The 51751-nt window shown below is 67.3% G+C and carries 36 protein-coding genes, 1 tRNA gene and 1 pseudogene; 8 read left to right on the plus strand and 30 right to left on the minus strand.

Translation table 11 applies throughout. The annotated features are described in order from the left end of the window. Positions 1-108: 108 nt before the first annotated feature. From AC3A57_RS18560 to AC3A57_RS18585, 6 genes are all read right to left on the minus strand, one after another. Positions 109-184: transfer RNA gene (locus tag AC3A57_RS18560), tRNA-Thr, on the minus strand. A 138-nt stretch (positions 185-322) separates the two neighbouring features. Continuing rightward, positions 323-1126: an SPOR domain-containing protein gene (locus AC3A57_RS18565; protein WP_487580269.1), complete on the minus strand. Its 804-nt coding sequence runs from the start codon at positions 1124-1126 to the stop codon at positions 323-325. A 22-nt stretch (positions 1127-1148) separates the two neighbouring features. Next, on the minus strand, positions 1149-1907 hold the full coding sequence (locus tag AC3A57_RS18570) for a type III pantothenate kinase (RefSeq protein ID WP_487580270.1): 759 nt from the start codon (positions 1905-1907) through the stop codon (positions 1149-1151). Further along, positions 1904-2899 (minus strand): bifunctional biotin--[acetyl-CoA-carboxylase] ligase/biotin operon repressor BirA, encoded by a 996-nt coding sequence (gene birA / locus AC3A57_RS18575; RefSeq protein WP_487580271.1) that lies wholly within the window; start codon positions 2897-2899, stop codon positions 1904-1906. Before birA ends, AC3A57_RS18570 begins: the two co-directional genes overlap by 4 nt. Continuing rightward, positions 2899-3570 (minus strand): glycerol-3-phosphate acyltransferase, encoded by a 672-nt coding sequence (locus AC3A57_RS18580; RefSeq protein WP_487580272.1) that lies wholly within the window; start codon positions 3568-3570, stop codon positions 2899-2901. Before AC3A57_RS18580 ends, birA begins: the two co-directional genes overlap by 1 nt. A gap of 81 nt (positions 3571-3651) precedes the next feature. After that, positions 3652-5481 carry a DegV family protein gene (locus AC3A57_RS18585; protein ID WP_487580273.1) on the minus strand — a complete coding sequence of 610 codons (1830 nt, stop codon included), beginning with the start codon at positions 5479-5481 and terminating at the stop codon, positions 3652-3654. A 165-nt stretch (positions 5482-5646) separates the two neighbouring features. Here AC3A57_RS18585 and AC3A57_RS18590 point away from each other — a divergent pair, with 165 nt between their 5' ends. Together AC3A57_RS18590 and AC3A57_RS18595 are read left to right on the plus strand one after the other, a co-directional pair. Next, positions 5647-5931: a hypothetical protein gene (locus AC3A57_RS18590; RefSeq protein WP_221669930.1), complete on the plus strand. Its 285-nt coding sequence runs from the start codon at positions 5647-5649 to the stop codon at positions 5929-5931. Further along, positions 5898-6699: pseudogene (locus tag AC3A57_RS18595) on the plus strand (M90 family metallopeptidase). Before AC3A57_RS18590 ends, AC3A57_RS18595 begins: the two are co-directional and overlap by 34 nt. A 238-nt stretch (positions 6700-6937) precedes the next feature. Here AC3A57_RS18595 and AC3A57_RS18600 read toward each other — a convergent pair. From AC3A57_RS18600 to hsdR, 11 genes are all read right to left on the minus strand, one after another. Beyond that, positions 6938-8347 carry an ATP-binding protein gene (locus AC3A57_RS18600; protein ID WP_487580274.1) on the minus strand — a complete coding sequence of 470 codons (1410 nt, stop codon included), beginning with the start codon at positions 8345-8347 and terminating at the stop codon, positions 6938-6940. A 327-nt stretch (positions 8348-8674) separates the two neighbouring features. Further along, positions 8675-9358, minus strand: a complete 684-nt coding sequence (locus AC3A57_RS18605) for a response regulator transcription factor (protein WP_031372686.1) — start codon at positions 9356-9358, stop codon at positions 8675-8677. A gap of 59 nt (positions 9359-9417) precedes the next feature. Continuing rightward, positions 9418-9765, minus strand: a complete 348-nt coding sequence (locus AC3A57_RS18610; protein ID WP_255594954.1) for a hypothetical protein — start codon at positions 9763-9765, stop codon at positions 9418-9420. Positions 9766-9988: 223 nt separating this feature from the next. Beyond that, positions 9989-10927 (minus strand): arginine deiminase-related protein, encoded by a 939-nt coding sequence (locus tag AC3A57_RS18615; RefSeq protein WP_487580275.1) that lies wholly within the window; start codon positions 10925-10927, stop codon positions 9989-9991. Between the two features lie 7 nt (positions 10928-10934). Continuing rightward, positions 10935-11945 (minus strand): tRNA dihydrouridine(20/20a) synthase DusA, encoded by a 1011-nt coding sequence (gene dusA, locus AC3A57_RS18620; RefSeq protein ID WP_487580276.1) that lies wholly within the window; start codon positions 11943-11945, stop codon positions 10935-10937. 643 nt (positions 11946-12588) lie between these two features. After that, positions 12589-13506 carry a restriction endonuclease gene (locus AC3A57_RS18625; protein ID WP_487580277.1) on the minus strand — a complete coding sequence of 306 codons (918 nt, stop codon included), beginning with the start codon at positions 13504-13506 and terminating at the stop codon, positions 12589-12591. Between the two features lie 42 nt (positions 13507-13548). Further along, entirely contained in the window at positions 13549-14418 is an 870-nt protein-coding gene (locus tag AC3A57_RS18630) for a hypothetical protein (RefSeq protein ID WP_487580278.1), read from the minus strand. A 182-nt stretch (positions 14419-14600) separates the two neighbouring features. Then, positions 14601-16235, minus strand: coding sequence for a restriction system-associated AAA family ATPase (locus AC3A57_RS18635; protein WP_487580279.1), 1635 nt, complete (start codon positions 16233-16235; stop codon positions 14601-14603). After that, positions 16232-17848, minus strand: coding sequence for a restriction endonuclease subunit S (locus AC3A57_RS18640; RefSeq protein WP_487580280.1), 1617 nt, complete (start codon positions 17846-17848; stop codon positions 16232-16234). Before AC3A57_RS18640 ends, AC3A57_RS18635 begins: the two co-directional genes overlap by 4 nt. Then, positions 17845-19308, minus strand: coding sequence for a class I SAM-dependent DNA methyltransferase (locus tag AC3A57_RS18645; RefSeq protein ID WP_487580281.1), 1464 nt, complete (start codon positions 19306-19308; stop codon positions 17845-17847). The genes AC3A57_RS18640 and AC3A57_RS18645 overlap by 4 nt, the downstream gene beginning before the upstream one ends. 12 nt (positions 19309-19320) lie before the next feature. Beyond that, on the minus strand, positions 19321-22674 hold the full coding sequence (gene hsdR / locus AC3A57_RS18650) for a type I restriction-modification system endonuclease (RefSeq protein ID WP_487580282.1): 3354 nt from the start codon (positions 22672-22674) through the stop codon (positions 19321-19323). Positions 22675-23338: 664 nt separating this feature from the next. Here hsdR and AC3A57_RS18655 point away from each other — a divergent pair. Both AC3A57_RS18655 and AC3A57_RS18660 read left to right on the plus strand, forming a co-directional pair. Next, a complete protein-coding gene (locus AC3A57_RS18655; protein ID WP_487580283.1) occupies positions 23339-24832 on the plus strand; it encodes a hypothetical protein in 1494 nt (497 codons plus the stop codon). Between the two features lie 95 nt (positions 24833-24927). Then, the gene (locus AC3A57_RS18660) at positions 24928-25374 is read left to right on the plus strand and encodes an SAM-dependent methyltransferase (RefSeq protein WP_487580284.1); all 447 of its coding nucleotides are present in this window, start codon (positions 24928-24930) and stop codon (positions 25372-25374) included. A 91-nt stretch (positions 25375-25465) separates the two neighbouring features. Here the strand turns inward: AC3A57_RS18660 and AC3A57_RS18665 are convergent, their stop codons facing one another. Continuing rightward, on the minus strand, positions 25466-25699 hold the full coding sequence (locus tag AC3A57_RS18665) for a hypothetical protein (RefSeq protein ID WP_221669938.1): 234 nt from the start codon (positions 25697-25699) through the stop codon (positions 25466-25468). 439 nt (positions 25700-26138) lie between these two features. Here AC3A57_RS18665 and AC3A57_RS18670 point away from each other — a divergent pair, with 439 nt between their 5' ends. Both AC3A57_RS18670 and AC3A57_RS18675 read left to right on the plus strand, forming a co-directional pair. Beyond that, positions 26139-27347 (plus strand): polymorphic toxin type 44 domain-containing protein, encoded by a 1209-nt coding sequence (locus AC3A57_RS18670; protein WP_487580285.1) that lies wholly within the window; start codon positions 26139-26141, stop codon positions 27345-27347. A 135-nt stretch (positions 27348-27482) separates the two neighbouring features. Beyond that, positions 27483-27935 carry a hypothetical protein gene (locus tag AC3A57_RS18675; protein ID WP_487580286.1) on the plus strand — a complete coding sequence of 151 codons (453 nt, stop codon included), beginning with the start codon at positions 27483-27485 and terminating at the stop codon, positions 27933-27935. Positions 27936-27995: 60 nt separating this feature from the next. Here AC3A57_RS18675 and rtcA read toward each other — a convergent pair whose 3' ends face one another. Beyond that, on the minus strand, positions 27996-29018 hold the full coding sequence (rtcA, locus tag AC3A57_RS18680) for an RNA 3'-terminal phosphate cyclase (RefSeq protein ID WP_487580287.1): 1023 nt from the start codon (positions 29016-29018) through the stop codon (positions 27996-27998). Between the two features lie 84 nt (positions 29019-29102). Next, positions 29103-30335 carry an RtcB family protein gene (locus tag AC3A57_RS18685; protein ID WP_487580288.1) on the minus strand — a complete coding sequence of 411 codons (1233 nt, stop codon included), beginning with the start codon at positions 30333-30335 and terminating at the stop codon, positions 29103-29105. 232 nt (positions 30336-30567) lie between these two features. Here AC3A57_RS18685 and rtcR point away from each other — a divergent pair, with 232 nt between their 5' ends. Then, complete coding sequence (rtcR, locus tag AC3A57_RS18690; RefSeq protein WP_487580289.1) at positions 30568-32175, plus strand: RNA repair transcriptional activator RtcR; 1608 nt, start codon at positions 30568-30570, stop codon at positions 32173-32175. Between the two features lie 92 nt (positions 32176-32267). Here the strand turns inward: rtcR and AC3A57_RS18695 are convergent, their stop codons facing one another. Continuing rightward, the gene (locus AC3A57_RS18695; protein WP_487580290.1) at positions 32268-33047 is read right to left on the minus strand and encodes a penicillin-binding transpeptidase domain-containing protein; all 780 of its coding nucleotides are present in this window, start codon (positions 33045-33047) and stop codon (positions 32268-32270) included. Between the two features lie 189 nt (positions 33048-33236). On the opposite strand from AC3A57_RS18695, the gene AC3A57_RS18700 reads away from it, so the two are divergent. Then, positions 33237-35069 (plus strand): ABCB family ABC transporter ATP-binding protein/permease, encoded by a 1833-nt coding sequence (locus AC3A57_RS18700; protein ID WP_221669945.1) that lies wholly within the window; start codon positions 33237-33239, stop codon positions 35067-35069. A 3-nt stretch (positions 35070-35072) separates the two neighbouring features. Here the strand turns inward: AC3A57_RS18700 and AC3A57_RS18705 are convergent, their stop codons facing one another. The 9 genes from AC3A57_RS18705 to AC3A57_RS18745 all read right to left on the minus strand — a co-directional run. Continuing rightward, a complete protein-coding gene (locus AC3A57_RS18705) occupies positions 35073-35603 on the minus strand; it encodes a GNAT family N-acetyltransferase (RefSeq protein WP_487580291.1) in 531 nt (176 codons plus the stop codon). 79 nt (positions 35604-35682) lie between these two features. After that, positions 35683-36300, minus strand: coding sequence for a hypothetical protein (locus AC3A57_RS18710; protein ID WP_487580292.1), 618 nt, complete (start codon positions 36298-36300; stop codon positions 35683-35685). Between the two features lie 56 nt (positions 36301-36356). Continuing rightward, positions 36357-36836 (minus strand): hypothetical protein, encoded by a 480-nt coding sequence (locus tag AC3A57_RS18715; protein WP_487580293.1) that lies wholly within the window; start codon positions 36834-36836, stop codon positions 36357-36359. A gap of 157 nt (positions 36837-36993) precedes the next feature. After that, the gene (locus AC3A57_RS18720; protein WP_487580294.1) at positions 36994-37482 is read right to left on the minus strand and encodes a hypothetical protein; all 489 of its coding nucleotides are present in this window, start codon (positions 37480-37482) and stop codon (positions 36994-36996) included. A gap of 161 nt (positions 37483-37643) precedes the next feature. Continuing rightward, on the minus strand, positions 37644-38354 hold the full coding sequence (locus AC3A57_RS18725) for an HAD family hydrolase (RefSeq protein ID WP_221669949.1): 711 nt from the start codon (positions 38352-38354) through the stop codon (positions 37644-37646). 304 nt (positions 38355-38658) lie between these two features. Next, positions 38659-39066: a transposase gene (locus tag AC3A57_RS18730; protein ID WP_487580295.1), complete on the minus strand. Its 408-nt coding sequence runs from the start codon at positions 39064-39066 to the stop codon at positions 38659-38661. A 1670-nt stretch (positions 39067-40736) separates the two neighbouring features. Further along, the gene (locus AC3A57_RS18735; RefSeq protein ID WP_487580296.1) at positions 40737-44960 is read right to left on the minus strand and encodes a prealbumin-like fold domain-containing protein; all 4224 of its coding nucleotides are present in this window, start codon (positions 44958-44960) and stop codon (positions 40737-40739) included. Positions 44961-46460: 1500 nt separating this feature from the next. Further along, positions 46461-48818, minus strand: coding sequence for a hypothetical protein (locus AC3A57_RS18740; protein WP_487580297.1), 2358 nt, complete (start codon positions 48816-48818; stop codon positions 46461-46463). An 11-nt stretch (positions 48819-48829) separates the two neighbouring features. Beyond that, on the minus strand, positions 48830-51751 hold a 2922-nt coding region (locus AC3A57_RS18745; protein ID WP_487580298.1), incomplete at its 5' end, for an isopeptide-forming domain-containing fimbrial protein.

Below are 51751 nucleotides of genomic sequence, written 5' to 3' on the forward strand. Positions count from 1 at the left end.
GCTGCGCTTGCATACCGCGTCTATCGAATCGCACGAAGCGAAAAGCGCCGGGAGCGATCGCGGCCTTCGAATGATCGGCCGGGCGGTTGGTTTCTTCTCGGATTCACGTGGTGCCGCTTGTCCGAATCGAACGGACGACCGCTCGCTTACAAGGCGAGTGCTCTACCAACTGAGCTAAAGCGGCAGGTTGTGACGAGGCCGGAACGGCGACGGACGCGCGAACGGCGGTCCGAAGCGGCGCCATTCTACTGCCTATCGCGTCGCCGCGGCGCGAGGCCGGAGCGCCGGTCCGTACGCCGCCGGCGAATGCGGCCCGTGCCGCTCAGCCCATCGCCGAACAGGACAGACTGCGCCAGCGCTGCGCGCCGGCGGCGCGGCGCAGCGCGTCGCCGTCGGCGGCGGTCGCGGCGACGTCGATCCAGGTCGCCGCCGAGGTTTCGCCCAGCGCCTGCACCTGCGCCGGGAAGCCGGCCTGGCTCAGCGAGGCGGCGCGCTTGCGCGCCGAGTCTTCGTTGCGGAAGCGGCCGAGGGCGATGCCGTTGGCGTCGGCGCCCTCGCCCATCACGAACAGATCGTCGAAGCCGGCGGCGCGGATGCGCTGCGCGGTCGCCTGCGCGGCGTCGCGGCTGGCCGCCGGCGGCAGGTACACGCGCCAGCCGCGCGCCGCCGTCGCGGCGCCCTGGCTGCGCGTGGCCAGCTTCTGCGCCAGCGGCTGCAGCTTGGCCCGCGCGGCGTCGGCGGCCGCGGCGTCGGCGAACGGGCCCAGGCTGTAGCACTGCGCCGGGGCCTGCGCCGCCAGCGCGGCCTCGACCGGCTTGGCGGCTTCGCTCGCGGCCGCGGCCGGCGCGGCAGCCGGTTCCGCCGCGGGCGGCTCTGCCGCAGGGTCGCGCGGCGCGGCCGGCGCGGCGACGCCGCTGTCGACCGGCTTGGCCGCGGCGGCTTGCGCCGGGGTCGGTGCGGGCGACGCCGCGCCCGTATCGGCGCGTTCGTCGACCAAGCGCAAACGGGCCACGCCCAGCGGCAGCGCGGCCTCGGCGGTTGCGGTCGGAGCAGGACGCGCGATCCACCAGGCGGCGACGCCGATGTTGAGCGCGATCAACAGAACGATGAGAGCACGGACGAGCATGCGCGGATTCTAGCCTCAGCGCCTAGGTCGGCGTCTCGATGCCGGCCCAGATCGCAAGTCCCTCCAGCACCAGGGCCGGCTCCAGGGTCGCCGTCGGCAGCCAGGGCGCCAGCGCGTCGCCGCCGCCGCCGTGCAGCAGCAGCCGCGGCCGCTGCCCCAGGCGCGCGCCGGCGCGCTCCAGGCTGCGTTCGATCAGCGCCAGCGCCGCGCCGTTGGCGCCGGAGGCCAGCGCGTCCTCGGTGTCGGCGGCGAAGTCGAGCGTCTCGCCGCCGTCCTCGGGCAATTGCGGCGCGCGCGCGTGCAGCGCTTCGCGCATCAGGGTCGGCGACGGCGCGATCAGGCCGCCGTGGTGCCGGCCCTGCTCGTCGAGCAGGTCGATGGTCAGCGCCGTGCCCACGCCGCAGATCAGCGCCGGGCCGCGCCGTTGCGCATGCGCGCCGAGCAGGGCCAGGAAACGGTCGACGCCGAACTTGCGCGGGTCGGCGTAGGCGATGCGCACCCGGCCGTAGCCATCGCGGGCGAAGCTGGCCTGGGTGCGCGCCAGCGAGATCCGCCGGCAGCGCGCGGTCAGCGCCTGCAGCACCGCCATGCGCAAGACCGGATGGGCGACGCTGGCCAGGTAGGCGGCGTCGATGCGCTGCTCCGGCAAGGCCTCGCCCAGCGCCGCGGCGACGTCGTCCTCGCGATGCGGCAGGGCGCAAATCGGGCCCGGACGGCCGTCCGCGCCCAGCGGCGCGCACTTCAACCGGGTGTTGCCCAGGTCGAACAGCCAGGCCGTCATCGCCCCGGCTCCGCGCGGCGCACGCTGACTTCGCCGGCGTGGAAGCGGCGCTCCTCGCCGTCGCCCAGGCGCACCCGCAGCGCGCCGTCGTCGGCCAGGCCGAGGGCGACGCCGTCGTGGCGCGCGTCGGCGCCGTGCACGCTCACCGGCTGGCCGGCCAGCGCGTCGAACAGCGCATAGCGATCCAGGAACGGCTCCAGCCCGGCGCGGTCGAATTCGTCCAGCGCCGGCAGCAGGCGCGCCAGCACCGCCGCGGCCAGCGCATCGCGCGACAGCGCGCGGTCGCCGCCGAGCCCGGCCAGATCGCACCAGGGTTGGTCGATCGCCGCCGCGGCGTCGGCCGGCATGCGCACGTTGAGGCCGAGGCCGATCACCGCGCGCGCCGGCCCGGCGTATTCGCCGCCGCCTTCGATCAGCAGGCCGCCCAGCTTGCGCAGCCCGGCACCGTCGGCCACCACCAGGTCGTTCGGCCATTTCAGCCGCACCGCGGCGTAACCCAGCCCTTGCAAGGCTTCGACCGCGGCGATGCCGGCGACCAGGCTCAGCCCGCCCAACCGCGCCAGCCCGCCGCCGAAAGTGCGCGCCAGCGACAGGTACAGGTGCGCCGCCAAGGGCGAGGCCCAGACCCGCCCGCGCCGGCCGCGGCCGCCGGTCTGGCGTTCGGCCAGCAGCACCAGCGCGCCCTCGGCCGGGGTCGGCCGGCGCAGCAGTTCGGTATTGGTCGAGTCCAGGCTCCAGGCCACCTCCAGCTCGGCCAGGCGCGCGCGCGCGGCGCCCGGCAAGGCGGCGCGGATCGCCTCGGCGTCGAGCAGATCCAGCGGCTGCGCCAGCGCGTAGCCGCGCCCGGGCTTGGCCTCGATCGCGACCCCGGCCTCGCGCAGGGCTTCGATCCGCTTCCACACCGCGGCGCGGGTCTGCCCGGCCGCGCTGGCCAGCGCGTCGCCGGTCGCCGGACCCTGGATCAGGCGTTGCAACAAAGCACGGTCGTCCATCAGCCGCGCCGCCAGCGATGCAACAGCCGCGCCCGGGCGAACCGCGATTCGGTGCCGGCGCGCAGCCGGGCCAGGTTGCCGCGATGGGTGAAGGCGATCAGCAGCGCCGCGGCGACGGCGAAGCACCAGCGCGGCACGCCGGCGTCGCCGAGCCAGGCCAAGAGCGGCAGGCAGGCCGCGGCCAGCACCGTGGCCAGGCCAACGTAGCCGCTGAGCACGACGGTCGCCCCCCACGCCAGCAGCAGCCACGGCACGGCGAACGGCCACAGCACCAGCAGCGCGCCGACCACGGTCGCCGCGCCCTTGCCGCCGCGGAAACCGTGCCAGACCGGCCAGATGTGGCCGAGCACCGCGGCGAAACCGGCCAGGTAGCCGTGCGCGGTCACCGACAGCGCACCGCCGACCGGGGCGTAGCGCAGCGCCAGCCAGGCCGCCAGCGCGCCCTTGCCGATGTCGATCGCGACCACGCCCAGGGCGAAGCGCCAGCCCTGGGTGCGCAAGGCGTTGGTGCCGCCGGCGTTGCCGCTGCCCTGTTGGCGGATGTCCACGCCGCGTCGCCGGCCCAGGACCAGGCTGCCGGACACCGAGCCGATCGCGTAGGCGGCCAGCAGCAAGGCCAGCGTCGCCGGGGCGAAGTCGGACAGGGCGGGAATCGGGGCGGTGGGCAGCATGCGCGGATTATGCGCGAGCCGGCCGCGATCCGAGCCCGGTCCGGACCCGGCGCGGGCCGGCCCGCGCCGAACCGCGCGCGGTCACACGTCGGCGGCCGGCGCCGGCTGCAGCGAAACCAGCAAGGCGCCGCGGCCGGCGTGCGCGCCCAGCGCGGGTCCGGTTTCGACCAGCCAGGCCTCGCTCAGCGCCAGCCGGCGGCGCAGTTCGGCCAGCAGGCGCTCGCCGTCGGCCCGCGCATCGCAATGGCCGACGATCGCCCGCCAGCGCTCGCCGGCAGGCAGTTGCCGGACGACGTACCGGGCCAGCGCCTGGGCCGCGCCGGCGCGCGCGAACAGGCCGGTGCGCACGCCCAGGCGGCCGTCCGCGCGCATCGCTGCGACCGGGGTCAGGCCGGTCCAGCGCACCAGCGCGCCGGCCCAGGCCGGGATGCGGCCGCCGCGCACCGCGTGGCGGATGTCGCGCGCCATCGCCCAGGTTCGGGTCGCCGGACGCAGGCGCTCGAGCTCGCTCACGATCGCCGCCGTGGACCAGCCCGCCTCGGCCAGTTCCGCCGCGCGCCAGGCCAGCAAGGCCTGGCCGCCGGCGGCGTTGAGGCTGTCGAACACCCGCACCCGCTGCGGATCGGCGCGGCTGGCCGCCTGTTCGCCGGCCTGCAGGGTGCCCGACACCGCCCGCGACAAGCCCACATACAACACTTGGGCGCGATGGCCGAGGAGGAAGTCGAAACAGCGGCGGAAGTCGCCCGGCGGCGGCTGGCTGGTGCGCGGCAGATCGGCGCTGACGGCCATCCGTCGGTAGAACTCGGCGGTGCTCAGCGCGGTCTTGTCGAGGTAGTCGCGGCCGTCGATCGACACCCGCACCGGCACCACCTGCAGCGCCAGGCGCTCGGCCAGTTCGTCCGGCAGGTCGGCGGCGCTGTCGGTGACCACCGCCACGCGCTGGCTGCGCTCGACGCTGCGCTGTTGCTGCAGCATGTCGTCGGCCTTCATCGCCTCGACCCCGCCATGGCCGGCGCAGGCGTCGAACAGGCGTTGCGGCGCGCCGACGTGGGCGTGCACGCGCACTCGCGCGCCGCCGCCGGCCAGCACCACCGAATCGGCGCCCAGCGCCTCCAATTGGGCGACCAGGGCGGCGCGATCCATGGCCTCGCCGATCAGCAGACATTCGCAGCACCAACGCCGCTGCGGGTCGACCGCCTCGTGCGCCGCCGGCACCGCCGCGGCATGCCCGGCGCAGGCGTCGTTGGCGGCACCGCCGGCGCCGCGCATGCGCAACGCGCGCGGGCCGCCGTCGACGAATTCGGCGATGCCCTCGAGCAGGTCGACGAAGCCGCGCGCACCGGCGTCGACCACCCCGGCCCGCTGCAGCAACGACAATTGCTGCGGCGTCCTGGCCAGGGCGACGCGGGCCCGCTCCAGCGCCGCGGCGAAACCGGCGCGCGGATCGCCGTCGCTGGCCTGGGCCGCCTCGTCGAGCGCATCGGCGAAAGCGTTGATGACGCTGAGGATGGTGCCTTCGATCGGGTGGGCGAGCGCCGCGCGCGCCTGCTCGGCGCCGTGCCGGACCGCCCCGGCCAGGGCGGCGGCGTCGAGTTCGGGCTGGGCACGGGCGTACTCTGCGACCCCGTACAGGAACTGGGCCAGGATCGCGCCGGAGTTGCCGCGCGCGCCGTCGACCGCGTCGTCGCCGACGCGCTGCAGCAGCTCGCCGATGTGGCGGCTGCGCCGGCTCAGCGCCCCGTTCAGCAGGCTGCCGAGGGTGTGGGCGAGGTTGTTGCCGGTGTCGCCGTCGGCGACCGGGAACACGTTGATCCGGTTGAGCCGGTCGCGCCCGGCGATGACCCGGCGCGCGCCGGCGATCAGGGCCCGGCGCAGGGCCGGTGCGGTCAGCGGCGGGCGGGCGGTGGGCATGGCGCGAGTCTCGCCCAAACCCGCGCCGGCGCGTGCTGCGGCGCAGCACGCGCGCCGCCGGTCGCCCACCGCCGAAGGGCCGCCGACGCGGTCCCGGTTTCGCGCTATAGTCGGCAATCTCCCGAGGTCGGACACCGGCCGGGACGACCTCCAAGGGATTCCGCCATGTTACGGATCTGCCTGTGCCTGCTGTTCGCCTTCGCCAGCGCGACCCTGGCCGTTGCGGAGGTCGGTGCGCGCGAGGTCAACAAGCTCAGCCCCAACGACGCCTGCTCCAGCAACGCCAGCGCCCAGCGCAAGGACGCCGCGGCGCGCCCGAGCTCGCGCAACGCCGCGCCGGCCACCGCGCGCGACACCAAGGCCAAGCCCAGCGTGCACAGCGACTCGGAGAGCAACAACCGCCTGCAGTCGCCGCGCTGGCACAATTTCCTGCCGGGCATGTTCCGCTGATTCGCTGACGGTTCGCGCTTGTTCGAGTTCCTGCGCCGGCTGCGGCGCCCGCCCCGCCCCATCGACGACGCCCTGTGGCGCGACACGGTCGCGGCGTTGCCGTGGGCGCGGGCGCTGGATCCGGCCCGGCAGCAACGCCTGGGCGAACTGGCCGCGCGTTTCCTGCACGAGAAAACCATCAGCCCGATCGGCGAATTGAGCCTGGACGAGTCGCAACGCGCGCGGCTCGCCGCGCTGTGCTGCCTGCCCCTGCTCGAGTTCGGCGAGGAAGGCCTGCGCGGTTGGTCGCAGCTGATCGTCTATCCCGATGCGTTCCGGGTGAACCGCAGCCACACCGACGCCGCCGGGGTGCTGCACGAGTGGCAGGACGAGCTGATCGGCGAGGCCTGGGAGCAGGGGCCGCTGATCCTGTCCTGGGCCGACGTCGCCGCCGACTGCGAGGATCCGCACGCCGGCTACTGCGTCGCCGCGCACGAGATGGCGCACAAGCTCGACGTGCTCGACGGCCTGCTCGACGGCACCCCGCCGCTGCCGCGCGCCTGGCAGCGGCAGTGGGCGGGCGATTTCCAGCGCGCCTACGACGGCTTCGTGCGACAGGTCGACGCCGGCCGCGAAACCGCGATCGACGCCTACGCGGCCGAAGCTCCGGAAGAATTCTTCGCCGTCGCCACCGAGTACCATTTCAGCGACCCGCAGCTGCTGCGCGCGGAAATGCCCGCAGTCGCCGCGCATCTGGAGCGCCTGTACGGCCCCTCGCCGTTCGCCTGAGCCGCTGCCGCACGACCGCGCGGCCCAAGGCCTGCGTCGCGACGCGCCCTCTGCGTGCAGGAGCGGCGCAAGCCGCTGCCGCGCAGCGCCGGTCTCGCCTCGTCCGCCTCAGATTGGAGCGCGCGATACGAACGCCGGGTTCGGCGCGAGGCCGAAACATCGCGGTCGCGGCTCATGACCGAAGGAAATCCCCGTCGGACGCCGCTGCTACAGGAGCCCGCGCGGTCTCGGCCGGCGCTTACAACCCCGGCGGCAGCTTCACTTCGAAACGCGTGCCGCCCAGCTCCTGCGACGGGGTCACGTCGAGGGTGCCGCGGTAGCCGCGCACCAGGTCCTGCACGATCGCCAGGCCGATGCCGTGGCCGTGCACGCGCTCGTCGCCGCGCACTCCGCGCTGCAGGATCATCGCCACCTTTTCCGGCGGGATGCCCGGGCCGTCGTCGTCGACCGCGATCAGCAGGCCGGGACGGCGGTTGGCCGCGATCTCGCCGGCCTGCACGGTCAGCAACACCCGCGAACGCGCCCACTTGAACGCGTTCTCGAGCAGATTGCCGAGCAGTTCCTGCAGGTCGCCCGGCTCGCCGTGGAACTGCACCCCTTCGGCGAGCTCGAACTCGCACAGGATGCCCTTGTTCGAATAGACCTTCTCCAGCCCGCGCACGATCTCCTCGGCATGCGGCTCGATCGCGATCGGCGCGGCGAACAGCGCGTGGCCGCCGGAAGCGGCGCGGGCGAGCTGGTAGGAGACCAGGTCGTTCATGCGCCGCAACTGCACGTCCAGGTCTTCGCGCAGGTCGGCGTCGATCGTGCCGCCGCCGTTGCGGTCGTCCAGGCGCGCGCGCAGCACCGCCAGCGGCGTCTTCAGGCTGTGGGCCAGGTCGGCCAGGGTGTTGCGCTGGCGATCGAGGTTCTCGCGCTCGCTCTCGATGAAGGCGTTGATGCTCTCGGTCAGCGGCTCCAGCTCGCGCGGGTGGCGCTCGCTCATCCGCGAGGCCAGGCCGCGCTGGACCCGCTTGAGCTCCTCGATCACCCGCCGCAAGGGGCGCAGGCTCCACTGCATGATCAGCGCCTGCAACAGCAGCAGGATCACCCCGGCGCCGCCGAGGTAGTTCCACAAGGCCTTGCGGAACACCGCGACCTGGGCGCGCAGCGCGCTGGTGTCCTCGAGGATGTAGATCGTGTACTGGAACTCCGACTTGCTGTCGCCGTCGACGCTCCAGATCAGGCCGCGGCCGTAGCGGTAGGCCTCGCCGGAGCGGCCGCTGATCTCGTTGATCGGCAGCGGGCCTTCGAAGGTCTCCTGGGCCGGCTTGAGCATCCCGCCGTCGGGCAGCACCGGGCCCTGCGCCGACATCGAGTCCCAGTGTCCGTTGGGCAGGATGACTTCGGCGTACAGGCCGCTGCCCGGCCGGTCGAAACGCGGGTCGGGCGGGTCGTAGGGCGGAATGATCTCGCCGCTGCGGCCGAAATCGGTATCGGCCGCATACGCCAGCGCGTAGCTGGTCAGGCGCTGGCGCAGGTTGCTTTCGGCGGTCTCGAGGAAGGCCCGGTCGAGCGCGTAGCCGGCCAGGGCCAGGAAGGCGAGCAGGCCCAGGCTGGCGGCGAGCAATTGGCGGGCGCGCAACGAGCGCGGCTGGCCCCAGCTCATCGGGCCGCACGGGCCGGCGGGCCCGCCTCGGTTGGGGACGCGGGCCGCATGGGTCGGGTTGCGCTCCTGGATCCAGTTCTCGGTGCGAGGGTTTTCGGTGCGAGGCGGAGCACCGCCCTGTCTTCAATCGCGGCAGGGCAACCTGCTGTCGGTGGGGCGCCGCGCAGCTGGCCCCACACTGCGCGCCTTGCCTTGGTCGCCGCTGCGGGGCCGTATCGCTTGGTCCCCTCCGCGCGATCGTAACGCCAAATCCCGGCTGCGCGGCGGTAACGCTTAGTCCCCGCTTCGCGATCGTGCTGTTCAATCCCCGCTGCGCGATCGTACCGCTTAATCCCCGCTGCGCGGGATGGCGAAACGATAGCCGCGGCCGCGCACGGTCTCGATCGGCTTCAAGGCGCCGTCCGGATCGAGCTTCTTGCGCAGGCGGCCGATGAAGACTTCCAGCACGTTGGAATCGCGGTCGAAGTCCTGCTGGTAGATGTGCTCGGTGAGGTCGGCCTTCGAGACCAGCTCGCCGGCGTGCATCATCAGGTACTCCAGCACCTTGTACTCGTAGCTGGTCAGGTCGACGTTGCCGCCGTTGACGCTGACCGTCTGCGCCGCCAGGTCGAGCATGACCGGGCCGCACTCCAGGGTCGGCTTGCTCCAGCCCGCGGCGCGGCGGACCAGGGCGTTGAGCCGGGCCAGCAGTTCCTCGACGTGGAAGGGCTTGACCAGGTAGTCGTCGGCGCCCTGCTTGAGGCCCTCGACCTTGTCCTGCCAGCTCGAACGGGCGGTCAGGATCAGCACCGGGAATTTCTTGCCCTCGTCGCGCAGGGCCTTGATCAGCTCCATGCCCGACATCTTCGGCAGGCCCAGATCGATGATCCCCAGGTCGAACGGCACCTCACGGCCCATGTACAGGCCTTCCTCGCCGTCCTGCGCCGCGTCGACCGCGAAGCCCTCGCGCTTGAGGCGCGCGGCCAGGGTCTCGCGCAAAGGCGCTTCGTCTTCGACCAGCAGAATTCGCATGGGCACTCCCTAGATGTTTGCGGGCCCCGACAGGGTCGTGAGGACCGTCGAAGCGAAGGTTAGTCGTTATCGCTGTCTTCACGGCGTGTAGGACGGTCGTTCTCCCGTCCGCCGCGCTGCTGCGGGTCGTCCATGTAGACCCGGACCCGGCCGCTGGAGTCGACGACCTTGATCCGGTTGACGTCCCGCCCGTCGAAGGGGACGCGCTCGGCGCTGAGCACCTGCCCGCCGCCGCTCTCGCGCTCGTAGCGGCGAACCGAATCCGACAGGGAGCGATGATCGTCGCGCCGGTCGTGCCCGCGACCTTGCCGCCCGTCGTCGTCGTGCTGGGCCGCAGCCTGGCCGGCCGCCGCCAGCGAGGCGACGAGCAGCAACGAGGACAGGACTCGGGCGGACCGGATGCTCATGACGTTCGACGAAGACCCCAGCGCAACAATAATGGACGAACTAACGACGTGTCGGCATTTTCGAAACGCAGCGGTGAATCCGATCTGAACTTTTCCGCGCCGCCGTGGCCGGTGTTCAGCCCGAGCCGACGGGCGTCACAGGCCGCGCCGCAACCGGCGCGCGGGTGAGAATCATTCCGGCCCATCCCAATCCGGAAACCGGTAGGAAACCGGGCAAGAAACCCTAGAAAATCTCGCCGACGCAGCAACGCAGCGAGCCGCCGCCGGCCTCGATCGCGTCCAGTTCGACCGTGGCCACGGCGAACCCGGCCGCGGCCAGAGCCGCGCGGCTGTCCGGGCTCAGCGCGCGTCCGGCGCCGGCGCTCATCCAGACCCGATAGGACGACAGCGCGATCGCATTGGCTGCGAACGCACCCTGCTCGGCTGTCGACAATACGATTCCGTGCGGCGCATAGAAAGCCGCGATCGCCGCCGCCACCGCCGGGTCGGCGAAACCGGCCGGGGCGACCAGGGCCGCCCGTCCGGCCAGTACCGCCAGGACCACGTTGGCGTGGTACTCGCCCGGCGCCAGCTCGAACAGCAGGCTGGCGCGCAGGCCCAGGGCCTGGTGGATCAGTCGCGCACCGGCCTCGTCGCAGCGCTCGGACAGGCCGATGTAGCCCAGCCCGCGGGCGCGGTCGATCACCGCCGAGCCGGTCAGCTCGCAGGGATGCGGCTGCCGCGACAGGTCGACCTCGGCATAGCCCAGCACCTGGCCGAAGAAGTCGCGGATGTCGGCGCGCGCGGCCTCGCGCTGGCGCACCGGGTGGCGCATGCGCCCGACCACGTAGCGCGCCGGCGCCGGCTCGCCGGCGGCGTCGGCCCGGCCGGTGGCGAAGACGTTGTTCGGGAACAGCGCGTCCGGGGTGTCCGGATCGCCGGCAAAGCACACTGTCGGCAGAACCTGCGCCAGCGACCGGTGCAGTTCGCGGTGCTGGGCGCTGGCGCGGCTGGGGTCGAAGCCGTCCGCGGCGGCCATGTAGCGGTTGTCGCCGGCCGACTGCTCGGCGCGGGCGAAGCCGTCCGGCGCGACCAGGAACGCGGCGCGCGCCAGCGCCGGGCCGAAATCCGCGGCCAGGCCGCGGGCGTGGGCGAAGAAGGCCTGCGGGTCTCGGCTGATCATGACCGTCTCAGGCCGCGTCGCGCGCGGCGAAGGACTCGGTCACGTCCAGGGCGCGCTCGATCAGCGACCAGTCCGCGCCGGGCTTGTGCGCGCCTTCGCTGAGCACCTGGCGGAAGGCGCGGCCGCCGCGCTCGCCGTGGAACAGGCCCAGCATGTGCCGGGTCATGTGCTTGAGGAACACCCCGCGCTCCAGCTGCGCCTCGACATAGGGCCGCAGCGAGCGCAGCAGTTCGGCGCGGCTGCGCAGCTCGCCGCCCCACCAGGCCACGTCCAGCCGGTGCAGCAGGTAGGGGTCGTGGTAGGCGGCGCGGCCGAGCATGGCGCCGTCGGCGTGCTCCAGGTGGGCGGTGGCCTCGTCCTGGCCGGCGATGCCGCCGTTGACGATCACCTGCAACTGCGGCCGCTCGCGCTTGAGCCGGTAGGCCCAGTCGTAGCGCAAAGGCGGCACTTCCCGGTTCTCCTTAGGCGACAGGCCCTTGAGCCAGGCGTTGCGGGCATGGACCACGAACAGCCCGCAGCCGGCCTGCGCGACCTGGTCGACGAAGGCCTGGAACACCTCGTAGCGGTGATCGTCGTCGACCCCGAGCCGGCACTTGACCGTGACCGGCACCTCGCAGGCGCCGATCATCGCCGCCACCGACTCGGCCACCACGCCCGGCTCGCGCATCAGGCAGGCGCCGAAACGCCCGGCCTGGACCCGGTCGGAGGGGCAGCCGCAATTGAGGTTGATCTCATCGAAACCGAGCTCGGCGCCGATTTGCGCCGCCTGCGCCAGCAGGGCCGGCTCGCTGCCGCCCAGCTGCAGGGCCACCGGATGCTCGACCGGGTCCATCGCCAGCAACCGCGCCCGGTCGCCGTGGATCACCGCGTTGGCATGCACCATCTCGGTGTACAGCCGCGCATGCGGCGCCAGGGCGCGGTGGAACACCCGGCAATGGGTGTCGGTCCAGTCCATCATCGGGGCGACGGACAGCTTCAGCGCCTCGGGAGCGATGGTTTGTTTCGGAATATCAGCCATTTACGCAAAAGCCCTGTAGGTTTCCCCGCGAACCGGTCGGCGGGCCGCCGAGCCGGAGCGAGAGCGACGGAAGCAGCCATGCCGGGCGCGACACTGCGGCCCGCGCGGAGGAATCGCGCTCATTGTCCGTCGAAAGCCCCCTGGACCCAAACTCGGGGCGCGGGCCGGCAGGCGCGACGACGGGCGACACTGGAATCGATGCGGGCGCTCCGGCCGAGTCTCAGATCCTTGAGCGACGCCGCGTCACCCGAATCGACCGAGCTAAGTGGGACTATGCTGCAGCCATCCACGAGCTCAGCAAACTGATCGACATCTGCTGCACATCCGTCGCCCATGCCAAGATAAAAAAGATTGTCTCGAAAGGCGGCGGCCGGCGGAGTTCCTGCGCGCCCATGGCACGGGTGACAACATCGCCCCTCTGAGTGGGTGTTCAACACCGTAGACGTAAGGTGCGGCGGGGATTGCGTCCGATTTACGGTCGCGTTGACGCAAGTCACCACTGGCGAGCAGCAGAGCGATGCGATCCACTCTACGGCAGCTCCCCTGTCGATATCCTAGTCAACCCTCAATCCGTCACCCTCAGGAATGCAGGAGAAAGGGTCACTATTCGCTTTATCCTGTGTACTTGAGGCGCCCTTGCGGGCTACATCGGCTGAGATTTCTGATACTGACTGAAGAACGCGGAGTCTATCTCGTATGTGGTTCTTGGACGCAAGCCCAATTCAAGCTGCTCGAAGAGATCTATAAGCTTTGGCCCGTCGACCAACTCAATCGGTGGCACGCCATCGCGAATCGCTTCTCGGCGAGCATCAGCGGTGAAGCCACCTGTCGTTAGAACAATTCCTTTGTCGGCACGACCTTGCATCGCGCCACGAAAATCTCTCACGGCTCCCGGCCCCACGCTGCCATCGTAGCGCTTGCACTGAAATAGGACCCGCAAGGTCACGAATGGATTGAGCGCGAGCAGTCCATGGCCGTCAATGCCCCCATCTCCACTTCTTCCTGTCACCTCGACTTCCGCAAATCCAGCCTCACGGAGAAGCCGCTGGCATAGCCGCTCAAATCCAGACGGCGGAAGTGACTTCAGCAGCCCCAACAGCCGGTCACGGTAGTTCTCTTCCAGGTCTTCGGGCGCCGCCTCCTGCTCCGTGGCAGCTGCGGGCACCATGGGGATCGCAGCCGTCTGACTTGCGGATCTCGGTGCGCTAGATCCAGACGCATGCTTCCTCTGAACCGCGTCCACCAGGCGACGAACTTCAGCCGTGGTCATGTTCACGTTTGCGCGCCCTTCATCACTCAGGCTCCATACGCCTCGACGCGAGCGATCAATTAGCCCGTGTTCGGCTAGGAAGAAGCGCGCCCAATGAACTTGGTTGGTGAACCGAGGAAAGCCGTTGACTAGCGTCTGGTTGAGAATCTCGTCGGGGACGGATTCGTTCTTAGCCACCAGATCGACAACCTCCTGTGGTCGCGCGCTTCCACCTAGCTGCGACAACGCCTTCATTAACGGCTGAATCCAACGAGCAAACTCCGGTAGCTCCATCTCGCCCTCGCTCTTCAAAATTCCGTCATGTCCGCCTCACTCCCCCGGCAATGCAGCGAGTTAGGCAGATGCAGTGAGATCGCGAAGCTGATCAATGAGTCGCGTATTGCCAGCCTCGCAGTGCTGCCGAAGCATGCGATAGACCGCCGCCTTCAAAAACGCTCGGTCGTGGATGCCGCCCTCGGCCCAACTTTCCTCGTATCGCTGAAGCGCACGAACAAGTCCGTCTTCCGTGTCTGTCGGCAACGACATACGTTCTACCCACTTTGCGAAGAGGCGCAGCCACTGGGAAAAATCTGGGTCCAGGTGGTCTCTGCGATACCGTTCTCGAACCGCGAAGACCTCATCCCAAGTCGAGACTGCGTCACTGTTAGGGTCGAATTGTATGTCCCAGTCTGGGGTGTTCTCGGTGGATCCGCCAAACGGAACACTCCCATCCAGTGATACGCCAAGTCGCTCATGCTGATACGGGTCGAACGCAACACGCCGAGCCCCACCCGCACCACGCAACAGATTGCTAGCCAGCTTGTACCGTGAGTTGCATTTGTGCCCCATTGGAACCAGGTTCCTTAGGTTGGCCGCTGCAAAGGCGAAGTGCTTTCTTGCGAGGTAGTGATCCAAGTCCTCACGCGGCGCCCCAGGGGCATCAAAATACTCTGTGCCACAGAAAGGGCAGACATGGCTCGACACCGCTGAGTAGATCGCCCTGTACTGGCGATCTCTCACACCAAGATCCGAGAGCAACTCAAACGCGAACCCGAACAGATCAGTGATGCGCGTTCGGATCGCCTCAGGAAGGTCCTCTATCATCAGACAGTCGAAGCCACCTTCGAGGAGGTCCGCGACACGGTTTTGGCCGTCTAGCGCACCGAGAATGTCGTCGCGCTGCTCCTTCGTAAGCTGGCGCAACGCCACGTCGTACGCGCTCAATCGGTCTCGGAGTCCAGTGCGGCGCTTTAGATTCCCTCGACAGGCAAGAGGCAAAACGGCAGGCCATCCAGGGTAAGCACTACCTTCGTCGATGGCGGAGTGGATCGATCTTATCGCTTCACAGAGGCCGTCATGAAGCCAGTTCTCCCCTGTGGCTGCAATTGGGTACCCGAAGAGCACTGCTAAGCGCCCTCCTGCTTGGATAGCTGTCGGAGTCGATCCAATAGAAAAACCTTCTCGACTGAATCCCCAAGTCGCGCAACACCAGCGCGAATCTCATCGGGATCGTCGCTCTTCATCAGCTCGTCAATCTCTCGTCTAGGAACTTCCGACATCGGGGGGCTGACGCAAAAGCACTCCTCAAGAATCGTGTCAAACGTTGCGCCAAAGGTTTCGATGCCAGGCCGAACGATCTCTATGCCTTTTGACTTCTTGAATATGAGGACATTCTCCCTACGCATGTCAGATGGCACGAACGGCGAGTGAGTTGTAATCAGGCAGTCCTGGCGAGCGGATGCACTACGCGACCCGCCACGCTTCCCATTGGCTGTGGGCAAATCAAGTATTCGCGAGGTGAAGTTGACCCGCCATTGCGGATTGAAGTGCGATTCCGGCTCATCCAACACAAAGAGAACGTCGGGGGAAGAGGCCATGCACATTGTCCCCAAGATCTGTGCGAGCTGGTGCTCACCGTCCGATAGCGAAACATAGTCGACAACTCCAACCCCTGTCTTGGGCAGAAAGCGAACCTGCTCAAACCGGAAGACCCGGTCCTCGTCCTGAGGCTCGGGGAGCCTAGAGGCGAATCGCCTCGACCTAATATCGCGTCGCAAACGCTCACGCGCCACCTTAGGAATTGCAAGGTCGTTGAGCATCGAGAGCTTATGGAGCGCCGAATAGAGATCAATCGACGCACTCCAGAAGTGGGAAAATGCAACTCGGGTCTCCTCTGTAACCAGAAAGTCGAAGATGTAGGTCTCCGACTTTTCAGTGTAGGCGTGGCATGTCGAACAACGCCTCAGATTGTCGATATAGCCTTCGAGCTCTGCTGTTAGCTGTACGCCTTTTCGGCCACTGGCTGCCTCCCGCCGTGATGCGATCTTCGGCGCGGCGCTATGCGCGAGCTGAACCACGCATCGAAAAGAGTGAATATCATCAAGTCTCGCATCTTGAAGCAATGCAGAGCGTTCTCTAGGCGACCCAAGTACTAGGTTGGCTACCAGCACTTCGAGATGGGTTCCATAGTCAACGAGCATCAGACGCGTGTCTGAAATGCTCTTCTGCTTCGCTCGAGGCTTGTTGGCCAATGCTTCTGCCGCCACGGCCTCTGCATATCCACTACGACTAACCAAAAATGGCAGACTCAGCGTTTCATTGTCGCCAGACGTGTAGCCGATTACTCTGGATGGGAGAAAGGCGTGGGTTTCCGCGGCGTCCAATGAGCACTCGACCCAATCGAGGCCTTCCTTGCGATCAACTCTTAGCGTGGGGCGTCGCTTGCCGTCTTCCTTGCGCGAAAGACGAATCAGAACTGCCTTACGGGCACCTGGGGGCCTGATGTAGTACTCAAGCTCAAACTGGAGGTCTTCGTTTCCTGGTGCCCTCTCCTCGTCCGGCGCGCAGGCATGAAAAGCAGCCTGAAATGCCTCCGCCACAACTTGAAGGAACTGCGATTTTCCAGCTCCATTGGGGCCAACAAGACACAGTGGATCGAAGCGCTCGGAGGCGCCCTGCTCACCCCTCAAGGCGACATCGAGCCCATCCAGAAGCCCGCCACAGGTCGCCGCCTTAATGACGTGAACGCGAGTGAGCTTCACGGCTTCACTCGCACGATCTGCATCGCTTTCGATTTCTTATCGAAGATCTGGCGAACGACAGGATCTGGCTCCTGTAGGAGTTCGAACAAGGCATCCTTTATCCACTCGTAGTCCCCGCCTACGTTTGCCCGGAGTTCGTCAAACGAGAAGCTATTCTTCTTCAGCTTGAGAATGGCTGCCTTGATCTTGTCCTTGTCGGTGCTCTTCATAGCCGGCTTCATCTCGGTCACATTTTGGCGAGTACGCTTCGGTTTCATCGCCCCTGGCGGCAAAGCGCGCAGGCGCGCCAGAAGTTCATGTGCAGATTCATCGTTGGGATCCTGTGGGACGAGCTTGCCGCTAAATGCTTGCTCGAGAAGCGCAGGCACCATTTTGTCAACGCGCTCTCGGCCGCGTTCGTACTCGTCCTGTGCTCTGTCTGCGATGTTCAAGAGTGCTTCGACTCGTCGAACGATCTCTCGCTGCTCATCTTCCGGCGGCACAACGACTGGAGCACCCGCCAGATCTGCAAGATTTAGCGTCTTCCGTGCGACTTCATTGGCGCTTGATACAAGCCACCACTGCAGCAGGCTCGAGGAGAGCCACGTGTTGACCCAACGAGGCTCAACCCCAGCCTTGCACGCCACCCTCGCGACCGCTCGGGCTATGTTGGCGTCGACATTCTTCGGAACGACAGCTGTTCGCCCAATGGTTCCCACCACGGATATCAACAAGTCCCCCTCTTGAACCCTCGAGCGGCGATATTGTTGATCGATTTCCCCGGAGATAGTGCGCAGCTGTTCCACTAGAACGGCCCCGTTCTCCATATCCTGCACTCGAATAAGCGGAACACCATTTGAGTCGTCAGGCCCTGGTTGCACCACGCCGTAACAGAGGGGGCGCTTAGGATCGATGATGCTCGAGAGGTCTTCGATCCCCCACGACGCCGGAACTTCGATGCTTGTTTCACCCAACGAGCAATGTCTGGTTTCGGGGGACTGCCCGCGCTCTGCACGCCATTCCTCCGACAGTTTCCCGCTAATAGCCGCGGCGAAGACTGATTGCCGAAAGCGTTTCAGGATTCCTGGGATCCGCTCGAGGCGTTCGCGGCAGGCATCCACTCGTGCGAGAAGGGAATCAAGCTTATCGGCGATGCGCTTCTGCTCGGCTAGTGGCGCAAGTACGAACGGCGCCAACCGTCCTGCCTCTGTGCCAAGGCGAGGCATGTTCAGCCCGTGACTGACTGAAGTGACATACTCAAGGAAGCGAGGATGCTTTAGCGAGTAGAACAGATAGCGCTCGTCCAACCCCGGAGGAGGCGACAAAGGAATGATCTCGGTAGTGCAGTATCCGTTCTCGCCCGCGATGACGATCTTATTCAAGTACGGCCGCAGCTTTCCGTAAAGCACGTCGCCTGAGGCAAACCGATTCTTAGTGCTTCTGGACCGACGCTCGGCGTGTGTGGCGCGCTGCAGAATCTTTGATGTGTCCTTTTCAATGTCCTCCAGCTCAAGAACCCAAGCTTCGGGTGGGATGTCTTTAGGCTCTGCCTTCAACGTGGCCCCATAGTTGACGACGTCGCCAAGCCGGCATTCGACCCATCCTTTGGGCAAACTGAGAACTGCCTGCGTCACTGCGTCATCTCCTCGTCATCATCCTCGCCTAGCTCCGCAAGGATGCCGCGCAGCTCCTCAAATGACCCCTCAAGCTCGGCCATCGCTTCGCGAGCCAGCGCCGCCGGCCCGGGCAGTCCACCGGTGCCCATGTCGCTCTCATCCTTCAGCCAGAGGATATCGAGGTTGTCGCCACGCTTGGCGATCCACTCGCGGGTGAACTTGCGGAAACGCCCCGCTTCGCCGGTGTCATTGCGCTTTGCCAGACTCTTTGGATCGCCTAGCGGACTCGCTCCGAAGGCGTCTTCGAACTCTTTGAAATGCTGGCGCGTGAGCTGGGTGCGCTTGCCGAACTGCGCCATGTTGGCCCGCATGTCGTAAACCCATACTTCCTTGGTGTTGCCCTTATCCTTCTCTCCGCGCGTAAAGAACAGCACGTTGGTCTTCACACTTTGCGCATAGAAGATTCCGGTCGGGAGACGAAGGATCGTGTGCAGGTTGCACTTTTCCATGAGGTCGACGCGGATTTGTCTCCCGACGTTACCTTCGAACAGCACGTTGTCCGGCAACACCACTGCGGCCCGACCACCGGGCTTGAGCGCTCGGTAGATGTGCTGCAAGAAGGCCAGCTGCTTGTTACTGGTGGGGTAGGTGAAGTCGTCGCGGGTGGGCAACCCACCGCCCCTCTTGGTGCCGAAGGGCGGATTGGACAGGATTAGGTCAGATTTTGGCAGCTGCTGGCCATCGCTCGAAAGCGTGTCACCAAAGCGGATGCCGCTATTCTCGTCCGATTCCAGATCATGCAGCATCAAGTTCATCAGACCCAGGCGATGAGTGTCTTGGACGAGCTCCATGCCATGGAATTGGCGCCGGTAGGCCTTGTAGTTCTTCTGATGCAGAGCCTCGATGTCGTTGTGCTCGCGGATGTAGTGGTTTGCCGCGATCAGGAAGCCACCGGTGCCAGCGGACGGATCCTGGATCGACTCACCCAGCTTTGGCTGCATCAACGCGACCATGCTGTCGATCAACACGCGCGGGGTGAAGTACTGACCGGCACCAGACTTTTTTTCGTTAGCGTTTTTCTCGAGAAGACCTTCGTAAAGATCGCCCAATCCTTCCTGCTTAGCCGAATACCAGTCAATCTCATCGATGGCGCTTACCAGCGTCGTCAGCGTCGCCGGCTTCTTGATGAAGGAACTGGCGTTGACAAATATCTCTTGGGTAATCGCCGAGCCGTGGCTACCGAGATGAATCAGCATGACCTTGTAGAACTCCAGCCGCTCGGGAGCAGCCTGCCGCTCCAGATCATCCCAGCGATAACCGGCGGGGAGCCGCGCCTCGGTTCCCGTCTCCTTTGCCATTTTCAGAAACAGCAGGTAGGTCAGTTCGGTTACGTACTGGTGGTACGTCACGCCGTCGTCGCGAAGGACGTTACACAAGTTCCAGAGTTTGGCGACGATATCGGTGGTGATATTGCTCATTGATCCTTCTACTTACTGATTGGCAGCGGACTGCCAGATGGCTTCGTTCATATCGGCCAGCACGTCGTTCAGTTGCTGGTCGAAAATTTGGTTGAGGCGTTTGAATCCGCCCTGCTGGCCAAACGGCCCTTCGTTGATCAGGGCTTCGTCCAGCACGATGTTCGCCTTGACCTGCTTGGACAAACGTTTGAGCCAGTCCACTTGGACTACGGTGAGTTTGCGCTGCTGGCTGATGCGTTGAACCGCGGCGTCGACTCGTTGATCAAACGGCACCAATGGGTCACCCAGCGCGGCCTGGCGCACAAAACCGAGAACTCGTGCGGCTATTTCCTGGTTGGATTTCTGCGCCCAGGCATGGGTCAGAGACTTTTCGTCGAAACCCGCACTTTCCAGCGCGATGACCAACTCCATGAGATCGCGGCGAGTCAGCTCGCGTGGGCGCTGGACCACGGCTATTAGCGCTTGCAAAGTGTTACTCCTCTCCTTCACAAAGAGAGCGAATCGATCGAGATAGTCGTCTGGGCGACCGTAGGCAGGGGCGACATCGATCAGCTCGTCTTCGTGCGTCGACACAACTAGCGGATCGACGGGCATGTCGCGCTTGCGGTCCAGCAGTTCGCCCAGCGCGACGTGGTTGGACCACCACTCGGCCAACTGTTTAATGTCCGTATTCTTCAGGAAATCGGCGAAGTCCTGCGGATTACATCCGGCTTGCTTCAAGGCATGGATTTGGGCGTCGGTCAGATGCCGCTTCTTCCGCTGCCATTTTCCAAGCAACTGTTCGCGCGCCTGCTGGGCGATGGCCTCCTGCGGGTGCGCGACGATCTCTTTGGCCAACTGGGAGAAGCCGATGCTTGGGTTCTGCACCACCGGCTTCATGCTGTTGACGGCTTCCAGATTGGCGTACAGATCCACCGCATCGAAGATGCGGAAGACCTCTTTCCCGATCTCGTCGCAACGACGGGTGGCGCGACCCAGCATCTGCTCGTACAGGATGCGACTGTTGACCCGGCGCAGGAACACGAGGTTGCTGATCGCTGGCACGTCGATACCAGTGGTCAGCAGGTCCACAGTCACTGCGATGACCGGATTAGCCTCGTTGCGATAGCGGCGGATCAACTGCAGAGGCTTGTCCGCATTACCGGTGATTTTGAGGATGGCATCGTCGTCGATGTCGATGCCTTTCGACTCAAATGCCTCCTTCAGCAGCCGCACCACCATGTCGGCATGGAGGTCGGTGGCGCAGAAGATCAAAGTTTTGTCTGGACCGGCCGGATTGAGGTGATCGGCCAGGGCTGCGCATACGACTCGATTGAAGGGTTCGGTAACGACCTTGCGGTTGAATTCACCAATGTCAAAGTCAAGCTCGTCCGGCGTATTGAACAGGTCTAGCTCTTGGGTCTTGGCGTTATAGACCGCCACCTCCTCGCCGACCTCGTAGTGAATGCCCGATTCGCTGAGCTTTGTACGAATGCGCTGGGCCGGGTCGTGGTCGATAAGATGGCCATCCAACGCGGCTTCACGGTAGGAGTAGACAAATGCTGGTGGACCGAAGATCTCCGTGGTGTGCAAGGCGGGAGTGGCGGTCAAACCGACCTTTACCGCGTCGAAGTGGTCGAGCACCCGGCGGTACTTGGAGATGTAGTCGGACTGATCGCGGAATTGGACCTCGACCTCGCTCATCTCTCGGTCTAGCAGGTAGCCGCGATGACATTCGTCGACCACGATGCAGTCGTAGGCATCGACCGGCAGGCCGTCGTCTTCTGCGTACAGGATGCGTTTGACGAGCCCCTGTATCGTGGCGAGATGCACTTTGGTATCGGCTTCGGGTTGCTGCTCATCGATCTCCTTGATACCGAACACTTCAGCGAACCGCTGCAGCGACTCCATCTGCGTTTCCTTGAACGCGTTAGCGGCTTGTTCGCCCAACGCGGTGCGGTCGACCAGGAACAGGATTCGCCGGAACCGCTGCGCCTTCAGCAACCGATAGACGAGAGCAATGCAGGTCTTGGTCTTGCCGGTTCCGGTCGCCATCGCCAGCAGCACGCTTTGTTGACCAGCCCTGATGGCGTCTTCGGTGGCCAGGATCGCTCGCCGTTGGTAATCCCGTAGTGGGAATCCAAACTTGAAGCCGATGGTGTCGAGCTTCTTCTCGGCCCCGTCGATGTCCTGCTTCAGCAGCTCACGGATGCCCTGCGGGGTGTACCAGCCGTCGAGCGCCTTGCGGTGGTTGGTTGAGCGCCGCAAGTCGCAGAACCAGATACCACTGATTTCCTTGAATTGCTGCTGGAACGGACGGCCGTTGGTCGCAAAGACCAACGGCACGCGAAACTGCCCCCACTGCGTCGGCATCAAGGCACCGGATTCGTCCCGCGCATCTTTGGCGTAGCGACGGGCCTGGTCGATGCTCGATGACACGCGCTTGGCGCTGCGTTTGGCTTCAACCACGGCCACGCACTCGGCGCCGACGAACAGGGCGTAATCTGCCGGACCGCTAGCGGTGGGCCACTCTGCGATGGCAAGGTACCGGCCGGGTTCGGGCCGAGTGCCGGCGCTGTACCGGAGCTGGGCGGAATCGGCTTCCCAGCCAGCCTCTCGCAGCTGCTGGTCGATCAGCTCGCGCGTCGCCTTTTCGTCCAGCTGGATCTGGCTGGCGGCTTGATCCGCCTGGGTCATCAGCTGATACAGGAACTCCTTCGGCTTCTCCGCAGCCTTGGTCTGCAGCGCCGCGAGCTGCGTGACAGACTCGGCTTGCACCTGACTGAGCCGGGCTTCCAGTGCATCCACAGTCTGGCTGCCATCGACGGCCAGGGCTTCCCACAGCTTGACCTCTTCCTTGGCTTGTTCGGCCAGTTGCTGCGCCGTCTGAGCGCGCTCGGTCTCAGCCTGGAGCTGTTGCCGCAACTCGGTGAGCTCGGCCTTCAGTGCGGCAGACTCGTCTGCTGGCGGCTCGGGCGGGATGAATGCACCGCCCTTGAAGTTGGGGTCGGCGAAGCTCCGGTGGAACCAAAAACCGAGCTGAGTCGCGATCTTCAGGCCCTGCAATGCGGTCCGATGATCACCGACAAACTGGTGGCTCGCCTCGTTGCCCGCCTTGCGCAGCCAGTGGAACAGATCCGCGGCGTCGCGGGGGAGCCAACCCGCCCCCTTCAGCCGCGACAGCAAGGCGGCTTGGTTGTCCTCGCCGGGGGTATAGATAGCCGCCCGCGCAGCCACCTGTTGGGCCATCAATTCGCCGAACTGGCGAAGCTTAAGCAGGCAGGTGTTGGGGTCTTCGGCAAAATAGCGCTCAGCGCCCGCGCCGAGTAAGGCCAGATCGGCCTGCAGGCGAACCAGATGCATGAAATTTGAGCGGCGCTGGGACATCCCCGGCCCCCTTAAGTCGGCCCTAGTCTCACATTGAGGCAGGAAAGTGTCACCGGAGCGCCTCGCCGGCCCACTTAGTCGCGACTTACTGGCGACACCCCAATCTGCACACCATGTGCACACACAGCTCGCATATAGCCACTTTCCCTAGAGATTTTCGCATTCCTTTGTCCAGTTCATCGCCGGGGCGACGGACAGTTTCAACGCCTCTGGGGCGATGATTTCTCTCGAAATATCAGCCATTTACGGGAAATCCCCTGTAGGTTTCCACGCGAACCGGTCCGCTGGTCGCCGAACCGGAGCAGCGCCGACGGAAGCAGCCATGCAGGGCGCGACACACGGCCCGCGCGGAGGAATCGCGCCCATTATCCGTCGAAAGCCCTCCGAGATCCAAACTCGGAGCGCGGAGGGATAGTCACGACGACGGGCAACGCCAGGAGTCGAGCCGGACGCACCGGCCGAATCCCAGCCCCCTGAACGACGCGGGTGCCGGGCCTGCCGATCCCTACGCCCGTCGCGGTGTCTCGCCACCGGCATCGACCGCGCCGGAACAGCCCATCGGCCGCATGCGGCCTCTCGCCGCCCCTTGCCGCTCGCTGCGCCTCGACACTCACGCTTCGATCCGAATCGCCATCGCCTCGCGAAAAAGACGTCGAATCGATTTGTGACGCGCCTCGCGATCGGGGCACGCGCCGCAGCCGAAATGCGGCACGCGACCGGAAGTTCGGCCACTACGGCGATCGCAAAGATTACTCTGAGGCCCGTACGAACCACGATGCGCGCTGCATCGTCCTACCCGGCATGGCCGGCGCGCGATCGCGCGCTCCGATATCGCTGCCGCATGGCGCTTGAGTCGCCCCGCATCGTTACGACCAGCACCGGACCGAACGCTGCGCACGGAGCGCCGCAGCGGCGATGGTTGAACTTTCCGCCGGCCGCCACGCTCAAAACCGAATCGAAACAGGAAGCTACGATGGGAAAGAACGACAAGAACAATGTGATCGAACAGGTCGAGCGGGAATTCGTGACGCCGGAACACCGCGCCGCGATCGAAGAAGCCTCGCGCAAGGGAAATTTCGCCGTCAGCTTCAGGGCGGCGGGCGCGGCGACCCTGGCCGCGCTGGAGCAAGGGGCGGCGGCGAAAGGACACGACATCCTCGAGAAGACCATCAAGGCGTCTTCGATCGCCAAGGCTTATCCGGAGAACTCGGCGGACATGCTGCAGAAAGTCCGCGATGCCGGCATCGAGGGCTATGTCGGCCACTGGGACAAGACCAGCGGAGAACTCAAGGGCCTCTACCTCAGCAGCGGCCACGGGCTGGGCGAGCAGGTGCAGGGCAAGATCTACCCGCTCGACATGAACCGGCTGGACGAGTCGCTGGCCGCGCTCAAGGCGCAGCCGGACTGGAAGGCGCTGCCGTTCACCGGCGACTACGACATGCACGACATGCTGACCTTCCGCGGCGCGGGCCGGCCGCATACGCCGCTGGTCGGGTCCAAGGAAGAAAAGCAGATCATCGACAAGATCAACGAGGAAGTGGCCAAGGTCGACGGCAGGCGCCCGTTCGGCGATACCGAGCACAACGTGATCCGCCACGGCCCGCAGGTCAATTTCCCCAGCTACATGATCGACCACGAAGCCTCGGTGGTGAAGAAGGACGGCGGATTCGTCGGCGCCGTCGCCAAGCCGGGCGAATTTCCGGTCGCGTTCGTCAACCGCGGCAACTGGGCGGTGCTCAACAACGCCCAGGAGTTGTCCGAGTACTACAGCAAATCCGGCGCGGTGCTGAAGGAAACCTGGAAGCCGGATGGGGTCAGGTCGTTCGCCGACGCGGACAAGCCGGGCATGGTGAAGTTCGGATGGAGCAGCGACCTGCCGTCCAAACCGCCGGTCCCCAAGGCTTCGAACCCGGCCGAGGACCTCTCGCAGAGTCTGGATCGCATGCTGTCCGCCGCGCACAGCGGCGATCGCGAAGCGCTGCGCCAGGCGACCCAGCAAGCCGCCGCGGCGACCCCGGGCCGCGAGCTGCGCAACGAGGCGGTGGCGACGGTCGACCGGCAGGAGCAGCAGGCGCGCACCCAGCAAACACCCGAGCAAGCCGCGCCGCAGCAACCCGCCGACCATACAGCGCCCACGCGTATCGGGCCGCGCATGTAAGTTGACCCCGGCCCGGGCACCAACGCTGCGCCGCTCCGATCGGGCGGCCAGCGTTGCGACGGCGTCGCACCGGTTACCCGCTCAAGCGCAAGGCCATGCCGAATCCGATCTCGCCCCGTCTCGCCGCGATCGTCGCCGCCCTGCCCTTGCGGCCCGGCCTGCGCGTGCTCGAAATCGGCTGTGGGCCGGGCGCGGCCGCGCGCGCGGTGCTGGAACGGATCGGCGACGGGAAGGTGCTGGCGATCGACCGTTCGGCCAAGGCGATCGCCCAGGCGCTGGCCGGGTCGGGCGAACGGCTCGCCGGCGGGCGGCTGGAGTTTCGCCGGGTCGCGGTGGAGGACCTGGTGCTGGGAGACGACGAGGCGCGCTACGACCTGGCGTTCGCGGTGCGCGTCGGCGCGTTCGACGGGCGCCACCCGCAGGCCTGGGAACCGGCGCTGGCGCGGATCCGCGCCGCCCTGGCGCCGCGGGGCCGATTGTTCGTCGACGGCGGAAATCCCTTGCGCGAAATCCGTTTGCCGCCGCGGCGCCCTTTGGCTTAGGCGAACACGCGCGTCGCCCAAGCGCTTGCCGGGCAAAGCCCATTCCGCTGGAAGGCGACCGATCAGGCTCGGAGCGGTGCGGCGCAGCCGCTCAACGCCGTCCCGATTCGAGCCGCTCTTGTTCCTGCCGGCAGTTCGGCGACACATGGTGGATATAGGTCGCTCGCTCCTGCTCGCCACCGCCGCGCGCATGCTCGGAGGCTTGCTGGTACTGCTGTGCGCACAAGGGCGACAACTCGGCCACGCCGAGACCGTCGCCGCTGGCGCAAGCGGACGACAACATCGCAGCGGACAGCGCCGCCGCGCCGAATAGGACTCGATTCATGCTCGTTTGGCTCGCGTCGATCGGGATGGCCGTCGATCTTAGGCCACCCGCACCGCTCAGGCGGGCGCGCTCCGCGAACGGAGGTCGGCGGTGATTCACTCCGCCATCCGCGGCAAAAAACACACTATCCGTAGCCGATGTCGCACGCACTCGATCGCTCGTGCGCCGCACGGCGCGACCGCCGCCCGGCCGACCGCAGACACGGCAGCGAATCGCGCCCCGCATCGGCATGCAGCGACACGAACGCATCGATACCGGCGCCCGGTCATCGGCCGGGCGTAAGTTGCGATATCCATCACGGATTCGATTTTTTTCGGCCGCGCCTAGGGTCGCCCCTGAATGCGTCTGCGCCGACGCCGCCCTAGCCTGCCTTGCATCGCGGTAACGCACCGCGCCGGCGCGCCGCAAGCGCGGCCGCCCTCTCGCCAGGAGCCCTCCCATGAGCAGCGTCGACTCCGCCGTATCCACCGCCAAAGACCGGCTCAGCCAGGGCGTGTTCGACTGGGACGTCAGCAAGGGCGATCTCGACGCGATCAGCGCCGAGGTCGACAAGCTCTCGCCGCAGGAGCGCAACGAGTTCATCGGCAAGCTCAGCGACGACGACATCAAGAACTGGACCCAGGAAATCGACGGCATGATGGGCTCGCTGAGCAAGGGCGAGCGCAGCGACCTGTTCAACAAGCTCGCCGAAGGCATGGACGCGACCCAGACCGCGCGCTTCGTGCGCGCCTTCGACGGCGACAACGGCGGCCGCGAAGCGCTGGCCGAGGCGATCGCCAGCCACGGCAGCAGCGATGCCAAGGCCGGCTTCATCGATGCGGTCAAGGGCGACATCGGCGACGAGTACAGCGCCACCCAGGGCACCTGGGGCAACGCCGAGACGGTGGCGGTCGGCAAGGTCCTGGCCAGCCTGGGCAACGACCCGGCCGCATTCCAGGAAGCGGTCGGCTCGCTGAGCGAGGAACAGCTGCAGGACGTGATGAGCGTGGCCATGGGCCGCCGCCACATCGTCGACTTCAGCGGCCGCACCGCCGGCACCAACCAGTACGACCCCAGCGCCCTGACCGGCATCCTCAACGCCGCCCAGGGCGCCGACCTGCCGACCCGCACCGCGGTGTTCGAGGCGGCGATGCCGCAGCTCAAGACCATGCAGAACGACGATGTCGGCCTGCTCGGCGCCGGCGCCAGCATCGACGGCGTGGCCCAGGCGATGGGCAAGGTGCTGAGCATGGAAGAGGCCGCCAAGGCCGGCCTGATCGACGTGCCCGAAGCGCCCCCGGGCGTGTCGATGGACGCCAACATCGCCGACACCCATAAGCACGAGTTCCCCAACCCGGGCGACATGCTGTGGTTCAAGGAACAGGTGCAAGGCGGCGGACCGTGGGACTTCAAGACCCAGGGCGCGCAGTACGAGAACTACGGCAACTTCCACTTCGGCGTGGTCGCCGCGGCGATGGACATCCCCGAGCAGATCGGCCTGCGCGGCGCCGGCTACGTGCAGATCGACTCCAACACCACCCAGGACGGCTGGGGCAAGCCCTACGACCTGGGCGACAGCAGCTACGGCGACGACCCGCGCGACCAGGCGCAGATCAAGGCCGGCTACGAGTACTACAACTCGGGCATGTGGCGGGTGTGGTCGGACTGAGCCCGGTCCGAGGCAGCGCTGCGAGAACGCCGGCCCGAGGCCGGCGTTTCCGTTTCCGGCTCCAGCGCGGCGCGCCTGCTCTATGCTTGCGCCAGCGACGCCGTCCGGCGTCGCCCGGATCCGAGGCCGACCCTCATGACGACCCACCGCCGCCGCTGGGCCGCCGCCGCCGCAGCGCTGTGTTTCGCCCTGCTCGCCGGCTGCGCGCGCGACCCGGCCGCGGCCGATGTCGAAGTCGTGCGATTGGCCTCGCCCGATGCCCGCGCCGACGCGGTGCTGACCGAAGCCAACGCCGGCGCCACCGCCAGCTTCGTGTACCGGATCCGGGTGGTCGCGCACGGCGCCGACTGGCGCGGCGTGCCGGCGTTGGCCGAGCTGCACGGCGCCACCCGCAACGCCAGCGCCTACGGCATCGACCTGCGCTGGCAGGGCCCGGACACCGTGCAGGCCGATTACCTGAGAGCGCGCCTGGTCATCGCCCAGCAAGCGACGACCGACGTCGCCGGCCGCCGCATCGCCCTGCAACTGCGCAGCGGCATCGCCAACCCGGCCGCGCCGGCCGGCGGGATGGCGCCGCGTGGGCCCTGAGTCCTTGCAGGGCTCGCGCGATCGGCGCGAAAGCGAACGCCGCCGCCGCGCCGCAGACGCTCAGGACTGCACCGTCACCCGCCACAATCGCTCGCCTTCCTGGGTCCAATCGATCTGCACCGGCAGGAATTTCTCGATCAAGCGCGCATTGCTGATCAGATGCTCGCTGATCGCCGCGGTGGTGAACTCGCCGGCCCCGGCCAGCGCCATCGGCAGCAGCAACTGGTCCGACAGGTGCTCGCCGACCGCGGCCGGCGAAGCCAGATAAGCCGAGACCTGCCGCGCCAGACCGGTCGCGACCTGCTCGGCGCTGACCCCGCGCTCGCCGAACGCGGTGAACAGCTCGGTGTGCTGGCCCTCGCCGGCGACTTGCAGGCTCAGCACGTTGGCCGGGCTGTGCGCCTGGGCGACCCGGCGCAATTGCAGCTGCGCCTCGTCCAGGCCCAGGCGCTCGCCGAGCACGCGCAACTCGCGCTGGCCGATCTCGTCGTGCAGCGCCGACAGCAGCACCGCCGCCTGCAGCCGCGGCGTCGGATCGCGCTCGACGAAGGCCTGCGCCTGCAGCGCCGCGCAGGGCCGTACCAGCGCCTGCACGCAACCGCCGCCGGCCGGGAAGAAGCCGTAGCTGCGCAGGGCGAAGTCGACCTCGACGCCGATCCGGCGCAGCGCCGGCAGATAGCTGGCGGCGATGAAGTCCGCGCTCGGCGCCAACGGGTTGTGGGTGCCGCCCTCGATGCTCAGCTCGGACGGTTCCGCGCAGCGCCACAGCGCCGGCAGCACGGTCTGCAGCACCAGCGTCGCCGAACCGGCGGTGCCGATCGAGTAGCGGTAGCGGCCGGGGCGAACTTCGCCGGGAATGAAGCGCAACTCGGTGGCGCCGAGCTGGGCGCCGTCGACGTGGGCGCGGCCGACCTGCGCCGCCGCGCCGACCGCGGTCAGATGCTGGCGCATCAGGCCCGGGCGCGAACGCTTGGCGCGGATATGCTGCATTTCGAAGGCCGTGCCCGTGCACAGGCTCAGGCTCAGGGCGGTGCGCAGCAATTGCCCGCCGCCCTCGATGCCGCTGATTTGTATCGTTTCCATCTTGCGGTCCATGACGTCCGGGCGATCATCGGCCGCCCTTGCTCCTAGTGTCTTGTCGTTGTTGCGGCGCGCTTCGCCGCCGGTTCAACCCTTCACGCACACCACCTGGCGCAGGGTATGCACGATCTCGACCAGGTCGCTCTGCGCGGCCATGACCGCGTCGATCGACTTGTAGGCGGCCGGCGACTCGTCGACCACCTCGGCGTCCTTGCGGCATTCCACGTGCGCGGTGGCCTGGGCGTGCTGTTCCAGGCTGATCCGCTTCTTGGCCTCGGTGCGGCTCATCACCCGGCCCGCGCCGTGGCTGCAGCTGTGGAAGCTGTCCGGGTTGCCGAGCCCGCGCACGATGAAGCTCTTCGCGCCCATGCTGCCGGGAATGATGCCCAGCTCGCCCTTGCGCGCGCTCACCGCGCCCTTGCGGGTCACCAGCACGTCCTTGCCGAAGTGATGCTCGCGGTTGACGTAGTTGTGGTGGCAGTTCACCGCCTCGGCCTGGGCCTGGAACGGCTTGTCGATCACCCGGCGCGCCGCCTCGACCACGTGCCGCATCATGATCTCGCGATTGCTGCGCGCGAACTGCTGCGCCCAGTCGACCGCGAACACGTAGTCGGCGTAGTGGTCGCTGCCTTCCGGCAGATAGGCCAGGTCCTGGTCCGGCAGGTTGATCATCCAACGGCGCATGTCCTGCTTGGCCAACTCGATGAAATGACTGCCGATCGCGTTGCCGACCCCGCGCGAACCGGAGTGCAGCATGAACCAGACCCGGTTCTCCTCGTCCAGGCAGACCTCGACGAAGTGATTGCCGGTGCCGAGCGTACCCAGGTGGTTCAGATGGTTGCTGCGCTCGAGCTTGGGGTGCTTGGCGACGATGCGCTCGAAGCCTTCGTGCAAGGACGACCAGCGGTCCAGCGAGGCCCGCGGCGGGTTCGCCCAGGCGCCCTTGTCGCGCAGGCCGCGGCCGACGGTGCGGCCGTGCGGCACCGCCTTCTCGATCGCCGCGCGCAGCGGACCCAACTGGTCCGGCAGATCGTCGGCGGTCAGGGTGGTGCGCACCGCGATCATGCCGCAGCCGATGTCGACTCCGACCGCCGCCGGCACGATCGCGCCCACGGTCGGTACCACCGAGCCCACGGTCGCGCCCTTGCCCAGGTGCACGTCGGGCATCACCGCGACCCAGCGGTGAATGAAGGGCAGCTTGGCGATGTTCTGCAACTGGCGACGGGCTTCGTCTTCCAGCGGCACGCCGCGGGTCCAGTGCTTGATCGGCACCGCGCCCTGCTCGTGGATGACGTCGTATTGGCTGCTCTGGGTGTTCATGGGGTTCGCTCTCTTCGTTGCGGGCGTCCGGCCCAGGCTCTTGCGAGCCCTGATGGGGATGCTGCCTGTCCGTACTTGCCCTGTACTAGAGCAATCGCCGTGCCAACCTCCCGACATGGAACACAAGCTGTTGATTAACAAAACATTTCATGCAAGACCTATCGATCGACTGGCGTTCTATCCGACCGCATTCCTATACTTTCAGATACGAACTTATATTTTTGGATAGCCCATGAAACGCCAGGTGGTGATCGGCATGCTCGGCACCCAGCTCGATGCCGGCTCCGGCGCGGGACGGTGGGAAAAGTGGCGGCCGACCGTGGCCCTGGGCATGCACGAGGACCTGTTGCTGGACCGTGTCGAGCTGCTGCTGGACGAGCGCCGCTACGGCCGGCTGGCAGAATCGGTCGTCGCCGATCTCGGCCTGGTGTCGCCGGAAACCCAGGTCCGCCGGCACGACACCTTCCTCGCCGATCCCTGGGATTTCGAAAGCGTCTACGGCGCCCTGCACGACTTCGTCCGCGCCTACCCGTTCGACACCGAGCGCGAGGACTACTACGTCCACATCACCACCGGCACCCACGTCAGCCAGATCTGCTGGTTCCTGCTGGCCGAAAGCCGGCTGTTCCCGGGCCGGCTGCTGCAGACCGCGCCGCCGCGCAAGCAAAGCGGCCAGACCCCGGGCAGCTACGCGGTGATCGACCTGGACCTGTCGCGCTACGACCGCCTGGCCCAGCGTTTCGCCGAACAGCGCCTGCACGACCGCGAGCTGCTCAAGAGCGGTATCGCCACCCGCAACGCCGCTTTCAACCGGATGATCGAGCAGATCGAAACGGTGGCGACGCGCTCGAAGTCGCCGATGCTGCTGATGGGGCCCACCGGCGCCGGCAAGAGCCAGTTGGCCAAGCGGGTGTTCGAGCTGAAAAAGCAGAAGCACCAGTTGCCCGGCCGCTTCGTCGAGGTCAACTGCGCGACCCTGCGCGGCGACGGCGCGATGAGCACCCTGTTCGGCCACATCAAGGGCGCCTACACCGGCGCCTCGGCCGATCGCGCCGGCCTGCTGCGCTCGGCCCACCAGGGCCTGCTGTTCCTGGACGAGATCGGCGAACTGGGCCAGGACGAACAGGCCATGCTGTTGCGTGCGCTGGAGGAGAAGCGGTTCCTGCCGGTCGGCGGCGACAAGGAAGTCGAAAGCGATTTCCAACTGATCGCCGGCACCAACCGCGACCTGCAGCAGGCGGTACGCGAAGGCCGCTTCCGCGACGATCTGCTGGCCCGGCTCAATCTATGGACGTATCGCCTGCCCGGCCTGGCCGAGCGCGCCGAGGACATCGAGCCGAACCTGGAGTTCGAACTGGAGCGGCATTCGCGCGAGCACCGCCATCGGGTCACCTTCAACCGCGAGGCGCGCGAGCGTTATCTGGCCTTCGCCCGCAGCGGCGAGGCGCGCTGGAGCGGCAATTTCCGCGACCTGGGCGCGTCGGTGATGCGCCTGGCGACCCTGGCCGATGGCGGCCGCATCCGCACCGACCTGGTCGAGGAGGAGATCCAGCGCCTGCGCCGGCAATGGCAGGACGGCGACGGCGGCCCCGGCTCGGGCGGGAGCTCGCTGGTCGAAGACCTGCTGGGCGCGCAAGCCGCGCAACTGGACCGCTTCGACCGGGTCCAGCTCGAGGACGTGCTGAACGCCTGCCGCGGCGCGGCCTCGCTGTCGCAGGCCGGGCGCGAACTGTTCGCGGTCACCCGCGCCCAGCGCGCCAGCACCAACGACGCCGATCGCCTGCGCAAATACCTGGCCCGCTACGGCCTGGATTGGGAGCGGGTGCGCCGACGCGATTGAGCGGACGCCACGCCCCCCGCTCCTCGGGACGCGCGCTCAGGACGCGCCGCTCAGCCCATGCTCCTCACAGCGCGCGCCTCACCGCACGCAGCTCAGAACACCCGCGCCTCGCGCAGCGCGTGGTTGGCCAGCACCGCCGCGGCGTTTTCCGGCAGGTTGCGCGGCCCGGTCACGCAGCTGACGAACACCAGCTGGCGAGTGCCGCGCCTGACTTGGCCGACCAGCCAGCGTACCGCTTCCTTTTTTTCCTGCATCACCACCGAGCCGCTCTTGGCCGACACGGTCAGGTCGGGGCGCCACGGCATCGGCCCGAACGGCGCCGCGCCGAACGAGCCGACCACCACGCCGGAAGGCTGGCGCAGCGCCGAACGCACCTCGGCCATGGCCTGGCGCTCGATCGGCAGTTCGTCGCGGAACAGCTTGAGCAGGAAACCGAGCTGCTCGTTGGGCGAAATCTTCAGCGCGCCGTCGTTCCAGAACGCCCCCGCACCGCGGCCGACGTCGCCGTTGCCGTAGCCGAAGCGGCTGAGATACTCGCGCTCGCGGGTCGGCCCGAGCCGGCCGGCGACGCCGACGAAATACGCGTCGGCCGAGTAGCGCAGCACGGTGTCCACGCCCGGCTCGTTGCCGCGCGCGGTGGTCCTCATCAAACCGGCGTCGAGCGCGGCCAGGGCGTGCGGGATGTCGAAGGTCGCGGCCGGGCTGACCTGGCGCTGGCAGGCCGGGGTCGGCGCCGGGCCGATATTGCCGGCGCTGAGGTCGTAGAGCAGAAAACAGGACTGGGTGCGCGGCTCGGCGTCGGCGGCATGCGCCGCGGTCGCGGATCCGAATGCGCAAACGGCCGACACGATGACGGCGGCGATGGCTCTCATGCCTGCGTAGCTCCTTGCTCGACGACGGGTTCGAAAACGGCGGGTCTGACGGCAGCGGGGCCGGACATCGCCGCGGGGCCCAAGGATGGCATGTCCGCCGGCCGCATTCGACCCCGGCCGCGCCCGCGCTTGACCTCGAGCACAGTCGAGGTCCTATGCTGCGCCCTTCCCTCGCCGCTGCAGGACCGCATGGCTGCCGCCCCTCCCGCTCCCGACCCCATCGCCGACGCCGACGGCGCCGCACCGGTCGACCGCGCCGCCGGCCGCCGCGGCGAGTGGTCGGTGATCGCTTCGCTGCTGCCCTACCTGCGCCCCTATGCCGGCCGCATCGTCATCGCCCTGGCCATGGTGGTCGCGGCCAAGCTGTTGAATCTGTACGTGCCGCTGGCGCTCAAGCAACTGATCGACCGGCTCAACATCCAGCCCAGCCCGCTGCTGTTGCCGGTCGGCCTGCTGCTGGCCTACGGCGCGGCGCGGGTCGGGGTGACCTTGTTCACCGAGCTGCGCCAGGTGGTGTTCGCGCGGGTGATGGCGCGCAGCTCGCGCCAGGTGACCCTGCAGGTATTCCGCCACCTGCACGGGCTCAGCCTCAAGTTCCACCTCGCCCGCCGCACCGGCGGCGTCGCCCGCGACGTCGAGCGCGGCGGCAGCGCGATAGGCGACCTGCTCGACTGGACCATCTACACCATCATCCCGGTGCTGTTCGAAGTGGTCATGGTCACCGCGGTGCTGGTGTGGATCTACGACTGGCGCTACGCCGCGATCGCGCTCGGCACGCTGGTCGCTTACGGCGCCTGGACCTTCTCGGTCACCGAATGGCGCACCCGCTACTACCGCGCTTCGGTCGAGGCCGACACCCGCGCCAACGAACGCGCGGTGGATTCGCTGCTGAACTACGAGACAGTCAAGTACTTCAACAACGAAAACCACGAGGCGCTGCGCTACGACGACAACCTGCGCCACCTGGAGAACTCCCAGGTCATGGCGATCAAGACCCTGGCCGTGCTCAACCTGGGCCAGAGCCTGGTGGTCGCGCTCGGCGTCACCGCGATGATGTGGTTGGCCGCCCGCGGCGTGGTCGCCGGCGAGATGACCGTCGGCGACCTGGTGCTGGTCAATGCCTACCTGCTGCAGTTGTCGGCGCCGCTGTTCATGCTCGGCATGATGTACCGCGAGGTGAAGCAGGCGCTGACCAACATGGAGCGCCTGTTCGGCCTGCTCGACGAGCGCCAGGACGTGCGCGACGCCGACGACGCGCAGGTGCTGGACGCGCGCCGGCCGACGGTGAGCTTCCGCGGCGTGCGCTTCGGCTACGACCCGCGCCGCGAAATCCTACAGGGCATCGACTTCGAGATCCCCGCCGGCGCCACCGTGGCCGTGGTCGGCCATTCCGGCTCGGGCAAATCGACCCTGGCGCGGCTGCTGTACCGCTTCTACGACGTCGACGCCGGCGCGATCGAGATCGACGGCCGCGACCTGCGCCGCTTGACCCAGTCCTCGCTGCGCGGCTCGATCGCGATCGTTCCGCAGGACACGGTGCTGTTCAACGACACCATCGGCTACAACATCCGCTACGGCCGGCCCGAGGCCAGCGACGCCGAGGTCGAGGCCGCGGCGCGCTCGGCCCACATCCACGACTTCATCGTCCATCAACCCGACGGTTACGACACTCCGGTCGGCGAGCGCGGGCTCAAGCTGTCCGGCGGCGAAAAGCAGCGCGTGGCGATCGCCCGCGCCCTGCTCAAGAACCCCTCGATCCTGATCTTCGACGAGGCCACCTCGGCCCTGGACTCCAAGTCCGAGCGTGCGATCCAGGCCGAACTCGACCGGCTCGCGGTCGGCCGCACCACCCTGGTCATCGCCCACCGGTTGTCGACGGTGATGGACGCCGACCAGATCCTGGTCATGGACGCCGGCCGCATCATCGAGCGCGGCAGCCACGCGCAGTTGCTGGCCCTGGACGGCGTCTACGCGCAGATGTGGGAGCTGCAGCAGCGCCAGGCCGACACCGCGCCGGCCTGAGCCTCACTCGGCGCCGGCGCCCGCTTCCCAGACCATGTACACGTCGGCGCGCCGGTAATGCGAGCCCGGCCGCGGCGCCGGGCGATGGCGGAAGCCGACGCTCTGGTACAGGCGCAGCGCCGGGCCGAGCTTGGAGCTGGATTCCAGGAACAATTCGCGACCGCCCATGTCGTGGAAAGCGTCGATCGCGCCGGCGATCAAGCGGCGGCCGATACCGCCGCCGCGCAGCGCCGGCTCCACCGCCATCTTGGTCAACTCGACCAGGCCGTCGTCGTAGCGCTTCAGGGCCACGGTGCCGAGTACCCGGTCGGCGTCGTCGACCGCGAACAGGATCCGGCCGCCGTCGTCCAGCAGGTGGGTCTGCGGGTCGCCGAGCACTTCGCGATCGATCGGCTCGACCGTGAACCAGCGCTGCAGCCATTCGATGTTGAGGCGGGCGAAATCCTCGCGCCAGCGCGGCTCGAAGCCGACCACGCGGACCGTGCCGGTGATCGCGAGCGGCGCCGGGCCTGGCCCGGAGGTATCGTCGTTCATCACCGCATCATAGACCGCACGCGGACGCTGGCCGCAGAGCGCGCAACCGGCCCGGCCGCGGGCTCGCGGCATGGGCCGCTCAGGCGCCGTTCTTGGCCGCGGCCTTGCCGCTCTTCCCTGCCGGCTTGGCGGCCGGCTGGCCCTTGTGCTTGCCCGGGTCCTTGCCCGCCGCGGCCGCCGGCGGGTAATCGCGATAGGGCCGGTTCGGGTAATCGCGGCGCAGTTCGCGGTCGATCGTGATCGGCCGGCCCCAGCGGTCGTAGGTCGGCACGAAACCGCGCTTGAGCCGGTGGAACTCGGTCGAACCGGGCTTGATCCCCAGCCGCTCGGCGACCGCGCCCCAGCCCAGGGCGTGGTCGCGGTTCCACTCGTCGACCACGTAGCGGCAGGGCCGACCCAGCACTTGGGCCAGGGCGCAGGCGTAGTAGACGTCGCCCGGAGTCCAGCCGCGGTTGCCGAGCAGGTCGCCGATCAGTTCGCGCGGCGCGCCGTAGTAGCGCACCATCTCGTCGACGAAAGGCTCGCGGTAGCGGCTGCCGTAGCGGTTGATGTCGCCGAGCCAGGCATCGACCCAGACGTCGCCGCTGCGCGGGCTCCATCCGCCGTCCGCCGGCTGCGCCGGCAGCGGGCCGGCGCCGATCAGCGCGGCGGCCGAGGCGGCGAGAGCGAAGAGATGGCGTTTGATAGCGTGGTTCATGGCGGATCTCCCGAGGTCGCGCGCCGACCCCGTCCGCGCCCGCAGGGCGCGGCGGTTCAGCGCGAGATCGTGAATTTGCCGAAGGCGACGCCGACGTCCCAACCCTGGCCGGTGCCGGCCAGGGCCAGCGACACTTCGCCCTTGGTCATGACCTGGGCCTTGCTCGAACGCACCGCGCCGGCGTGGGCCTCGGCGGTGGCGTAGCTGCCCAGGGTCTCGCCGATGTTGCGCACCCCGGAAAACTCGCCGGTGCCGTTGACGATGCGCGACTTGCCGAAGCTCAGCCCGCCGCCCTTGGCGCTGATCTTCACCGCCATGCTCTGGCCGTTGCTGCAGCTGATGGTGCCGCTGCCGGAGGAGGTCTTGTAGAACACCGACCAGCCGGACATGTTGAACTTGAGTTTGCAGTCGACCGAACCGCCCGCGCTCGCGGTGCCCGGCAAGGCGGTCGCGGCCAGCGCCAGCGCGGCGCCCAGGCCCAGGCGGTGCGACAGGCGGCGGAGGGAATGAGGACGGCGATCGTTCGAACGGCGCATGACGGGCCTCGCGGATGGGGAAGCGGCGGATGGGGACGGCTCCGGCGTCGAGCGACGGCCGGGAGCGGCAGGCTAGCACTCGCCGGCCGAAGCGGCGACGGCGCCCGAGGGCGCCGTCGCATCGCAACCGGACGGCTCAGGGCCGGACGACGATAACTCAGTCGTCGTCGCGGTCGCGCCAACGGCGGCCGTCGTAGCGGTAGTCGCGATCGCGGTCGTAACGGTCGTAACGGTCGTAACGGTGGTAGCGATCGTCGTAACGGCTGTAGCGGTAGTCGTTGCGCCGGTCGTAGCGCGGGTCGTAGTAAGTGGCCCGGCACTTGCCGTTGTGCTTGCAATCGCGCTTGTTGTAGTAGCCGTGCGCCACGCCGTACGGCGGACCCGGGCGGTAACGATGGTCGGCGTAGCGCGGCACGTTGCGGTAGTAGGTCGAGCGGCCGTAGCGGTCGCGGACCACGATCAGGCGATCGTCGTAGCCGAAGTTGCCGTAGCGGTAGTACGGGGTGTTGTTGCGGACGATGACGTCGGCGATGTCGACGATCACTCGGGCGAGGTCGTCGGCGCGCGCCGGCGCCGGCACCATGGCGACTGCGCCGAAACCGGCGGCGAGTACGAACGGTGCAAGCCAGCGGGACAGGGCGGTCATGGCAGTCTCCTCATTCGGGGGACCTGCTCTGCGGCAGGTATGGTGCGAATGTGCCTTTGCCACGGTGAACCGGCTTGGAATGGTTCCGGGGTCGCCGCCGGCCGCTCAGTCGCGGTTGGGACAACCGCCGCCGGCGCCCGCCCTCCCCGCTTCGCGCGGCCTCAGGCGGTGCGGTGGAACCGCGCGATCGCCTCGGCGACCGCGTCGGCGCCGGCGACCGTCTGCAGCCGCGGATGCTCCTGGTTCATCCCGTGCTCCATCTCGTGCGCCCAGGTCACGTGGTAGGGCATGTGCACGCCCCAGCCGCCGAGGGCGACCACCGGCTCGATGTCCGAACGCAGCGAGTTGCCGACCATCGCGAACCGCTCCGGCGCGACGCCGAACTCGGCCAGGACCCGCGAATAGCTGGCCTCGTCCTTTTCCGAAACGATTTCGATCCGATGGAACAGGTCGGCCAGGCCGCTGAGCGCGACCTTCTTTTCCTGGTGGAACAGGTCGCCCTTGGTGATCAGGACGATGCGGTGCTCGCGCGCCACCGCTTCGACCGCCTCGCGGATCCCCGGCAGCAGTTCGACCGGGTGGTCCAGCATGTCCTTGGCCAGGACCACGATGCGGTGGATATCGGCCGCGCTGATGCGCGCCTGGGTGATGTCGATAGCGGCCTCGATCATCGACAGGACCATGCCTTTGACGCCGTAGCCGAACAACGCCAGGTTGTTGCGCTCCACCGCGTACAGCCGTTCGCGGATGGCCGCATTGCCGATGTCCACCCAGGCCCCGAGGATGCGTTCGAACTCGACCGCCGCCTCCTGGTAATAGCCCTCGCTGTGCCACAGCGTGTCGTCGCCGTCGAAGCCCACCAGTTCCAACATGATCCCGCCCTGTTCGATGGCGGGCGGCACGCGCCCGCCGGGAAGCGACCCGCACCCTCGACGGGACGGATCGCAGAGCGACGATTATCGCCCAAGCCCACCCGTCCCGCCTGTGCGGCGCCGGGCGAACCGGCCCGGCTGGGCGGGCGCTACGGAACGGGCGGCATTACAACCGGCGGCACGAGTTGCAGGCGGGCCCGCGCCCGGACGACCGCCGGAACGCCGCCGCCCCGTACGGGCGACGTTCCGGTGGCGGCCGCCGGGCCGCAGCCGCGGACCCGCCTGCGCTGCTCGCAACCCCGGCTCAGTCCGCGCCGTCGAGACGGAAGTCGTTGCGCCGGCCGAGCTTTTGGTGCCGCTCGACCTGGGTTTTCACGTAACGCGAGATCATCGTCGACAACTCGCTGTCCGGGCCCAGGGCGCCGATCACGCTCTGCCACATGCCGCGGTAGATCCAGCGATTGCTGCGCACGTAGTTCTTGCGCCAGGGCCCGTAGACGGCTTGCGGCAGTTCGGTCCAGAACCGGCCGGTGGCCATGACCCAAAGCGCGGCCTCGACGAAACGCCGCGCGTCCTCGGTATCGGTATTGCGGGTATAGACGGTGCGCGGCAGCACGGCCTCGATCGCCGCCCACTGCTTCGCGTCCAGCCGGGTGTAGATGGATTCTTCGTGTTCGTCGGGAATCATCGCGGCGATCTCCGGTTGATCCACGACGTCGTCAACATGATCGTTATAGGAATGGATAGTGCACACGGCGTTCTACTTCTGTTTCGAGGTCTTATGGGGGAGTCCGGCGGCGCAGCGGCGGGCGATGTCCCGTTCGCGATGCGGATCGGACGACTGGACGCAGTGCATGACCTCCCTGGAATCGGACTGCTTCGATTCGGGCAGCGGCCGACGATGGTCGGCGACATTCGCGGTGGCCGGCGCCTCCAAGGCCGGCATGGACGTTCGGGCTGCGCCTGCCTTCCATGGCGCTGTTTCAGTTGAGCCTGCCGGCACCGACGTGTATGGGAGATTCCTTCCCCCGTGTCGCGACCGGACCCACTGATCCGCTTTCCTCACGGCTTCCAACAACAGCTTCGGCGACAGGGGTCTCCACCCGATTCCCGCCCCTGCGCTCGTTCGCATCGCCGATCGACTCGACGAAGCCCCGTTGCTCGCACCCTCGCCGGAGCACACTCCGGTACGCAACGCGAAATCGAACCAACTTCCGATTGCGAGTGAGAAATCGAAACCAAGCAGCGAAAGCCTGCGTTCTACCGAAGGCGATTCGAAATGAAAAATTGATATGTGCATCGGCATGTACATGTTCACAACTATTTGACGTCGCTGTCTTTCACAGGGCAAAGCGACACCGTGAATACGGCATCCCGCAGGACACGCGTACTCTTCTGGGATTGACAACGATTACCAGACGCTACCGTTCTTTATCGGCGAACAACTTGGAACATTCGTCCAAACGCCGTCGTCGTTTTTTTCGCGAGCGAATCCCGCTCGATTCGAGATCGGCCCCGATAGAGCCATGGAGCAAACCTGCGCCAGCCGAGCGGAAATCCTCCCGGCCATGCGGCTGAGGTAACCGAAGATAATCCAGGCGGGCAGTCGAACCGGCAAAACGAATTGGGACTGCTATCGCACTGTCTTCGCAAAACCGCGAACCGTCGCCACGATTCGCGCGTGTCGTCGTCCGAGCGAGGTCGCGCGCCCGCACGCTCGCGCCGACCACGAGACCGGGCAGGCCATGCGACGAGATTGACGGTGGATGGGAGTGGCTCATCACGCTTTGCAGTTTTTGCTGTTATCCATAACACTGCAAATTCTGTGCCAACGGTCACTAAATTGCGCTTGTCCCAGTCATAAATCTGACACGAACCGGTAAAACGTTTACATCGTCAACGTCATGTGAAGGCGCACGGAAAAACGACGCTTTTCGGCCGTCGTTTGACATCGATATACATTGCGCCAAACGCTGCCGGTCGCTAATTGACCGTACACGTCAGTATCTTGGTTGCCGCTCGGGGAGCGGTAAGCCCCCTGCCGGAATTCCGGCCCTCTTCGATTAAGCTGCTTCAGGTATCCGGCGGCAGGTTCCGGTGGCGATATCGCGAAGCGCTCAGCCAAGGCTTGGCGTCGAGCCGGAAAAATATGTAGACGAATGTGCTTTTAAACTTGGCGACGCGACCACGGCGACGCCGGGTCGAGGCTCGGCCGCTGACCGGAGATAGGTAGAAGAATGCGCCGCGACCCCGCCAGCGGCGCTGACTGACGGATACGGCTCGGTCTAGCAGCCGCCCGCCTCCCACCGCAGCGGCAGGCGCACCGCAGCGGCGAAGAACGGACTGCCCGCTTCTGCCGGCGGGCGCACAGCCGCGACAAGCTCAGTCGACGGTGCAGGTCAGGGCGACCGTCACCGACGCGCCGTTGGCCAGCGTGCCCAGCGCCACTCCGCTTTCCAACTGGGCTAGGGTCAGTCCCGCCGGACACGCCGTGCCGGTGCAGCTCGGCGGCGACGTGCAGCTCAGGCCTTGGCGGCTGCCGGGCGGGTCGGTCAGGACCGCACCGGTGACCGCGTCGGGGCCATTGTTGGTGACCACGATGGTATAGGCCGTGGTCGCGCCGCGAGCCAGAGTGTCGGCCGGTTGATCGCTTGCACCCGATCCCGGCGTATTGGTCTTGGTGATGACCAGGTCGGCCAGCGGATTGCGGGTGTTGGTGAAGGTGCAGATCAGGTCGTCGCCGGCCGCCGCAGTCAGGTTGAACGTCGTGCCGCTGCCGCTAGGCGCCTGGCCGCCGGCCTGGGCGTTGGTGCAGGCATAAGTGGTGACGTAGCTTGCGAGGTTGGCGCCGGACGAACCCGTTTCCGTCAGCGTGTACGCCGCTCCGACGGTGGCCGGATTCAGTTGCGCCTCTTCGTTGGCGACGGTGCCGCTGCCGGTGGTGGTCGCGCCCGCCGGGCCGCCGGGCCCGGCGATGCTCAAGGCGAACTGATCGCCGTCGACGAAGCGACCCAATGGCAGCGCCTTGCGCAGGCGCAGCTGCGGTTGCTTGCTGTTGCTGAAGGTGCAGGTCAGATCGTTGCCGTCGTCGATCACCGAGGCCGGCACGGTCATCGTCGCGGTAGTACCGGCCGCCACTTCGGTGCCGCCACCGGTGACGCAGGACCAGCCGCTCAACAGCCAGCCGCTGGGCACGGTTTCGCTCAGGCTCGCCGGCTGGGTCGCATCGGCGACCGCGAACGCGGTCGAACTGCGCGGATTCGACACGGCCGTGTCCAGATTCAAGCTGGCCGGCAAGCCGTTGCTGCCCCCGGAGAATGCGAAGTTTGCGGTTCCGCCGACGCTGAGCTTGGCGACGGTGATGGTCGGCTTGCGCAGGTTGACGAACACGCAGTTGCCGACCGTACCCGGCACGGCGGTGATGTTGACCGTGGCCGTGGCCAGGTTGGTGCTGTTGGTGGTCAGGGTGCCGCTGGTCGCGCTGCAGCTGATCGAGGTCAATTGATAGCCGGCCGGAACGGTCTCGGTGATGTTGACCGTGCGGCTGACGTTGTTGGGCACGCTGAAATCGGCGTCGGCCGATCCGGTGCCGCCGCTGGTGGTCAGGCTCGGGGTCGAGATCGTCGTGCCGGAGGGACTGTCGCTGACCGTATAGCCGACCGAGGTATTGCCGCCGATCGCATTCTTTACCAGGGTCAGATCGACGTTCTTGACGTTGGTGAAGGTGCAGGTGAGGTTGGCGCCCGGCACCAGGTTGACGGTGATGTTGCCCAGCGTGGTCGCGTTGTTGGTGTAGTTGGGCGCGCCGACCGCGCTGCCGGGCGCGCCGCTGTTGACGCAGGCGATGTTGGTCAGGGTGTAGCCGGCCGAAGCCGGCGCGTTCTCGGTGATCAGGATGTCGCTGCCGACGGCGACGTTGGCGTAGGTCTTGGACACCGACGGCACGCTGGGCGGATTGGGGTTGGGCTGGAAGGTCGTATCGCTGATCGCGCCGCTGAGCACGAACGGGAAAGCGGCGCCGCCGCCGATCGCGGTCTTGGTGACGGTCAGCGTCGCCTGCTGGGTGTTGACGTAGGTGCAGGTCACCGTCTCGCCGGAGGCCAGGGCGATGCTGGCGACGCCGGTGCCGGTGTTGCCCGTGCTGTTGCCGGTGGGGTCGCTGCAGCTCAGGCCGGTCAGGTTCCAGCCGCTCTGCGCGGTTTCGGTGACGGTGTAGCTGCCCGGCTCCAGTCCGGTGAAGGTGCGCGTGTTCGACAGGGTGGCGTCGGCATCGTCGTCGAGACTGAAGGCGCTCAGGCCGGTGCCGGTCGCGGTGAAAGCGAAATCCTGGGCGCTGTTGGGCACCGCGTCCTTGACGATCACGATCGTGCCGGTCGGCGTGTCGGTGTCGGTGGCGCTGTTGTTGGCGGGCGTGGCGTCGCTGGTGCCGGCGCCGGCCGCGACGTTGGCGACATTCGCCAGCGCGCCGGTCGCGCCCGCGGCGACGGTGCCGATCACGGTGAAGGTGACGCTGCTGGCGGTGTTGCTGCTGTACGGCAGCGACGGAATCACGATGCCGCCGCCCTGCATCAGCGCCACGGTGGTGTTGGCCACGCTCGGGCAGACCCCGCCGCCGGTCGGGCTGCCGCAGGTCACCGAACTCACCGTGAAGTTCGGGATCGAGGGATCGGTGAACACCGCATTGGCGGCGCCGAACGGACCGGCGTTGGTGACCACGACGGTGTAGGTCCGTGCCGTGCCCGGAGTGTAGCTGTCGTTGGCCTGATCGCTCGGCCCGGAGGCCGGGGTGTTGGTCTTGGTGATCTGCAGGTCGGCGCCGAAGGTGATGTTGGCGGTGGGGCAGTTGGAGCCGTCGTTCGAGCTCGAGCCCGGGGCGCCGCTGATCAACGTGGCCGCGCCGGTGGTCAAATCGAACTTGTAGAAGCCGCTGGGCGGGTTGTTGCCGGAGCCGTACAAACCGTTCGGTGCGCCGTACATGGCGCCGAAGAAACCGGCCGGCAGCCCGTTCGGCACGCCGATGTTGGTCACCGCGCCGGTGCTCGGGTTGACCGACACCAACTGGCCGCCGTTGGTCACGCCGTAGAGCAGGCCGCCGACCCAGGCCCAGTCGGCGATGTTGATCGCCGCGCTCAAGGTGATCGGGGTTGCGCTCAACGTGGTCACGTTGATCGCGTACAGGGTCGTGCTGGCGGCGGCGTTGTCCTTGACGTAGAGGATGTTTCCGGCAGTGCCGAACGCGCCGCTGATATAGGTCGCCACCGGCAGGCCGCTGACCGCGCCTACCGGCTGGGCCGAACCATCCGCGCCGATCCGCACCAGGGTGTTTCCGGCCGGGTTGGTGATCAAGCCGTACTGATAATTGTCGGCAGGGTTGTAGCCGACCGCGTTATAGGTGGAGCTAGCGATGCCGATCGGATTGAAGCTCAGCGGATTGGCGTTGGTGTCGATCTGGTACAACGTGGTCGGCGTGGTGCCATTGGGCGACTGCTCCAGCCACAGGCGCGAATCGCAAGTGCCGAAGTTGGGCTGGGCGATGACGGTCAAGCTGGCATTGGGCGCGAGCACCAGATTGCCGATGGTGCTGCTGGCGTTGCTGGCGGTGTTGGTATAGGTGCCGCCCGCCGCCGCGGTGACGTTGACGGTCAGGGTGCAACTGGCGTTGACCGGCACCGTGAAGCCGGTGACGCGCACGCCGGTGTCGCCCGCGCCCAGCGCCCCACCACCGGCGTCCTGGAACACCGCCCCGGCGCAGGTTCCGGAGGTGGTGGCGTTGGCGATGGTCAGGCCGACCGGAAACGTGTCGGTGAAGTCCAGCGGCCCCAGCGCAGTCGCGGTGGCGGCATTGGTGCCGTTGGTCGCGTTGGTGTTGTCGATGGTGAAGGTCAGCGTGGTGGTAGTGCCCGACAGGATCGAGGCCGCGCCGAAGGCCTTGGTCAGCCGGGCGAGTTGGAACGATACCGACCAGGCCCAGCCATCGTTGAAGTTGATGGCCAAGTTACCGGGCGTAGCGTTGGTCGCGGTCCAGTTCTGCACCGGGCCGCCGGCGAAGCGGAAACTGCCACAGGCGCCGTTGGGGTTGGTGACGTTGTCGTTGGCCTCGCAGCCGATATTGATCGCGGGCTGCGGAGTCGCGTTGAAGGTCGTGGGCAGGGTCGCCCCAACAACCTCCATTTCGTTGTTCTTGACCAGCTGCACCGGAGTTATCGCGCTGCCTGCGATCGTGGTCCCGGACACCGAGTAGTTCGAGGAGTCCAGATTGACCAAATGCAGGATCGGCGCAATGACCGGTTTATTGAAGCTGAAGGCATGTGCGACTGAGGTCGGCGTGGTCGGGTTTCCAATGATGCATTGGCCGACCGATACGCTGCCCGCAGGCGGATCGGGTTCGATGAAGGCGGTTACATTGGTGCCTCCCAACGTGGTGTTGGCGGAGGCGTAGGTCGCAGCGCAGGGCACGGGCGTATTTGCGGTCGCGGTCTTGGTATAGGTCGCGGTCACTCCGTTGCCGAAGGTCAACGACATCGCGTCGCCATTGTTCGTCGTGCCCCCCGTGGCCGCGGTCATCCACTGGTCGGCCAGCGCATCGGGAGCGAACCCGATGGCCATGGCCAGCGCCAATGCCGCGCCGCGGCGAACAGCGCCGCGACGATTGCCCGATGACGACCCGCCCTTCATTCGTCTTACCTCTCGTACAAAACTGCAGCGCCCGTCGCCTGTGACGAGGCCTCTCGCCTCAGCAGCTACACGGGCGAAGTGCCTTCAGGCAGATACCTCCTGACCGTCAGTACGTCCCCAGCAAATTCAAGAACCAGCCCTTGTGGTCGTAATCGAAGTTGGTCAGGTCGTCGCTGAACTCGGTGAAGTTGTAGCCGACGCCGACGCGGAAGTTGCGGCCGATGTCGCGGTCGACGCCGATCAGGAAGCCGCGGCGTGTGCCGCCGTCCTTGACGTCGAGCCAGCGGTACTCGGCCAGCGCGTGCCAGGTTTCGGCGAACTCGTAGCGGGTCTGCACCGCGGCGAAGGTGGTCGCCGAGTCCGCCCACTGTCCGGTCAGGCGACCGTAGCGAACCTCGCCTTCGCGGCGCGCCAGCTTGCCGGCGAACTCCCAGTGGTGGTTCGGGTTATAGATGCCTTCCAGCGACAGCACCTGGGTCTTCTGGTCGTAGAAGGCGACGTTGTCGCCGACCTGCGGCAGCGCCGACACGTCGTACAGGTACGTGTACTTGCCCAGCAGGGCGTACTTGGTCGTGTTCCACGGCCGCCAGGCGAAGCCGACGTTGCCTTCGATGAACTTGGCCCCGGCCTGGGCGTTCAGATCGTCGGTGGTCTTGGAGTAGTTGAAGCGGCCGGCGACGCGGAAGCTCTCGTTGAACTTGTGGGTGATGTGGTTGGTCGTCACCCACTGCTCGCGCTGTTCGGCGCCGCGGTCCTCGCGCCACTCCAGCTTGCTCTGCCACTGGGTGTCGTTGGAGGTATGGCCGCCGCTGACGCTGACCGCGCGCCGGTCGACTTCGCCGATCGCCTTGTCCAGGGTCGCGCTCTGCAGGGTGAAGCCGATGTTCCAGCCCTGGCTGGGATAGAAATCCATGCCGAAGGTATGCGCCAGGCCGGACTCGTTCGGCGCCTTGAGGAACTGGCTTTCGTTGAACATGTTGACCTGGTTCGACAGGCGCCAGCGCTGGCCCAGGGTCCAACCGGAGTTCAGGCGGTTGTTGAACAGCGGGTCGTAGTCGGTGCGGTCGGTCGAATAGGTGTAGCTGCCGTAGATCGTGTGGTCGGGCTGGATCCGGTACTCGGCGTTGACCTGGGCCGCGTCGCCGCGGTCGCCGGTGGTCAGCTCGGCGCCGACGCTGGACAGGTTGCCGAACACGTACTTGCCGCCGAGGGTGAAGGCGTCGTTGTCGCGGTAGCGGCCGCCGTCGTCGTCCAGGGTCACCTGGGCGGTGCCGTACAGGTCGAAGCTGCTGCCGAATCGGTGCTTATACTGCAGCGCGCCGAGCACGCCGGCGGCGTCCAGGCCGTTGCGGTCTTCCTCGACCCGGCGGATTTCCGCCGCCCAGGTGGTGGCGTCGGTGATGCGCCATTCGCCGGTCAGCTGGGCCTGGGTCAGGGCGTCCTCGCCGCGGGTCGCGCGGCTGTAGCGGCCGTAGGGCTGAACTGGCCCAACACCTCGAAACCGCGTTCCTCGACCTTCTGGCCGATGTCGTAGCGCGAGATCGAATAGCCGGCATCGACCTGGCGCCACCAGGCGCCGGCCGACCAGTCCAACTGGGTCCAGCCCAGTTCCTTGAAGTTGGCCCGCGCCTCGACCGAGCTGGCGCTGCCCTCGCGGGCGCCCAGGCCGGAGTTGATCTCGCTGAAGCTCAGACCGCCGTTGTCGGAGTAGAAGATCGGCGCGCTGGTCGCTTCGGTCTTGCTGTGCTCGAGCTTGAGGTAGGTGCCGCGGCCGGCCTGTAGGGTCAGGTCGGCGCCCTTGAGGGTGTAGTCCTCGCCGGCGCGGTTCTCGTCGATGTAGGTGCCGCCGAGGGCGACGTGGTCGCCGAACCAGTGCTTGCCGCGGAAGCCCGCGGTGACCGAGTCGGCGTCGAAGCCGTTGGGCACGAACTCGTAGTCGACCAGCAGCACCTGGCTGTAGCCGTCCAGGGGCGCGTCGCGGGTCAGGGTCGGGATGTTCTCGCGGGTCACCTGGGCCAACGGACGGGTCAGCAGCAGGCGGCCCTGCATCTCGTCGATCTCGTAGTCGGCGCCGCGGATCAGGTCGATGCGGTTCTCGACCCGGCCGGTGGTGGCGTCGCGCACTTCCAGCACGACCTTGTCCGACCCGGGCAGCACGTCGGTGTGCTTGAGGTAGTACAGGCTGCCGCCGGTGCCGAGGAATTCGCTATGGCCGGGCGCGGTCTGCGCTTCCGAGCCGAACAGGCGCAGTTCGCTGCCCGGCTCGCCGAGCGCGGTGCTGCGGCGGCTGCGCCAGTTCAGCGCTGCGCCGTACAGCGAACGGCTGTACTGGCCGTACTCGGTGCCGGTGATGCCGGTGTCGTAGTTGCCCCACAGCGCCTGGCTCTTGTCCCAGTCGACCCGGACGTACAGCCGGCCCATGGTGTCGACGTCGCGGTAGGTGGTCGAATCGTCGCCGTAGACCGGGTAGTACAGGTCCGGGTCCAGGCGGCGGAAGATGTTCTGCGGATCGGCCTTCCAGAAGCCGTTGAACAGCTGCTCGACTTCGCGCTCGCGGGTGTCGGCCTGGGCGGTGACCAGGTACTTGCCCTTGATCTTGCCCTTCAGATAGAACGCCAGGCGGCCGTCGACCACCAGGTCCTTGTCGAAATGCTCGTCGCCGGCCAGCGGCTCGATCGAGCCGGAGGTGCTGCCCTTGGATGCGGTCAGGTCGGCGATCGCGACCGCGAACATGTAGCGGCCGCTGACGTCGAGGTCGAGCGTGTGCTTGATCTCGCCGCCCTCGCCCTTCATCACCAGGTCGTACTGATGGCGACCGACCGGCTCCAGGTACTCGGCGACCAGCTTGCGCTCCAGGTCGACCGGGAAGCTGCGGCCGTTGATGGTGACCGCGTAGTTCTCGGGGATGTTGCGGCCCTGGATGCGGATGCGCGAACCGTAGATGCCGATGTTCTGCTGGCGCAGGGTGCTGCTGCCGAAGGTCGATTCGGTCAGGCTGCGGCGCTGCGCCTCTTCGATGCCCAGCGAGGTGCCGTCCTTGCGCTCCATCGCGTTGCGCAGGGTCTGCAGGCCGCGCTCGGCCTCTTCCGGACGCACCAGTTGCATGCGCTGCGGAAAGGTTTCGTCGACGCTGCCGTCGGCACCGTAGGCGCGCACCAGGTACAGCAGTTCGTCGCCGGCACGAGCGGCGTAGCCGGCCGGCAGGCTGCCGTCCCATTCGACGTCGCTGACCGCGCCGACCGGCAGTTCGACCTTGGCCAGCGGATCGACCAGATCGGTGTCGGTAGCGCGGTAGATCAGCACTTCGGCGCGCTGGATGAACGACGAGTAGTTGTTGTAGGCGTAGAAGCGCACCGGCTTGAGGATCCGGGTGCCGTCGAACGAGACCAGGCTGGTCGCGCTGATGTTCATCTCCGGCCGGCCGAGGGTGGGATCCTCGGTCGCCCAGATCACCCCGCCGTTGGGCAGGCTGACCGACCACTTGCCGATCGCCACCGCCTTGCCCGGCTGCTCCATCGCCACCGAGACCCGGCGGTCGGGCTGCAGCGCCTCGGACGAGGACCGCTTGTCGGTGCCCTCGGTGACCGGCTTGCTGTAGCTGCGCGTGCGCAGCTTGAACAGCAGGCCGTCCTCGCCGCTGCAGGCCGCCTCGGTGCACTGCACCGTTCCGGCGGCGCTGGGCTCGGCCTGGGTGGCGGCTTGCCCGGACTCCTGCGCGGCCGCGAGCGGGGTCGCCCCCGCAAGCAGGCTGATCAGGGTGTAGTCCAGCAGTTTCATCTTCATCTTCATGATCCGCCCCCTCAGTTCCGCTTCACGCCGACAGGGGCTGTCGGATCGTTACTGGACTCGACCCGCACCTTGGCGCGAACCTCGGGGCTGAGCCGCTGAGCCAATGCGTCGTAGACCGCCTTGGCGCGTCGCATGCCGAGCGCGGTGTTGTACTCGTAGGAACCGCGCACGTCGGTGTGGCCGACGATGGCGATGACGCCGCCCTTCATGCTGTCCAGGGCCTTGGCGACCTTATCCAGCAACGGCTCGAATTGCGGCTTGATGGTCGACTGGTCGGTGTCGAACAACACCGTGCCGAGCAACGCACCGCCCTCGCCCAGGCCGACGATCAGCGAATCCGGATCGTCGGCGTTGCCGCGCACGCTGACCTTCAGCGCCTGCGCCACATCGGCCGGCAGTTGCTTGACCAGCGCGTCCTTGACCGCGCTGGCGCGGTCGAAGGCCAGCGACTGCGTATCGCCGTTGGCGACGATCACCACTTCGCCGCCGCGGTGGCGCTTGACCTGCTCGGCCATCTTCTCGACCGCCGGCAGGTACTGCGACCGCACTTCGGCGCTGCCCGGGGCGAAGAAGACTTCGCCCAGTTCCATCTCGACTTGCTCCTGGCCGCCTTCGATCAGTCCGGCCGGCAGCTTGACGCCCCAGTCGAAGCGGACCGGCAGGCCCGGAGTGACGCGACGGACCAGCGGGTTGTCGGTGGTGAACACGCTGCCCGGCGGCAGGGTCGAGGGATCGACCTTGAGGATGAAGTTGCGGCCGCGCTCCAGGGTGCCGACATCGACGCCCTCGAGGTGGTAACGGCCGAACTGGTCGGTTTCCATCAACAAGCCTTCCACCGAGGCGATGCGCACGCCCGGGATGCCGCGTTCGTCCACGCCGGCGTTGCTGACGACGTAGTCGACTACGTAGCCGCCCTCGCCCTGGCTGACCCGACGTTCGACGGTCGGCGCCGCGCCGGTGAGGTTCTTGGCCGCATCGCCGCTGCGCTCGATCCGGGTGGTGCCGGCCGCATCCATCCGCACGGTCACGCCCTGCTTGGTGGTCAGCTTGAACTCGTCGTTGAAGCTCAACGCGTTCAGGCGCTGACGGATCACCACGCTGTGGGCCGAGACCGGATCGGCGTCGGACTGCCGACCGGCGATGCTGCCCAGGGCGATGCCGTGCAGCATCGGCGAGCTCGCATCCGGCTCCGGCTTGGGACCGGCGCCGCGATCGACCGTGGTCGAATTCGCCACGTAGGCCTCCGGCGCGAAGCCGCCCTGGACCTTGACCTCGTCCATGGCTGCGCTGTCCTGCCAGCCGTCGCCATCGCGGTCGTCGAACACCGTGCCCACGATCAGCGACTCGTCGAGCAGCGGATCGGCGATCAGCTGGACCTCGGCGGTGGCCACGTTCGAGACCACCTTGCCGTTGTCGCGCATCAACGCATGATTGGCGTGGATGCCCGGCCGCACGCCGGCGCCGACCCGCAGCAGGTAGGTGAACGTCGCCCGCTCGCCGGCGGCGATGTCGACCTGGTCGACCTGGATCGGATAGGTGCCGACCAGGCGGCCCGCGCCGTCGCGATCGGCCACGCTCAGCGAGCCGTCGACGAAGCTGAAGCCGGCCGGCGGCGTATCGACCAGGGTCGCGTCGATCGCGTCGACGGTGCCGGTGTTCTCGACCGTGACCGTGTAGCGGACCAGGTCGCCGATCTTCACGTCGCGCGGCGAAGCCTGCTTGATCACCCGCAGGGTCGGCGGCGGCGCCACCGTGGTGCTGGTGGTGCAGCTGCCCTGGCAAGTCGGGTTGTCCGTGCCGGTGCCGACGACGGTGTTGTTCACCGTCTCAGCCGCCTGCGCGTTGACCCGCGCGGTGTAGGTCACCGTGTAGTTGCCCGGCACCGTGCCCGCCGGCAGCGTGCACACCAGCGGGTTGGCCGCGTTGCAGGTGTAGCCGGCCGAACCGGTCACCGCGACGAAGTCCAGGCCCGTGCCCAGCGTGTCGGTCAGGGTCAGGGCATTGCGCGTCGGCGCGTTGCCCACGGTGGTGGTCAGCGTGTAGGTGATCGTGTCGCCTTCCGCCACCGGACCCTGGGTGCTAGCGGTCTTGTTGTAGGTCACCACCGGCGGCGCGACTTCGGTCACCGTGGCGCAACCGGCGGTCGAGCAGCTCGGCGCATCGGTACCGGTACCGACCACCGCATTGTTGACGGTGCCGCCCGCCTGGCCGTTGACCCGCGCGGTGTAGCTCATGACGTAGCTGCCCGGCACCGTGCCGGCCGGCAGCGTGCACACCAGGGGATTGGCCGCATTGCAGGTGAACGCACCGGCGTTGGTCACGGCGACGAAGTCCAGGCCCGAGCCCATGGTGTCGGTCAAGGTGGTCACGTCGGTGGTCTGCGCGTTGCTGACCGTCACCGTCAAGGTGTAGGTCAGGGTGTCGCCCACCACGACCGGACCGGTGGTGCTCACCGTCTTCTCGTAGGTCACCGCGGGCGTGGCCACCGGGGTGGTGGTGCCGCAGTTGCTGGTGCAGCCCGGATTGTCCGTGCCGGTGCCGACCACCGCGTTGGTGACCGAGCCGCTGGCCTGGTTGTTGACCGTCGCGGTGTAGCTGACCGAGTAAGTGCCCGGGACCGTGCCGGCCGGCAGCGTGCACACCAGCGGGTTGGCGCTGTTGCAGCTGTACTGGCCGGCGCTGGTCACGGCACCGAAGGTCAGGCCGGTGCCGAGGGTGTCGGTCAGGGTGACGGCATCCAAGGTCTTGCCGCCGCTAACCGTCGTGGTCAGGGTGTAAGTGATCGTGTCGCCCACCACCACCGGGCCAGCGGTGCTGGCCGTCTTGGCATAGCTCACCGAAGCAGGCGTCACCGGTGTGGTCACCGTCGTGGTGCAGGCCGGGTCGGTGCTGCCCGCCGGGCAGGCCGGGCTGGTCGACGTCGCGGTGTTGCT

Source organism: Lysobacter sp. Soil_C_15 (assembly GCF_057657315.1).

Excerpts from the sequence above, each read along its gene's own strand:
- AC3A57_RS18695 (WP_487580290.1), bottom strand. The coding sequence starts at position 33,047 with ATGAGAGCCATCGCCGCCGTCATCGTGTCGGCCGTTTGCGCATTCGGA.
- AC3A57_RS18715 (WP_487580293.1), bottom strand. The coding sequence starts at position 36,836 with ATGCGCCGTTCGAACGATCGCCGTCCTCATTCCCTCCGCCGCCTGTCG.
- AC3A57_RS18685 (WP_487580288.1), bottom strand. The coding sequence starts at position 30,335 with ATGAACACCCAGAGCAGCCAATACGACGTCATCCACGAGCAGGGCGCG.
- rtcA (WP_487580287.1), bottom strand. The coding sequence starts at position 29,018 with ATGGAAACGATACAAATCAGCGGCATCGAGGGCGGCGGGCAATTGCTG.
- AC3A57_RS18565 (WP_487580269.1), bottom strand. The coding sequence starts at position 1,126 with ATGCTCGTCCGTGCTCTCATCGTTCTGTTGATCGCGCTCAACATCGGC.
- AC3A57_RS18660 (WP_487580284.1), top strand. The coding sequence starts at position 24,928 with ATGCCGAATCCGATCTCGCCCCGTCTCGCCGCGATCGTCGCCGCCCTG.
- AC3A57_RS18675 (WP_487580286.1), top strand. The coding sequence starts at position 27,483 with ATGACGACCCACCGCCGCCGCTGGGCCGCCGCCGCCGCAGCGCTGTGT.
- rtcR (WP_487580289.1), top strand. The coding sequence starts at position 30,568 with ATGAAACGCCAGGTGGTGATCGGCATGCTCGGCACCCAGCTCGATGCC.
- dusA (WP_487580276.1), bottom strand. The coding sequence starts at position 11,945 with ATGGCTGATATTCCGAAACAAACCATCGCTCCCGAGGCGCTGAAGCTG.
- AC3A57_RS18740 (WP_487580297.1), bottom strand. The coding sequence starts at position 48,818 with ATGAAGATGAAGATGAAACTGCTGGACTACACCCTGATCAGCCTGCTT.
- AC3A57_RS18725 (WP_221669949.1), bottom strand. The coding sequence starts at position 38,354 with ATGTTGGAACTGGTGGGCTTCGACGGCGACGACACGCTGTGGCACAGC.
- AC3A57_RS18600 (WP_487580274.1), bottom strand. The coding sequence starts at position 8,347 with ATGAGCTGGGGCCAGCCGCGCTCGTTGCGCGCCCGCCAATTGCTCGCC.
- AC3A57_RS18570 (WP_487580270.1), bottom strand. The coding sequence starts at position 1,907 with ATGACGGCCTGGCTGTTCGACCTGGGCAACACCCGGTTGAAGTGCGCG.
- AC3A57_RS18645 (WP_487580281.1), bottom strand. The coding sequence starts at position 19,308 with ATGAGCAATATCACCACCGATATCGTCGCCAAACTCTGGAACTTGTGT.
- AC3A57_RS18615 (WP_487580275.1), bottom strand. The coding sequence starts at position 10,927 with ATGATCAGCCGAGACCCGCAGGCCTTCTTCGCCCACGCCCGCGGCCTG.
- AC3A57_RS18735 (WP_487580296.1), bottom strand. The coding sequence starts at position 44,960 with ATGGCCATCGGGTTCGCTCCCGATGCGCTGGCCGACCAGTGGATGACC.
- hsdR (WP_487580282.1), bottom strand. The coding sequence starts at position 22,674 with ATGTCCCAGCGCCGCTCAAATTTCATGCATCTGGTTCGCCTGCAGGCC.
- AC3A57_RS18710 (WP_487580292.1), bottom strand. The coding sequence starts at position 36,300 with ATGAACCACGCTATCAAACGCCATCTCTTCGCTCTCGCCGCCTCGGCC.
- AC3A57_RS18585 (WP_487580273.1), bottom strand. The coding sequence starts at position 5,481 with ATGCCCACCGCCCGCCCGCCGCTGACCGCACCGGCCCTGCGCCGGGCC.
- AC3A57_RS18590 (WP_221669930.1), top strand. The coding sequence starts at position 5,647 with ATGTTACGGATCTGCCTGTGCCTGCTGTTCGCCTTCGCCAGCGCGACC.
- AC3A57_RS18700 (WP_221669945.1), top strand. The coding sequence starts at position 33,237 with ATGGCTGCCGCCCCTCCCGCTCCCGACCCCATCGCCGACGCCGACGGC.
- AC3A57_RS18610 (WP_255594954.1), bottom strand. The coding sequence starts at position 9,765 with ATGAGCATCCGGTCCGCCCGAGTCCTGTCCTCGTTGCTGCTCGTCGCC.
- AC3A57_RS18605 (WP_031372686.1), bottom strand. The coding sequence starts at position 9,358 with ATGCGAATTCTGCTGGTCGAAGACGAAGCGCCTTTGCGCGAGACCCTG.
- AC3A57_RS18580 (WP_487580272.1), bottom strand. The coding sequence starts at position 3,570 with ATGCTGCCCACCGCCCCGATTCCCGCCCTGTCCGACTTCGCCCCGGCG.
- AC3A57_RS18670 (WP_487580285.1), top strand. The coding sequence starts at position 26,139 with ATGAGCAGCGTCGACTCCGCCGTATCCACCGCCAAAGACCGGCTCAGC.
- AC3A57_RS18705 (WP_487580291.1), bottom strand. The coding sequence starts at position 35,603 with ATGAACGACGATACCTCCGGGCCAGGCCCGGCGCCGCTCGCGATCACC.
- birA (WP_487580271.1), bottom strand. The coding sequence starts at position 2,899 with ATGGACGACCGTGCTTTGTTGCAACGCCTGATCCAGGGTCCGGCGACC.
- AC3A57_RS18720 (WP_487580294.1), bottom strand. The coding sequence starts at position 37,482 with ATGACCGCCCTGTCCCGCTGGCTTGCACCGTTCGTACTCGCCGCCGGT.
- AC3A57_RS18665 (WP_221669938.1), bottom strand. The coding sequence starts at position 25,699 with ATGAATCGAGTCCTATTCGGCGCGGCGGCGCTGTCCGCTGCGATGTTG.